The organism is Kribbella sp. NPDC004875 (assembly GCF_042873375.1).
Taxonomy (GTDB): Bacteria; Actinomycetota; Actinomycetes; order Propionibacteriales; family Kribbellaceae; genus Kribbella.
In genome coordinates this window covers 367,567-424,002 of sequence record NZ_JBIALI010000003.1, presented here as the reverse complement: position 1 = coordinate 424,002, position 56,436 = coordinate 367,567, and the positions used below count along the sequence as shown (strand labels likewise).

General features: G+C 68.6%; 50 protein-coding genes (1 of these 50 only partly in view). 31 read left to right on the top strand and 19 right to left on the bottom strand.

Features of this window, described 5'->3' with window-relative positions; all coding sequences use genetic code 11:
* A protein-coding gene (locus tag ACFYRH_RS19200; RefSeq protein ID WP_387776463.1) for an aldo/keto reductase crosses the window boundary here: on the bottom strand, positions 1–633 show its 5' portion. Its footprint begins 345 nt before the window's first position; only the first 633 of its 978 coding nucleotides appear in the window; it begins with the start codon at positions 631–633; its stop codon lies off the left edge, out of view.
* A gap of 236 nt (positions 634–869) precedes the next feature.
* On the opposite strand from ACFYRH_RS19200, the gene ACFYRH_RS19195 reads away from it, so the two are divergent.
* On the top strand, positions 870–2,252 hold the full coding sequence (locus tag ACFYRH_RS19195; RefSeq protein WP_387776460.1) for a DNA cytosine methyltransferase: 1,383 nt from the start codon (positions 870–872) through the stop codon (positions 2,250–2,252).
* Here ACFYRH_RS19195 and ACFYRH_RS19190 read toward each other — a convergent pair.
* Together ACFYRH_RS19190 and ACFYRH_RS19185 are read right to left on the bottom strand one after the other, a co-directional pair.
* Complete coding sequence (locus ACFYRH_RS19190) at positions 2,238–2,738, bottom strand: very short patch repair endonuclease (protein WP_387776457.1); 501 nt, start codon at positions 2,736–2,738, stop codon at positions 2,238–2,240. The genes ACFYRH_RS19195 and ACFYRH_RS19190 overlap by 15 nt on opposite strands.
* A gap of 151 nt (positions 2,739–2,889) precedes the next feature.
* A complete protein-coding gene (locus ACFYRH_RS19185) occupies positions 2,890–3,834 on the bottom strand; it encodes a NaeI family type II restriction endonuclease (protein ID WP_387776454.1) in 945 nt (314 codons plus the stop codon).
* 164 nt (positions 3,835–3,998) lie between these two features.
* On the opposite strand from ACFYRH_RS19185, the gene ACFYRH_RS19180 reads away from it, so the two are divergent.
* A complete protein-coding gene (locus tag ACFYRH_RS19180; protein ID WP_387776451.1) occupies positions 3,999–5,195 on the top strand; it encodes a restriction endonuclease in 1,197 nt (398 codons plus the stop codon).
* Positions 5,196–5,254: 59 nt separating this feature from the next.
* Here the strand turns inward: ACFYRH_RS19180 and ACFYRH_RS19175 are convergent, their stop codons facing one another.
* The 3 genes from ACFYRH_RS19175 to ACFYRH_RS19165 form a co-directional block, all read right to left on the bottom strand.
* Entirely contained in the window at positions 5,255–5,899 is a 645-nt protein-coding gene (locus ACFYRH_RS19175; RefSeq protein WP_387776448.1) for a hypothetical protein, read from the bottom strand.
* The gene (locus tag ACFYRH_RS19170) at positions 5,896–6,246 is read right to left on the bottom strand and encodes a hypothetical protein (RefSeq protein ID WP_387776445.1); all 351 of its coding nucleotides are present in this window, start codon (positions 6,244–6,246) and stop codon (positions 5,896–5,898) included. Before ACFYRH_RS19170 ends, ACFYRH_RS19175 begins: the two co-directional genes overlap by 4 nt.
* 238 nt (positions 6,247–6,484) lie before the next feature.
* Complete coding sequence (locus ACFYRH_RS19165) at positions 6,485–7,615, bottom strand: epoxide hydrolase family protein (RefSeq protein WP_387776442.1); 1,131 nt, start codon at positions 7,613–7,615, stop codon at positions 6,485–6,487.
* Between the two features lie 55 nt (positions 7,616–7,670).
* Here ACFYRH_RS19165 and ACFYRH_RS19160 point away from each other — a divergent pair, with 55 nt between their 5' ends.
* Positions 7,671–8,666 carry a helix-turn-helix transcriptional regulator gene (locus ACFYRH_RS19160; RefSeq protein WP_387776439.1) on the top strand — a complete coding sequence of 332 codons (996 nt, stop codon included), beginning with the start codon at positions 7,671–7,673 and terminating at the stop codon, positions 8,664–8,666.
* Here ACFYRH_RS19160 and ACFYRH_RS19155 read toward each other — a convergent pair.
* Positions 8,650–9,300, bottom strand: coding sequence for a response regulator (locus ACFYRH_RS19155; RefSeq protein ID WP_387776436.1), 651 nt, complete (start codon positions 9,298–9,300; stop codon positions 8,650–8,652). The two genes, ACFYRH_RS19160 and ACFYRH_RS19155, sit on opposite strands and share 17 nt — an antisense overlap.
* A complete protein-coding gene (locus ACFYRH_RS19150) occupies positions 9,297–11,264 on the bottom strand; it encodes a histidine kinase (RefSeq protein ID WP_387776433.1) in 1,968 nt (655 codons plus the stop codon). Before ACFYRH_RS19150 ends, ACFYRH_RS19155 begins: the two co-directional genes overlap by 4 nt.
* A 154-nt stretch (positions 11,265–11,418) precedes the next feature.
* Here ACFYRH_RS19150 and ACFYRH_RS19145 point away from each other — a divergent pair, with 154 nt between their 5' ends.
* Genes ACFYRH_RS19145 through ACFYRH_RS19135 form a run of 3 tightly spaced genes read left to right on the top strand, consistent with a single transcriptional unit; the run spans position 11,419 to position 13,306 of the window.
* On the top strand, positions 11,419–11,772 hold the full coding sequence (locus tag ACFYRH_RS19145) for a hypothetical protein (protein WP_387776430.1): 354 nt from the start codon (positions 11,419–11,421) through the stop codon (positions 11,770–11,772).
* Positions 11,769–12,458, top strand: a complete 690-nt coding sequence (locus tag ACFYRH_RS19140) for a hypothetical protein (protein WP_387776427.1) — start codon at positions 11,769–11,771, stop codon at positions 12,456–12,458. The genes ACFYRH_RS19145 and ACFYRH_RS19140 overlap by 4 nt, the downstream gene beginning before the upstream one ends.
* Positions 12,459–12,514: 56 nt before the next feature.
* Positions 12,515–13,306 (top strand): methyltransferase domain-containing protein, encoded by a 792-nt coding sequence (locus ACFYRH_RS19135; protein WP_387776424.1) that lies wholly within the window; start codon positions 12,515–12,517, stop codon positions 13,304–13,306.
* Here the strand turns inward: ACFYRH_RS19135 and ACFYRH_RS19130 are convergent.
* On the bottom strand, positions 13,232–14,173 hold the full coding sequence (locus ACFYRH_RS19130) for a DMT family transporter (protein ID WP_387776421.1): 942 nt from the start codon (positions 14,171–14,173) through the stop codon (positions 13,232–13,234). The two genes, ACFYRH_RS19135 and ACFYRH_RS19130, sit on opposite strands and share 75 nt — an antisense overlap.
* 78 nt (positions 14,174–14,251) lie before the next feature.
* Between ACFYRH_RS19130 and ACFYRH_RS19125 the strand changes: the two genes are divergently transcribed.
* On the top strand, positions 14,252–15,166 hold the full coding sequence (locus ACFYRH_RS19125) for a LysR family transcriptional regulator (RefSeq protein ID WP_387776418.1): 915 nt from the start codon (positions 14,252–14,254) through the stop codon (positions 15,164–15,166).
* On the opposite strand, the gene ACFYRH_RS19120 is transcribed toward ACFYRH_RS19125, so the two are convergent.
* Complete coding sequence (locus ACFYRH_RS19120; RefSeq protein WP_387776415.1) at positions 15,141–15,938, bottom strand: hydroxypyruvate isomerase family protein; 798 nt, start codon at positions 15,936–15,938, stop codon at positions 15,141–15,143. The genes ACFYRH_RS19125 and ACFYRH_RS19120 overlap by 26 nt on opposite strands.
* A gap of 81 nt (positions 15,939–16,019) precedes the next feature.
* Between ACFYRH_RS19120 and ACFYRH_RS19115 the strand changes: the two genes are divergently transcribed.
* The 9 genes from ACFYRH_RS19115 to ACFYRH_RS19075 all read left to right on the top strand — a co-directional run bounded on the left by ACFYRH_RS19115 (position 16,020) and on the right by ACFYRH_RS19075 (position 26,941).
* Positions 16,020–18,062: an alpha-amylase family protein gene (locus ACFYRH_RS19115; protein WP_387776412.1), complete on the top strand. Its 2,043-nt coding sequence runs from the start codon at positions 16,020–16,022 to the stop codon at positions 18,060–18,062.
* The gene (locus ACFYRH_RS19110; protein ID WP_387776409.1) at positions 18,059–18,907 is read left to right on the top strand and encodes a 2-hydroxy-3-oxopropionate reductase; all 849 of its coding nucleotides are present in this window, start codon (positions 18,059–18,061) and stop codon (positions 18,905–18,907) included. The genes ACFYRH_RS19115 and ACFYRH_RS19110 overlap by 4 nt, the downstream gene beginning before the upstream one ends.
* Positions 18,904–20,733 carry an alpha-amylase family protein gene (locus ACFYRH_RS19105; protein ID WP_387776406.1) on the top strand — a complete coding sequence of 610 codons (1,830 nt, stop codon included), beginning with the start codon at positions 18,904–18,906 and terminating at the stop codon, positions 20,731–20,733. The genes ACFYRH_RS19110 and ACFYRH_RS19105 overlap by 4 nt, the downstream gene beginning before the upstream one ends.
* A 10-nt stretch (positions 20,734–20,743) precedes the next feature.
* Positions 20,744–22,039, top strand: coding sequence for an ABC transporter substrate-binding protein (locus ACFYRH_RS19100; RefSeq protein WP_387776403.1), 1,296 nt, complete (start codon positions 20,744–20,746; stop codon positions 22,037–22,039).
* Entirely contained in the window at positions 22,036–22,932 is an 897-nt protein-coding gene (locus ACFYRH_RS19095; protein ID WP_387776400.1) for a carbohydrate ABC transporter permease, read from the top strand. Before ACFYRH_RS19100 ends, ACFYRH_RS19095 begins: the two co-directional genes overlap by 4 nt.
* On the top strand, positions 22,932–23,753 hold the full coding sequence (locus ACFYRH_RS19090) for a carbohydrate ABC transporter permease (protein ID WP_387776397.1): 822 nt from the start codon (positions 22,932–22,934) through the stop codon (positions 23,751–23,753). The genes ACFYRH_RS19095 and ACFYRH_RS19090 overlap by 1 nt, the downstream gene beginning before the upstream one ends.
* Positions 23,750–24,658 (top strand): D-2-hydroxyacid dehydrogenase, encoded by a 909-nt coding sequence (locus ACFYRH_RS19085; RefSeq protein ID WP_387776394.1) that lies wholly within the window; start codon positions 23,750–23,752, stop codon positions 24,656–24,658. The genes ACFYRH_RS19090 and ACFYRH_RS19085 overlap by 4 nt, the downstream gene beginning before the upstream one ends.
* Before the next feature lie 45 nt (positions 24,659–24,703).
* Positions 24,704–25,363 (top strand): GntR family transcriptional regulator, encoded by a 660-nt coding sequence (locus ACFYRH_RS19080; RefSeq protein ID WP_387776391.1) that lies wholly within the window; start codon positions 24,704–24,706, stop codon positions 25,361–25,363.
* Positions 25,364–25,474: 111 nt separating this feature from the next.
* Positions 25,475–26,941, top strand: a complete 1,467-nt coding sequence (locus ACFYRH_RS19075) for an FAD-binding oxidoreductase (RefSeq protein WP_387776388.1) — start codon at positions 25,475–25,477, stop codon at positions 26,939–26,941.
* A gap of 75 nt (positions 26,942–27,016) precedes the next feature.
* Here the strand turns inward: ACFYRH_RS19075 and ACFYRH_RS19070 are convergent, their stop codons facing one another.
* Together ACFYRH_RS19070 and ACFYRH_RS19065 are read right to left on the bottom strand one after the other, a co-directional pair.
* Positions 27,017–27,556 (bottom strand): dihydrofolate reductase family protein, encoded by a 540-nt coding sequence (locus tag ACFYRH_RS19070; protein WP_387776385.1) that lies wholly within the window; start codon positions 27,554–27,556, stop codon positions 27,017–27,019.
* Positions 27,557–27,568: 12 nt separating this feature from the next.
* On the bottom strand, positions 27,569–28,132 hold the full coding sequence (locus ACFYRH_RS19065; protein ID WP_387776382.1) for an NADPH-dependent FMN reductase: 564 nt from the start codon (positions 28,130–28,132) through the stop codon (positions 27,569–27,571).
* Between the two features lie 94 nt (positions 28,133–28,226).
* Here ACFYRH_RS19065 and ACFYRH_RS19060 point away from each other — a divergent pair, with 94 nt between their 5' ends.
* Together ACFYRH_RS19060 and ACFYRH_RS19055 are read left to right on the top strand one after the other, a co-directional pair.
* A complete protein-coding gene (locus ACFYRH_RS19060) occupies positions 28,227–31,256 on the top strand; it encodes a BTAD domain-containing putative transcriptional regulator (protein WP_387776379.1) in 3,030 nt (1,009 codons plus the stop codon).
* Between the two features lie 74 nt (positions 31,257–31,330).
* Positions 31,331–32,842 carry an LLM class flavin-dependent oxidoreductase gene (locus ACFYRH_RS19055; RefSeq protein ID WP_387776376.1) on the top strand — a complete coding sequence of 504 codons (1,512 nt, stop codon included), beginning with the start codon at positions 31,331–31,333 and terminating at the stop codon, positions 32,840–32,842.
* 5 nt (positions 32,843–32,847) lie between these two features.
* Here the strand turns inward: ACFYRH_RS19055 and ACFYRH_RS19050 are convergent, their stop codons facing one another.
* Complete coding sequence (locus tag ACFYRH_RS19050; protein ID WP_387776373.1) at positions 32,848–33,474, bottom strand: DUF6308 family protein; 627 nt, start codon at positions 33,472–33,474, stop codon at positions 32,848–32,850.
* A gap of 303 nt (positions 33,475–33,777) precedes the next feature.
* Complete coding sequence (locus ACFYRH_RS19045) at positions 33,778–34,644, bottom strand: phosphotransferase enzyme family protein (RefSeq protein WP_387776370.1); 867 nt, start codon at positions 34,642–34,644, stop codon at positions 33,778–33,780.
* Between the two features lie 299 nt (positions 34,645–34,943).
* Between ACFYRH_RS19045 and ACFYRH_RS19040 the strand changes: the two genes are divergently transcribed.
* Positions 34,944–35,513: a LysE family transporter gene (locus ACFYRH_RS19040; protein WP_387776367.1), complete on the top strand. Its 570-nt coding sequence runs from the start codon at positions 34,944–34,946 to the stop codon at positions 35,511–35,513.
* Here the strand turns inward: ACFYRH_RS19040 and ACFYRH_RS19035 are convergent.
* A complete protein-coding gene (locus tag ACFYRH_RS19035) occupies positions 35,510–39,247 on the bottom strand; it encodes a UvrD-helicase domain-containing protein (RefSeq protein ID WP_387776364.1) in 3,738 nt (1,245 codons plus the stop codon). The two genes, ACFYRH_RS19040 and ACFYRH_RS19035, sit on opposite strands and share 4 nt — an antisense overlap.
* The gene (locus ACFYRH_RS19030) at positions 39,240–42,311 is read right to left on the bottom strand and encodes a PD-(D/E)XK nuclease family protein (protein WP_387776361.1); all 3,072 of its coding nucleotides are present in this window, start codon (positions 42,309–42,311) and stop codon (positions 39,240–39,242) included. The genes ACFYRH_RS19035 and ACFYRH_RS19030 overlap by 8 nt, the downstream gene beginning before the upstream one ends.
* 134 nt (positions 42,312–42,445) lie before the next feature.
* Here ACFYRH_RS19030 and ACFYRH_RS19025 point away from each other — a divergent pair, with 134 nt between their 5' ends.
* From ACFYRH_RS19025 to ACFYRH_RS18990, 8 genes are all read left to right on the top strand, one after another.
* A complete protein-coding gene (locus ACFYRH_RS19025; protein WP_387776358.1) occupies positions 42,446–42,643 on the top strand; it encodes a hypothetical protein in 198 nt (65 codons plus the stop codon).
* 7 nt (positions 42,644–42,650) lie between these two features.
* Positions 42,651–43,043 (top strand): VOC family protein, encoded by a 393-nt coding sequence (locus tag ACFYRH_RS19020; RefSeq protein ID WP_387776355.1) that lies wholly within the window; start codon positions 42,651–42,653, stop codon positions 43,041–43,043.
* Positions 43,044–43,176: 133 nt separating this feature from the next.
* Positions 43,177–45,900: an FtsK/SpoIIIE domain-containing protein gene (locus ACFYRH_RS19015; RefSeq protein ID WP_387776352.1), complete on the top strand. Its 2,724-nt coding sequence runs from the start codon at positions 43,177–43,179 to the stop codon at positions 45,898–45,900.
* Positions 45,897–46,574 carry a hypothetical protein gene (locus ACFYRH_RS19010; RefSeq protein ID WP_387776349.1) on the top strand — a complete coding sequence of 226 codons (678 nt, stop codon included), beginning with the start codon at positions 45,897–45,899 and terminating at the stop codon, positions 46,572–46,574. Before ACFYRH_RS19015 ends, ACFYRH_RS19010 begins: the two co-directional genes overlap by 4 nt.
* 16 nt (positions 46,575–46,590) lie before the next feature.
* A complete protein-coding gene (locus ACFYRH_RS19005; protein ID WP_387776346.1) occupies positions 46,591–46,851 on the top strand; it encodes a hypothetical protein in 261 nt (86 codons plus the stop codon).
* Between the two features lie 3 nt (positions 46,852–46,854).
* Positions 46,855–48,306 carry a hypothetical protein gene (locus ACFYRH_RS19000; RefSeq protein ID WP_387776343.1) on the top strand — a complete coding sequence of 484 codons (1,452 nt, stop codon included), beginning with the start codon at positions 46,855–46,857 and terminating at the stop codon, positions 48,304–48,306.
* On the top strand, positions 48,306–48,788 hold the full coding sequence (locus ACFYRH_RS18995; RefSeq protein WP_387776341.1) for a hypothetical protein: 483 nt from the start codon (positions 48,306–48,308) through the stop codon (positions 48,786–48,788). The genes ACFYRH_RS19000 and ACFYRH_RS18995 overlap by 1 nt, the downstream gene beginning before the upstream one ends.
* A gap of 429 nt (positions 48,789–49,217) precedes the next feature.
* The gene (locus tag ACFYRH_RS18990; RefSeq protein WP_387776338.1) at positions 49,218–49,613 is read left to right on the top strand and encodes a hypothetical protein; all 396 of its coding nucleotides are present in this window, start codon (positions 49,218–49,220) and stop codon (positions 49,611–49,613) included.
* 131 nt (positions 49,614–49,744) lie between these two features.
* Here ACFYRH_RS18990 and ACFYRH_RS18985 read toward each other — a convergent pair whose 3' ends face one another.
* Positions 49,745–50,056 (bottom strand): hypothetical protein, encoded by a 312-nt coding sequence (locus ACFYRH_RS18985; protein ID WP_387776335.1) that lies wholly within the window; start codon positions 50,054–50,056, stop codon positions 49,745–49,747.
* Between the two features lie 191 nt (positions 50,057–50,247).
* Here ACFYRH_RS18985 and ACFYRH_RS18980 point away from each other — a divergent pair, with 191 nt between their 5' ends.
* Entirely contained in the window at positions 50,248–51,243 is a 996-nt protein-coding gene (locus ACFYRH_RS18980) for an oxidoreductase (protein ID WP_387776332.1), read from the top strand.
* 43 nt (positions 51,244–51,286) lie between these two features.
* A complete protein-coding gene (locus tag ACFYRH_RS18975; protein WP_387776329.1) occupies positions 51,287–51,778 on the top strand; it encodes a metallophosphoesterase family protein in 492 nt (163 codons plus the stop codon).
* Positions 51,779–51,874: 96 nt separating this feature from the next.
* Here ACFYRH_RS18975 and ACFYRH_RS18970 read toward each other — a convergent pair whose 3' ends face one another.
* Entirely contained in the window at positions 51,875–52,030 is a 156-nt protein-coding gene (locus ACFYRH_RS18970; RefSeq protein ID WP_387776326.1) for a hypothetical protein, read from the bottom strand.
* A gap of 18 nt (positions 52,031–52,048) precedes the next feature.
* Here ACFYRH_RS18970 and ACFYRH_RS18965 point away from each other — a divergent pair, with 18 nt between their 5' ends.
* On the top strand, positions 52,049–52,681 hold the full coding sequence (locus ACFYRH_RS18965) for a hypothetical protein (protein ID WP_387776321.1): 633 nt from the start codon (positions 52,049–52,051) through the stop codon (positions 52,679–52,681).
* A gap of 95 nt (positions 52,682–52,776) precedes the next feature.
* Complete coding sequence (locus ACFYRH_RS18960; protein WP_387776318.1) at positions 52,777–54,006, top strand: exonuclease domain-containing protein; 1,230 nt, start codon at positions 52,777–52,779, stop codon at positions 54,004–54,006.
* Between the two features lie 1,262 nt (positions 54,007–55,268).
* Here the strand turns inward: ACFYRH_RS18960 and ACFYRH_RS18955 are convergent.
* Positions 55,269–55,793 (bottom strand): orotate phosphoribosyltransferase, encoded by a 525-nt coding sequence (locus tag ACFYRH_RS18955; RefSeq protein ID WP_387776315.1) that lies wholly within the window; start codon positions 55,791–55,793, stop codon positions 55,269–55,271.
* Positions 55,794–56,436: the final 643 nt, after the last annotated feature.

Below are 56,436 nucleotides of genomic sequence, written 5' to 3'. Positions count from 1 at the left end.
CGGGATCACACCCAGCCCGTACGCCTGCGCCGCCGGCAGCACCTCACGCTCGATGTCACGCTGCGCGAGGTTGTACAGCGACTGCTCACTCACCAGGCCCACGTAGTTCCGCCGCGCCGCCGCCTCCTGCGCCTGCGCGATGTGCCATCCCGCGAAGTTGCTCGACCCGGCGTACAACACCTTCCCCTGCTGTACGGCGACCTCCATCGCCTGCCAGATCTCGTCCCACGGCGTGAACCGGTCGATGTGGTGGAACTGGTACAGGTCCACGTAGTCGGTCTGCAGCCGCTTCAGCGACGCATCCAGCGCCTTACGAATGTTCAGCGCCGACAGCCGCCCGGTGTTCGGCCACGAGCCGTCGCCCATGTCGCCATACACCTTGGTCGCCAGCACCGTCTTCTCCCGGTTCTGACCATCCTTGGCGAACCACTCACCGATGATCTCCTCGGTCCGCCCCGGGTAGATCGCCCGCCCGTACCCGTTCGCGGTGTCGAAGAAGTTGATCCCCACCGCATGCGCCCGATCCATGATCGAGTGCGCATCCCCCACCTCGGTCAGAGGCCCAAAGTTCATGGTCCCCAAAACAATCCGACTAACCTTAAGTCCAGTCCGCCCAAGCTGAGTAAAGTCCATACCTCCCAACCTCTATCTGCTGCTGGGCAGATGTCCAACAGGAGGATCCGCACAGTCTGATCGGCCCAGCTTCTGAGCGGCTGGAATCCTTGGCGGAGTGACGACGTGTGGGCGTGTGCGCGCGTGTCCGGAAAGTAGTCGCAGCCAGCGTCGGCGGGCGTCCCACGATCGTCTCTCGGTGGAGGCTAAGCTCTGCCTGTTCGATCCTCTGAGAGAGCGGATGTTGCCGGCATGAGATGCGTCGAGTCGATGCGGTCCGAGACTCGATCTCTGAGATCTACCCGGCGGAGTACATTCCGCCAGCCAGCGGATTTGACCACGCTAAGTGTGCATCTCTACACTCGAACAAATGTTCGAACTACGGGGGAGGTCTCGTGAGTTCACTGCGAGTAGTAGAGATCTGTGCTGGTGCTGGTGGGCAGGCGCTGGGGCTAGAGCAAGCTGGGTTCGAACACGCGTTAGCAGTCGAGCTAGATCCGACGGCTGCGGACACCTTGAGGCTGAACCGCCCACAGTGGAAGGTCCGGACTGGTGATGTGGCCGATCCCGAGGTTTGGGATCCCGCCGAATTCCAGAATGTCGACCTGCTCGCTGGCGGCGTTCCGTGCCCGCCGTTCTCTATCGCTGGTAAGCAGCTCGGTGCGAACGACGAACGCGATCTCTTTGCCTGGGCTGTCGAGCTCTGCGGGATCATGCGGCCGCGCGCACTGATGCTCGAGAACGTTCGAGGCCTCTCGGCACCGCGGTTCTCGGCATACCGCCAGCATGTGCTCGACCGCCTCAGTGAGCTTGGGTACGTCGCGGATTGGCGGCTGCTGCAGGCGTCTGACTACGGAGTACCTCAACTGCGTCCGCGCTTCGTGCTCGTCGCTCTCCGCAAGGAGGATGCGCCGTACTTCACTTGGCCGGAAGCAACGCCAGTTCAGAGGACTGTCGGCGAAGAGCTGATGGATCTCATGGAAGCGAATGGCTGGAAGCACGCTAAGCACTGGGCCAGTCGCGCGAACAGGATCGCCCCTACGATCGTCGGGGGCTCGAAGAAGCACGGCGGCGCTGATCTTGGCCCGACCCGTGCGAAGGCCGCCTGGCGTGAGATGGGGGTTGATGGTCTGGGTGTCGCAGACGCAGCTCCCTCGGCCGACGTTGGCGAGGACCACGACCCCAAGCTAACGGTTGAGATGGTTGCGCGGCTGCAAGGCTGGGACGAGACCGAGTGGAAGTTCGCTGGCCGGAAAACGTCGAAGTACCGCCAGATCGGCAACGCCTTCCCTCCGCCTGTCGCGCGAGCGATCGGTCGCCAGATAGCCGCCGCTCTGCGGCACGAAGGCGAACCTCGCGTCCAGACTGAGGTCATCACTCACGACGAGGTGTACCGAGCCCTGCGAGCTGCCTCGGATCCGCTCACGGTCAACGAGATCCACCAGCGAATCAGCGGATCGCTCACGCACGAAGAGATCGAGATTCGCCTCAAGCACCTCACCCGCGACTTCAACATGAGCCGGATCGAGTCCGCGGCAGGCGAGCCTGCCTACAAACTAGGTGATTTCCGCGCCTTCATCGGCCAAGACGACCACATCCGCCACGAATACCTAGCCCAAATGCGCTCAAAGGTCAGCTAGCTGGAACCGTTCCAGCGCGCTGGCCACCTTGCCGACCGCATCTTCAATCTCTTCGTGCGCCCAAACTCGGACTACATGCCAGCCGTCCTGGTGCAATGCGGCGTCGGCTAACCTGTCGCGCTCGACGTTGCGCTGGAGCTTGGGCGACCAATATCCCGTGTTCACTGCCGGTTGACGCCCGTGTTGGGGACAGCAGTGCCAGAAACATCCATCGACAAAGACCGCGATCTTGCGTGCGGTGAAAACAATGTCGGGTCGGACCCGACGGGTAGTTGTGTGGACGTTGAGATCCTTGCGAAAGCGGTAGCCCCTCCGATGCAAGGCGGATCGCAGCTGAACCTCCGGCTTGGTGTCCGTTCGGCGGATGGCCTGCATGTTGCGCGAGCGCCCAGCCGTCGTTGGCGTATCTCCGTATGAAGAGGTTCGATTGGCTCCGCAATCGGGCGCCAATGCGCCCTCTCGTCGTCGACGACGTTCGGCGTTCATACGACCTCGCCTGGGTGGGTTAGCTCATCAACAAATTGGTACGCGGCACACGCCGATGCTCCGTCGGCGCTGCACAGCAGGTCATGCGGCAAGTCAGCGTTCACGGCATACGACGATAGACCTGATCGAGTCTCTGGGGTGGACGGGTCAGTCAGCGCGGCACGGATGGCGCGGGCACTACCGGGTCCTCTGCGGTCGCCTGGCGCCACCAGGAACCTTGAATCTCGGCGCCGACAGAGTTCTCGGATGGGACGACGCGGCAGACGACGAACTGGCCCTTTACCGGGATTGGAAGGCCGAGCGCGGCCGCGACCCGCGGATCGTTGTCTTGATGACCGAGTACAAGCAGACCCTCTTGGCGAAGCTTGTCGCGCGCACCGCCGTTCGACCTCATCCGCTTCATGGGGTCATCAAGCCCCCACCCGACAGTCTCGATTGTTGTTCTTCGCAGGATTACGCCAGGAAGCTCCCGGCAAAGCTGCAGCAGCCTCGCCTGCCCGTGCCGGTTGCCCGACCGTGCGCGGGCAGCAAATATCCTGCTGCGCTGCGCATCCGGCATCTGCAGTAACTGGTTTGGGGCCAGGCCAGGGTGGTCTGCCCACAGCCATCGGATCCGCCCGACACCTTCGCGGGTCAGCTTCCGCTTGGCGTCCCTGTTCTTCGACTCCCGGAGCACATCTGCGGTCGCACGTACAATCCCGGCGCGCCAGGCACTGTTCTGATCGCTCGCCCACACCACCAGACCCAGGTGGCCGACCATCTCTGGACCGAATTCCCAACCGCCAATGACCTGCGAAAACTTGCAGTCGACTTCGACGCCCGCGATCCGGTAGTCGGTGACGGTGCCGTCCTCGAACTCGAACTCGCGATGGAGATTGATCTCGACCAGCGTGCCCATGTAGGTCTTCTCGGTCTTGTGTAGGTCGGCGTAATTCCAGCGGCCCCGGCGCCGGCCGTCGAGAAGTTGATCAAGCGTGTCCCGTAGGACGCTCGCGACTTGATCGCCAGTCGGATCGACGCGGAGCAGTTCCGTGATGACGGTATCGATTTCTTCGATTCCTGACGGCGGCGGCCATCCCGGCAGCAGGTCCGGCATCTGCTTCGCACACTCCTTCGATCTGTTGGGCGTGGTTAGCTTAGTCTGCGGGAACCCGGGTTGGCCGGGATTGGAGATCTGCCTCGAGTCAATCTGACAGATCAGGCGCTGAACAAGGCGTACCTCGGCGCTATCAAGGCCCAATACGGGGATAGCCTGCGGTGATGAGTGGTGCGCCTGTTTTTGCGTTTGGTGGTTTGGGGACTGCGGATCTGATTGTCGATGCTGCCTACGCTGGTGGTCGAGCTGGGTCGGCTGCTGATGATGCGCTGGCGCGGCTGCTGCCGGTTGGGAACCAAGGTGGTTTCAGGCCGAAGGGCTCTCCGCGAAGAGGTGACGTCCGGCTCGTCGCGCTGTACACGTCGGGTACCGAGGCAGACTGGCCCGATGTGCTCGACACGCGGACCGGGATCTTCACATACTTCGGAGACAACCGGCAGCCAGGGCGCGAGCTTCACCAGACACAGCGCGGTGGAAACCTACTGCTGCGGGACGCTTTCGCGCTCGGTCACGGAACGGCGGAGGATCGCCGGAAGGTGCCGCCCTTCTTCCTTTTTCACAAGGCAGTACCGGGGCGCAGCGTGGCGTTCAATGGTCTGCTGGCGCCGGGCGCCGAGTCCCTGACGAGCGACGACGATCTCGTGGCGATCTGGCGCAGTACCGCCGGCCAACGATTCCAGAACTACCGTGCCGAATTCACGGTCTTGGACGTGGGTCACATCTCGCGGGCCTGGATCAACGACGTGCTTGACGGGAAGGCTTACGAGAGCGAGCATTGCCCGGCGGCGTGGAAGTCGTGGGTCGACGGTCGGGTCTACCTTCCGCTGGAGGCTCCCACCACGACGGTGGTGAGGGCGAAGGAAGCACAGTTGCCCAGTGATCCGGTTGGGCGCTCGATGCTCGCAGAGATTCGCGAGTACTTTCAGGGACGTGAGCACGACTTCGAGCCGATTGCCGTCGAGCTGTGGCGCCTGCTCGCGCCTGCAACGGGGCGTTGCGATGTCACACGCCCGAGCCGCGATGGCGGGCGGGATGCGGTGGGCGAGTACACGCTCGGCCCACGGTCCGATCCGATTACTATCGATTTTGCCCTGGAGGCGAAGTGCTATGGCCCCGGAACGCAGGTCGGAGTTCGGGATGTCGCCCGCCTGATCTCGCGGATTCGGCATCGGGAGTTCGGTGTCTTCGTGACCACGTCGTTCTTCGGGCCGCAGGCGTACTCAGAGGTACGCGCCGACGGTCATCCGATCGCGCTGATCTGTGGTCAGGACATCGTCGATGTTCTGAAGGCCCACGGGTACGCCGACGCACGGAGCGTGCGTGCGTGGCTCGACAAGCAAGCGGTGAGCGCTCAGCCGTAACGGCGGCATTAAAGATAGTCAGCTTTGCGGGAGGCCAAAGCGGCCGGGTGAAGACGGTCCTACCTGTCTCGGGAGGTGCCGCGGTTGGGTTTGTTGCGTTGCGCTGCTGGTTCGTGGTTCGTGGTCGTCGGTGGGCTGCTGGTGGGTGGAGGGAGGCCTTCCAGCGCCTTGAACGCTTGGGCCAGCTCGGGCGTCAGGGGCATGCGCGGCGGTGCCACGGGACGGCCGGCCTCTTTGCCAGGGCCTACGGCGGGCCGGACCGTCGGGAGGTGGTCGAGTTCTTCGAGTCCGACGCCTTTGGACCGGCCGAGGCGGTTGGCGGTCACGTCGAAGATCTCGCCATCCTTGCGGGGCGCGAAGGCAATGACCTGCCGGACCGGTAGCGACGATTCGCTCGAGCCCTCGAACTCTCGATAGGTGACGCGGTGTGAAGGGCCCATCGGCCGCCCGCGCCGGTTGAACTCCTCGACGACCGGCACCTTGATCTCGGCGCAGTCGCGAAGGTCGGGATGATTGTCCGAGCGGCCGAGACGCTCGCCGTCGAACTCCGCCTCGCGGCCCTCGCGCAGCGCGCTCAGTGCGACGCGCACTGCTTCGAACTGTTTGGCTGCGGCACCATTGGGGTCTGCTTGCGCACGAGCCTGGAGCGCCCGGAGCTCATCTCTCAGTTCCGGATCGAGGATCAGATGGTACTTGGCCGTCATCGGGGTGTGGGTGGCTCGTTGTCGCTGTCGAGGTTCCACCCGAACTCAGCCGCGAGGTCATCGGCCGAGACGTAATCTTCGACGCGATTGTTCGCTAGGCGGCGCCGGGTGACCTCGCGGATCTCCGCGGCCTGCTCGGCATCGGCGGCGAGCTCCTCGAGCTGCTCCCACCGCTCGAAGGGAACGACCACACCCTCCGGTTGACCTTCGTCGCCGAAGATCAGCGGCTCACCTTGACCAGAGCGGAACCGTTGCAGCATCCGAGGGAGGTTGTATGACGCGGTTGCTGTATCGATCACGTTGACCCGGTCGCCGTTCGGACGGTCCTGCGGTGTCTCCGTCGACATCTGCACTCCTTCGCTGACTGTCGTTCCAGACTAGACGAGTCTCGGGCGTGCACGTCATATCTATCCACAGGCCGACGGAGTCCATGGCTGACGAGATCTGTTCCGACCGTGACGTAGCGGCGGACCGGCGTGGACGGCGGTTGTGGGTCATCTGCGTTTGCGGATGGCTCGCCGACGGCCGTCGTACGGCAGGCGTGCGCGGCCCGGCTCTTGTGAGGGAGCCGGGCCGGAGGGGTGGTTAGAGGTTGTGGAAGAAGGTTCGGAGGTCGGTGGTTACGTCGGTGGGGCGTTCTAGGGAGGCGAAGTGGCCGCCTTCTTTGAAGGTTGACCAGTGGACGATTTGGGTGTTGTCCCGGTCGGCCAGGGGGCGGATGGTTTTGAAGTCGTCGGCGAAGACGGCTACGCCGGTTCGGGCGTGGTTCACCGCGGGTTCGGCGCCGGCGTTGGCTTCCTCGTAGTGGTATCGGCCGGCGGCGGCTGAGGTGTTGGTGAACCAGTAGAGGGAGACCTCGGTGAGGATCTGGTCGGGGGTGACCAGGCTGGTGCCGTTGCCGAAGTTGTTGAAGAGTTCGTTCCAGGCGAGTTGGCCGACGGGGGAGTCGGAGATGCCGACGGCAACGGTCTGGGGGCGGGTGGAGTTGATCGCGTTGTAGCCGCCGACCGACTGGAACCACTTCAGGTGCTCGAGCGCCGCGTAGTCGTCAGGCGTGAACTTCTCGAACTCGGACGGGTCGCCCGACGGGAACGAGAAGAGCTGCAGGACGTGCAGACCGAGGAAGCCGGGAGGGTTCAGTACGCCGAGCTCTCGCGCGACCATCGCGCCGGCGTCAGACCCGTGGGCGCCGTACGAGTCGTAGCCGAGGCGGCGCATCAGCGTGTCGAAGGTGCGGGCGACGCGGGCCATCGTCCAGCCGCGGTCGACGAGCGGCGTGCTGAAGCCGAAGCCCGGGATCGACGGTACGACGACCGAGAAGGCCTCGGACGCGGAGCCGCCGTGCGCGACCGGGTCGGTGAGCGGGCCGATCATGTCGAGGAAGTCGACGAACGAACCAGGGTACGTGTGGGTCAGCAGCAGCGGAGTCGCGCCCTCGACGGCCGACGGGACGTGGATGAAGTGCACGGTCTGCCCGTCGATCTCGGTGAGGTAGTGCGGGAACTCGTTCATCCGCGCCTCCTGGACCCGCCAGTCGAACCCGTTCTGCCAGTGGTCGACCATCTCGCGCAGGTAGTGGTTCGGCGTACCGAGGTCCCAGGTGTCGCCGGGGGCCGGTTCCGGGAGCCGCGTACGGGCGAGGCGGGTGTTCAGGTCGTCCAGGTCGGCCTGGTCGATCGTGACGGTGAAGGGCCGGATGCTCTCGTTCGTGTTCATGGCTTCAGCGTAGGATCCATATAGGAACATTAGATTCCTAATCAAAGGACTGATCGTGCTCGAGACTTCGCAGCGTCTGCTGGCCCTGCTCGCGCTGCTCCAGACCCGTCCGGCGTGGACGGGTGCCGAGCTGGCCGGGCGGCTCGAGGTGACCACGCGGACGATCCGCAACGACATCGATCGGCTGCGTGAACTCGGGTACCCGGTCGACGCCACCCGCGGCGCGGCCGGGCACTATCAGCTCGGCGTCGGTGCGAAGCTACCCCCGCTGCTGCTCGACGACGAGGAGGCGGTCGCCGTCGCGATCGGTCTGCGGGCCGGCGTCGGTGTCGCCGGTATGGCGGAGAGCAGCGCGCGTGCGTTGACGAAGCTCGAGCAGGTGCTCCCGCACCGGCTCCAGCGGCAGGTCAACGCGATCAACAAGGCGATGGAGAAGGGGCCCGAGAACACGGGCTCGAATGTCGAGGCCCCCGAGATCCCGTCCGGCGTCCTCGCGACGATCGCGGCGTGTATTCGCGACGAGCATTTCCTGCGGTTCGAGTACGTCGTACCGGACGGCGTCTCGCTGCGAAGCGCAGGGTCGGGGGTCGCGAGCGAACTGCCGATCCTCGTCGAGCCGTACCGGTTGGTGAGCTGGCACGGGTACTGGCACCTGGTGGCGCGCGACGAGGAGTCGGTCTGGCGGACGTACCGCGTCGACTGGATGTCGTTGCGGATGGCAACAGGTCGCCGGTACCAGCCGCGCCCGATGACGGACCTCAACTACACCGACTTCGTACTGCGGGACGTCGCCACGACCGGGTGGAAGGTCCACGCCCGCATCACCGTGTACGCCCCCGCGCGCGAGGTGCTGTCCCGGATCCACGCCGCCGTCGGAATCGTCGAATCGGTCGACGAGAACACCTGCATCCTCGTCACCGGCGCCGACTCGCTGGAGATCATCGCCGTCTACATCGGCATGCTCGGCCTCGACTTCCGCGTCGACGGCCCGCCCGAGCTCATCACCCACCTGGAGACGGTCGGGAACCGCTACCTCAAGGCGATTCGGTAGTTCCGAGCCCGGCGTTGCGGGCCTGGATGATGGCGGTGGCGCGGTCGGCGGTGCCGAGTTTGGTGAAGATGGCGGAGACGTTGTTGGCGACGGTCTTCGGTGCGAGTTCGAGACGGGTGGCGATCGCGGTGTTGGACAGGCCGGCGGCGATCAGGTCGAGGATCTGCCGTTCCCGGGCGCTGAGCTGGGGGAACGGCTCGGCGGTGGGTGGTGGGGCGGCGAAGAACGTGAGGACGCGGCGGGCGACGCCGGGGCCGAAGATCGCCTCGCCGGCGGCGACGGCCTGGATCGCGCGGGCGATTTCCTCCTGCTCCGCACCTTTGACCAGGTAGCCGCGCGCGCCGGCCCGCATGGCCGCGAAGACCGAGTCGTCGTCCTCGAACATGGTCAGGACGAGTACGGCGACCTCGGGGACAGTGCGTGTCAGCTCGCGGGTGGCGGCGAATCCGTCGAGGTCCGGCATCTGGAGGTCGAGGACGGCGACGTCCGGCCGGGTGGTGACGACCTCGCGGACCGCTTCGCGACCGTTGGAGGCGACGCCGACCACCTCGATGCCGGACAGCGAGGTGAGCAACGCCTCCAGCCCGGCCCGGACGACGGGATGGTCGTCGGCAAGTACGACACGAATGGTCATCGGGATTCCCCGGCCGGTTCGGGATGAGCGATCGGGAAGCGGGCGTGCACACGGCCGCCGGACGGCGTCGGCCCGGCGTCCAGGTGGCCACCGAGTTCCGCGGCACGTTCCCGCATCGCGTGCAGCCCGACCCCCGGTCGCCACGCGCCGTTGGGTGGGCCGTCGTCGGTGACCTCGATCTCCAGCGCGCCGTCACAGCGCAATGCGAGTACGGCGGACGTCGCGCGCGAGTGCCGCACAACATTCGTCAGCGCCTCGGTCGCGATCCGGTACGCCGCCACCTCCAGCGCGGCGGGCAACGGCTGCAGTGTGTTGGCGGAGACCGACACACGAAGACCGGCACCGTCCGCACGGAACGACAGTTGGTCCGCCCGCTGCTGTAGCGCCCCGACCAACCCGAGCTCGTCCAGTGCGGGCGGTCGCAGATCATCCACCAGCCGACGTACGTCGGTGATCGCCGCTCGGGTGTCCGCCCGCAGCCGCGCGAGCAACTCGACGGCTCGCGGCGCGTCGGCGCTGACCAGATTCGCCGCCGCATCCGCTGTGAAGGCCACGCCCGTCAGCGTCGGCCCGAGCCCGTCGTGCAGGTCCCGGCGCAGCCGTCGCCGCTCCTCCTCGCGCGCCGAGACCAGCTGCTCGCGTGAAGTCTGCAGCTCCGCGGACAGCCGCGTCGCATGCACCGCCACCGCGAGCGGTACGGCGACCAGCGCCAGCACACTGCGATCCGCCGCCGACAACTCCTTCTCGCCGGACCGCACTCCGACCTCGAGCGCTCCGACCACCGCACCGCCGTACTCCAGATCCAGCGGTACGACGATCTGCCCCGCCTGACCGTCCGTCGCGACGACCCGGCCGTCCACCGTCAGCGCGGCGTAGGGCAGGCGCAACCCGGACCGTACCGCGGCGACGACGCCCGGAAGCCCCGCCGACAACTGCTCACCGACCCGCGAGGCCACTCGGGCCGGATCGTTCCGATCGCCGTACAACGCCCGATCGACGAGCAGCTGCAGTCGGGGGAGCACCGGCGCGATGATCAGCGCGACGGCCACTGTCACCACCGCGGATCGGCCGACCTGCGACGCGATCAGGGATCCGAGCAGCGCTGCCAGTGCCGCGTAGATGCCGATGGCAACCAGTGAGAGCAGCGTCCAGGTCAGAGCGCGGGACACCACCAGCCGGATGTCGAGCAGTTGATAACGGACGATGGCGACAGCGACCGAGATCGGGATCAGCGGAATCGCCAGCAGGACGAGGATCGGCGTGCCGGCCACGAAGGCCCAGGGGGTGACGAACAGGATCGCGATGACGGAGGCCAGCAGCAACCACAGTAGTTGCCGGCGGCCCATCTCGTCGGCGCGCCGGTATCTGATCGCCAGGCAGACCACGGCGAGCAGGATGGCCGCCAGGTTGCGCACCTCGGTGGCGGTCCACAGCGGCTGCAGGGAATCGTAGGACGCGATGCTCAGGTAACCGCGGGGAAGATCGGGCGACACGGTGTCGCCGCTGCCGACCATCTCCAGCACGAACAGCGGCGCGGTCACGACGATGCCGAGCGCCGCCCACCGCCAGCGCGGGGACAGCAGCCGTCCGGTGGGGAAGAGCAGTAGCGCCAGCGGCAGGAACAGGGCGATCGACCATGGCCAGGTCGCCAGCGAGATGGTGACGAACCATCGTTGAGCGACCGCACCGTGGGCGAGTGCGTCGGCGAACGGGGTGGTGGCGTGGCCGATCCCGTCGGCGAGGAAGAGCCAGCCGATCGGGTTGGCCGGCCGGTGCCAGGCGATCACCGCTCCGCAGAGGCCGAACGTGAGGCCCATCAATCCGTTGGTGAGCAGGAACGAATCCACCATCTGGTGCCAGCTCGCATCGGTTGTGATGGCGTGGACGACCGCGATCGCGAGTTCGGCGATCACCAGTCCGGCGAGCAGCACGACGAGAACGCGCCGGTTCGCTGAGGTCGTCATAGCCGCAGTGTGCGCCCGAAAGGTTCCCGGTGTCTCGGGATCGGGTTCCCGGGCCGGCCGGGGAACCGCCCGGGCCGGTGGGATCGCAGGCTCAGGCGAGCACCGCGATCGGCGCGTGACGGTGGTGGCACAACCGCAACGAGGGGGTAGACAGATGTCTGGAAGGAATCGGTTCGGCCTGGTGCTGCTCGGGCTGCTCGCGCTCGCCGATCTGGCCGCGCCGCTGCTGACGGACGGCGATCATCCGCCGATGAGTGTCGCGATCGGGACCGCGGTCGTCGGGCTGATCAGCCTGGTGCTGGTCGCGTTCGCATGGCGTGGAAGGCGTTGGGCGCTGGCGCCGTTGATCACGCTGCGGCTCGCCTCGGCACTGCTCGCCGTACCGGCGTTCTTCGTGTCCGACGTGCCGACAGGGGCGATCGCCGCCGCTGGGGTCGGCGTCGCCGCGACGGTGGTCGGCGTGATCGCCGTACTGCTGCCGACTCGGGAACCGGTAGGTGCGCGATGACGCAGACGATCACCCGGAACACGCCGCGTACCGACATTCGGCCCGCGTGGCGGTGGACGGCGGCGTTGATCCTGCCGATCGGGCCGGCGGCGGTCGCGCTGCTGCGGTTCCTGCTGCCGTACGACACGGTGGACGACGTACCGACGATCACGCAGAAGATCGTCGGCAACCTGGACAGGAGCTCGCTGGTCATCTGGCTCGCGTACGTCGGGTTCCTGACGCTCGTACCGGCGGTGTACTTCGTCGCTCGCCTGACGCGCCGCCGGGTGCCTTGGCTGACCGCGGTGGCGATGCTGCTCCTCGTACCCGGGTACCTGTCGTTGCCGTGGACGGCGTCGAGCGATCTGTTCACGTGGTCGGCGGGGACGGCCGGCCTGGATCCGGCGACGATCACGCGCGCGGCCGATGTCACGCACGGCTCGATGAACCTGGCCGGGGTCGTGTTCGTGGTCGGTCACGTGCTCGGCACGATCCTGCTGGGGATCGCGATGTGGCGTTCCCGGGTCGGCGGGCGCTGGGCCGCCCTGGCGGTCGCCGTCTCGCAGCCGATCCATTTCGTCGCAGCGATCGTGGTCAGCAGTCACACGCTGGACCTGATCGGCTGGGGGCTGCAGGCCGTCGGGTTCGCCGCGGTGGGGTGGGCGATCCTGCGGATGTCGAACGACGAATGGCAGCCGTTGCCGTAAGGGTTAGGCTCGGCGTACGGGAGGGGGCGATCAGAGTGACCGAAGGGTCCGGGTTCGTGACCGAGCGCGGGAGCTTCCGTGCCGCGCGGGTGGCCGAGCAGAACGTCGAGCGGCAGGCGTTCGTGCTGGACCAGATGGCGGGGCGGCCGGCGGTTCGTACGCTGAAGGCTTGGGCGCTCGAGCAGTTGGCGCCGACCGCGGGGGAGACGGCGGTCGACGTCGGCTCGGGCACCGGTGCGGACGTGGTCGCGCTCGCCGAGCTGGGCGCCCGGGCGATCGGCGTAGAGCCCAGCCCCGGCCTCCGAGCCGAGGCGGTACGACGAGCCGCGGGTGCTGACGTCGAGTACGTCGACGGGCGGGCCGAGGCGCTGCCTTTCGCGGATGAGTCGGTCGACGTACTGCGCTCCGAGCGCGTGCTGCAGCACGTGGACGACCCCGCGGCGGTGGTGGAGGAGATGACCCGGGTACTGCGTCCCGGTGGCCGGATCGTCTTGATCGACACCGACTGGGGCACGGCGATCATCCACCCGGCGGACCCCGACGTACTGCAGAGGATGATCGCCTACTTCCACGACGAGAACGCCAACCCGTACTCGGGCCGTCAGCTTCGCGGCCTGCTCGCGGACGCCGGTCTCGAGATCACCGGCGAGACCGCGGCAACGTGGATAGAACCGCAGGACGGCGCTCGGAAGGGCTTCGTCGGCATGATGCACCTGACCGCGCTGAAGGCCGGCGTCATCACCCAGGCCGAAGCCGACACCTTCGCCCGAACCCTAGGCGAGGCTGCGGACCGGGGTGCTTTCCACATGTCCCTGACCATGTACGCCGTCAGTGCTCAGAAGCCCTGAAGCAGGCGCCGGCCGGCGGGCAGGCCACTGAACAATCAGTACGGCCGACAGCACGAGCGCCGCGCCGAGCCATTGCAAGGCGCTCAGATGCTCGCGGAAGACCACCGCCGCCGCGCCGACCGTCACCACCGGCTCGAAGATCGAGAGGATCGACGCCACCGACGGACCCACCCGCGCCATCCCGGCGAAGAAGAACACGATGGCCGCGACCGTACTCACCACTGCGACCAACGCCAGCCACAACCACCCGACAGCCGCGAAGTGGAAGTCAGCACCGCCACGCGCGAACCCGAGCACGACGTACGTCCCGAACGCGCCCGTGCACACCAGCGCGGTCAGCGCCAGCGGCGGCACCTCGCCCCCGAGCGAGTCGCCGACCAGGATGTAGCAGGTGTAGACGATTGGTGCGCCCAACGCCAGGAGGATGCCGGTCCAACTGAAGTGCGCACTCATCGCCCCGCTGAGTACCAGACCGATCCCTGCGAGAGCGATCGCCAGCGCACCCACCCGGCGCGGCGACGCAGGTTCCCGGCGCAGCGCGATCGCTCCGGCCATCACGAGGACCGGATACAGGTACAGGATCAACGCGACCAGTGAGGCGTCGATGCAGGCCAGTGCGGAGAAGTACAGCCCGGACTGGGCGGCGTACCCGAACACGCCCATGCCGAGGCCGGTCAGGACCGCTCGGCGGGGCAGGGTTCGGAAGGCGCCGCGAGCCAGCGCGATGACGAGCATGAGTGCGCCGGCGAGGCCGAAACGGACCAGGAGCAAGGCGTCCACAGACACACCCGCGTCGTACGCGAGCTTGCCGAACACGGCCATGACACCGAACGCGGTGGCGGAAAAAAGGCAGAAGAGGCGTCCCACGGCATCGATGGTCAGGGCCGGAGACCGTTCACGTCCATCGCGGCTTCACGCACAGCATCGTGAAGCTAAGCTGAACGAATGATGGATCTGCACCGGCTCCGGCTGCTGCGTGAGGTGCATGGCCGCGGAACCGTGCACGGCGCCGCCCGAGCCCTCGGGTATTCGCCGAGCGCCATCTCCCAGCAACTGGCAGTCCTGGAGCGTGAGGCGGGTACGCCGCTGCTCGAGCGGGTCGGCCGCAACGTCCGGTTGACCCCGGCCGGGGAGGTCCTGGTCCGGCATGCCACGGGGCTGCTGGAAGGTCTCGAGGCGGCCGAGGCCGAGGTGGCCGCGGTCGCCGCGGGCCGGGTCGCGGGCGTGATCCGGATCGCGTCGTTCCAGTCGGCGTTCCTCCGCGTCGTCGCGCCGGCGATCCGCAGCCTCGCGGCGGCGTACCCCGAGATCCGGGTCGAGGCGTCGGAGCTCGAGGTCGAGCAGGCCGCGCCGGCGCTGCGGTTGCAGCAGCTCGACGTGATGGTCGGCGACGAGTACGACGGTCAACCGCGAGCCGTTCATGCCGACCTGCTCCGCGAGCACGTGCTCCGCGAAGACATCCGCGTCGTACTCCCCGAGGACCACCCCCAGGCGGCGGCCGAACGGGTCCCGATCGCGAACCTCGCCGACCTGGCGTGGGCCGCCTGTCAGCCGGGCACCGGGCATCGCGAGATGCACGTCCGCGTCTGCCGTGAGCTCGGCGGCTTCGAGCCCGATGTCCGCTACAGCTCCGACGACTTCCTGATCCTGCTCGAGCTCGTCCGTACGACGGGCGCCGGCGCACTGCTGCCGGACCTGGTCCTCGCCCACGGTGCGCCAGGCGTCGCCGTACGACGTCCCGCCGAAGGCAGTGTGGGACGGGAGGTCTTCCTGCTCACCCGCCGGGCCAGAACCCCTGCTGTAGAAGCGGTTGCGAACGCGTTGCGCGATGCCGCTAGCCGAGCCAAGCCAGGCTCGTGAGGGTGTCCGTCGTCGGCTTGTACTCGCACGCGGCGACGCCTTGGTAGCCCGCGGCCTTGAGGGCGTCGAGGGTCGCGTCGATCGGGAGCGCACCGGATCCCGGTTCGCCGCGGCCCGGGCTGTCGGCGAGTTGGACATGCGCGACCGGAACCGAAGCCGCGGTGGCGAGCAGATCCACACCGTTGCTGCCGAGATGGAAGGTGTCGAACAGCAGCGAGAGGTTCCCGACGTCGTGCAGCGGGCCGTTGAGCAACCGCAGTACGTCGTCCGCGGTGAGCAGCGGATAGCGGCCGTTCAAGCCCTCCGTGAGCGGCTCGATCAGCACCGTGCCGTCGATCGCCGCCACAGCTGACGCGGCCTCGCGAATCGCGATCACGGCGGTCTTCGCCTGCTCCTCCGGTGACCAGCGGTCGTCGAGTTGGCCGTACAGCAGGTTGAACAGCCGGCATCCGGTCTGCTCGGCGATCGTGACGATCGCGCGGGTGTTCGCGGTGAGCTGGTCCTGCCGATCGGGGTGCGAGGCGATTCCCCGCTCGCCGCCGGGGATGTCGCCGCCGTAGAAGTTCAGCGCTCCAAGCGACACTCCGGCCGCGGAAACGGTCCGGACGAACGCCTCGATCTCAGCCGGCGACGGGTCGGGGACGGCGAACGGCCACCACGACTCCACCACCCGGAACCCGGCCTGCGCCGCCGCGGCGAACCGCTGCGGGTAGGGCAGTTCGGTGAAGAGCATCGACACGTTCGCACTCAGCTCGTGGCCGCGGTACTCCATGCAAGAAGACTAACATCAGCTCTTGCCAGTCGTGCAATCTTGTCTAACAATCTTCGGCATACCGACGACTCCGGAGGCGCAATGCAGAACTGGCCGTTGGCGGCGACCCGGTGGGCCCAGATCACCCTGGCCGAGGACGATCCCGAGCATTTCGACGCGGACTTCTGGCTCCGGCTGATGCGCGACAGCAAGTCGAACGCGACCTGCATCAGCGCCGGCGGGTACGTCGCCTACTACCCGACCCAGCTCGAGTACCACTACCGCAGCAAGTACCTCAACGGCACCGACCCGTTCGGCACCCTCGTGGACGGCGCCCGCAAACTCGGCATGAGCGTGATGGCCCGCGTCGATCCGCACGCGATCCACGCCGACGCCGCCGCGGCACACCCCGAGTGGCTGGCCCGGGACAAGGACGGCAACCCGATCGAGCACTGGGCCTATCCCGGCATCTGGCTGACCTGCGCGTTCACGCCGTACCACGGGGAGTTCATCACCGAGGTGATCCGCGAGATCGTCCGCGAGTACGACGTGGACGCGGTCTTCGCGAACCGGTGGGAGGGGTACTACGGGATCTCGTACAGCGAGGCGGCGCGGAAGTCGTTCCGGGACGAGACGGGTCTGGAGCTGCCGCTCGAGGAGCACGGGGACGGGTGGCCGGAGTACGTCGCGTGGCGGCGCAGGCGGCTCGGTGAGCTGGTCGCGATCTGGGACCAGGCGGTGCGGGACCTGCGGCCCGATGCGCGGTTCATCCCGAACATGGGCGCGCTCGCCGCGCGCGACCTCGCCCGGGACCTGGCCGAGCCGGTCGCACCGCTGTTCATCATCGACAAGCAGGGTCGGCACGGGCTCGAGGTGCCGTGGGCCGCCGGGCGGAACGGGAAGCGCAACCGCGCCGTGTTCCCGGACAAGCCGGTGCGGCTGATCACCTCGGTCGGGCCGGAACACAAATACCGCTGGAAGGACTCGGTCGCCCCGGGCGAGGAGACGAAGACCTGGATCGTCGACGGGTTCGCGCACGGTGCGTTGCCCTGGTTCACCAAGTTCAACGCGAGTGTCCCGGACGAGCGGTGGGTGCAGCCGGTCGTCGACGCGTTCAACCTGCACGCGACGGTCGAGCCGGTGCTCAAGGACCTACGGATCAGCGCGGACGTCGCACTGCTCGACCCGACGCGGACCGGCCAGCTACGGGCCGGGGACAACGATCACGAGGACGGCTTCTACCACGCACTCGTCGAGGCCCGCGTCCCGTTCGAGTTCGTCTCCGACCAGATGATGTCGCTGGAGCGGTTGCGCGAGTTCAAGGTGATCGTGCTGGCGAACGCGGAGCAGCTGAGCGACGCGCAGTGCACCGTGCTGACCGAGTACGTCGAGAGCGGCGGGTCGCTGGTGGCGGCGTACCAGACCTCGTTGTACGACGAGAACGGTGCGGCGCGTGCGGACTTCGGGCTCGGTGCCGTTCTCAACGTCCATCTGACCGAGCCGAGCCGGCCGGTGCAGAACAACTACATCGCACTGACCGGCGCGCATCCGTTGAACGCCGGGTTCGCCGGTACGACGCGTATCATTGGTGGCACCCACATCATTGGTGTGGAGTCGGACGCGGTGGCACCGTTCCGGTTCATCCCGGACTTCCCCGACCTGCCGATGGAGGAGGTCTACCAGCGGGAGGCGCCGGACAAGCCGGCGGTCGTCTGCACCGAGAACGCGCAGGGCGGCCGGACGGTGTACTTCCCGTTCAACGTCGGCGCGATCTTCTGGGAGGCGCTGCAGTCCGACCATGGCCGGTTGATCGCGAACGCGGTCGGTTGGGCCCTCGGAACAACGCCTGAGGTGACCGTCGAAGGCGCCGGCCTGGTGGACGTCGCCGTCCATCGGGGCGACCAGGAGCTGGCCGTTGCCCTGGTCAACCTCACGAACCCGATGACGATGCGCGGGCCGATCCGGGAGACCCTGCCGCTTCCGCCACAGACGGTCTCGGTTGCGGTGCCGGTGGATCGGGCGCGGGTCCGGTTGCTGGTGGCCGGGGTTGAGGTCGAGACGGCTGTCGTGGGTGGGCGGGCCGAGGTCGTGGTTCCGGCCGCGGGCCTGCTCGAGGTCGTGCACGTGGATTGGAGCCAGGCATGAGGATCGGGTTCATCGGCCTCGGTGTGATGGGCCGTCCGATGGCCGGCAACCTGCTGGCGGCCGGTCATGAGCTGTCGGTGTACCGCGGCCGCACCGACCTCGACGCCCACGTGTGTGGTTCGGGCAAGGAGGTCGCCGAGCGGTCCGATGTCGTGATCCTGATGGTGCCCGACACGCCGGACGTCGAGTCGGCACTGTTCGCGCCGGGCGGCGTCGCGGAGGGACTGCGGGCGGGCTCGCTGGTGATCGACATGAGCTCGATCTCGCCGACCGCGACCATCGGGTTCGCGCAGCTGATCGAGAAACTGGGCTGCGAGTACCTCGACGCGCCCGTGTCCGGCGGTGAGATCGGTGCCCGGGACGGGACGCTGACGATCATGGCGGGCGGCCGGCCGGAGGTGTTCGAGCGGGCCCGGCCGATCCTCGACGTGCTCGGGAAGAACGTCACGCTGATCGGCGGCGCGGGAGCCGGTCAGACGGCGAAGGTGGCGAACCAGATCATCGTTGGCCTGACCATCGAAGCGGTCGCCGAAGGGCTGCTGTTCGCCGAGCGGGCGGGCGCGGACCCGGCCGTCGTGCGGCAGGCGTTGATGGGTGGGTTCGCGAGCTCGCGGATCCTCGAGGTGCATGGCGAGCGGATGGTGCAGGAGGCGTTCGCGCCCGGGTTCCGGCTGCGGCTGCACCGCAAGGATCTCGGGCTGGCCGTGCAGGCCGCGGCCGAGCTGGATCTGGCGTTGCCGAACACGGCCGCGACGCAGCAGCTGATGAACGCCGCGATCGCGGACGGCGACGGGGAACTGGACCACTCCGCGCTGTACCGGACCCTGCGGCGGGAGCATCGATGAAGCTCTGGTGGCAGGAACCGTTCCGGATGTTCCAGACCAACCTCCGCGAGATCGACGCCGGGCTGGATGTGGAGGCCGTGCTGGATTATCTGGAGGAGTTCGGCGCCGACACCTGGCTGCTGAGCGTCGGCGGGATCCTGTCCAACTATCCGACGGACCTGGAGTTCCAGACCCGCAATCCGTACCTCTCGGAGCGGCCGTCCGGTGACCTGGTCGGCGACGCGGTTCAGGCGGCGGCGCAGCGGGGGATCAGGGTGATGGGCCGGATGGACTTCTCCAAGATCGACCAGCGGCGGGCCGAGGCGCACCCGGAGTGGTGCTTCGTCGGGCCCGGCGGCGAGCGGCAGGTCTACAACGGGCTGACGAGTGTCTGCCCGAGCGGCGACTACTACCAGGCTCGCCTGTTCGACGTTCTCGACGAGGTGCTCGACCGCTATCCGCTGGACGGCTTCTTCTGCAACTGGATGTCGTTCAACGAGGTCGACTACAGCCGCGTCTACCACGGCGTCTGCCACTGCGTCGCCTGCCGGCAGCGGTACGGCGGTGTGCTGCCGACCGACCGTGACTCGCCGGGATACGCCGACTGGCAGGTGTTCGCGCAGGGTGTACTGGCCGATCTGACCGGCCGGATCCGGGACCACCTGGCCAGCCGCCGGCCGGAAGCCCCTCTGGTGCTGGGAGACCGGGCGGACATCGTCTTCCACGAGGCGAACAACGCGGTCGGGCGCCGGCTGTGGCATCACCGGACCAGCGAGAGCGTGAGCGCGGCCAAGACGTATCGCCCGTCGGTCCCGGTGCTGACGAACTCGGTCGGCTTCGTGGACATGCCGTACCGGCTGGCCGGCGAGGACCCGCAGCACTTCGCCCAGTACCTCCTGCAAGCCATCGCCCGCGGTGCCAATCCGTCGACGTACATCATGGGCACTCCGTCGACCACGCCCTACGCCTGCCTGGACGTCGCGGCCGAACTCACCCGATTCCACCGCGATCATGCGGAGGTCTATCGGGACCTGGTGCCGGCCGCGGAGACGCTACTGGTCAGACCAGGGCACTCGCGCGCTGAGTTCGAAGGTCTGTATCTCGCACTTCTGCAGCGGCACGTGCCGTTCGACGTGCTGCCGGTGGAACGGCTTGGCGAGGTCGACCTCAGCCGCTATCGAGTGGTCGTGCTGCCTGACCTCGGGCCGGTCGAGCTCGGGGAGTACGACGGCCGGATCGTTGCCACGGGCACCACCGAGGTGGCGCGAGTGGCGGTACGGCGACTGGCGTCGTACGCGACCGAAAGCACCACGCGGGGACTGCATCTCGAGGGTGGGGTCCCGGTGGTGGGGTCCTTTCAGGTGGTGGCGCCCGACGTGGCCGACGAGGTCGGGCTGTTCGCGTACTCGCGGGCGCCGTACGGGCCGCCGGAGAAGTGTCACGGGCATCAAGTGTTGCCGCATCCGGGGATGGTGCGGCGGGGGACCGCGGTCCTGTTCCCGTGGACGATCGGGCAGGCGTACCGCGAGGTCGGGCTGACCGTGCACCGGGATCTGTTCGTGGACCAGGTGGCCCAGTTGGACAGTGCGATCGAGACGGACCTGCCCGAACAGGTCGAGGTCGTCGTCGGGCGGTCGGCGGCGGGGTACGTCGTCCATCTGCTGAACCGGTCCGGGGACATGGACCAGCGGTTCGCGCCGCCGGTGCCGATCGGGCCGGGGCGGCTGCGGGTGCCGGACGGCGTACGGGGAGTCGAAGCACTCAGCGCGGGGGAGCGCCTGCCCGTCGAGGACGGGTGGGTGCAGGTACCGGAACTCGGGTTGTTCGAAGTACTCGTCTGTGCGTGAGGAGAGCGGGATGGATCGACGAGGGTTTCTCAAGGCCGCGCTGGTGGCCGGCGCCGCGACCGGGCTGGCAGGGTGCGGCGGGAGCGGTGGTGGACCGTCCGGCGGCGGCGGGAACGTCACCTTGCGGTATGCCTGGTGGGGCAACAGCATCCGCCAGCAGAACTACACCAAGGCACTGAAGCAGTTCAGCGCGGCGAACCCGTCGATCACGATCGAGCCGGAGTTCGCCGACTACACGGCCTTCCAGGAACGGATGACGACACAGATCGCCGCCCGCGACGTACCGGACATCTTCTGGATCGCGTCGCCGCAGGTGATGACGTACCACAAGAGCAAGCTGTACCGGAAGCTGGACGACATCCCGACGCTGAAGTGGGACGACTACAGCAAGGACGAGCTGGAGACGTTCAAGCTCGGCGGCCAGCTGAACACGCTGCCGTTCGCGATCACCACGCCGGTGGTCCGGTACAACGAGACCGTCGCGAAGGCGGACGGCGTGACGATCCCGGAGCCCGGACCGGGCTGGAGCTGGGACAGCCTGTCCGAGCTGTTGATTGCCTACAGCAAGAACAACCCCGGGAAGCGCAAGGGCGTCCCGTACGTACCCGATCACGACCTGACCTTCGAGGCGTGGTTGCGGCAGCGGGGTGAGCAGTTGTGGACCGAGGACGGGCAGATCGGATTCACCGTGGACGGATTGGGCAGCTGGCTCGACTGGTGGGAGAAGCTGCGCAAGGCCGGCGGTGCGCTGTCGCTCAGCGAGCAGGAGGGGATGGGCCCGGACTGGGCGCAGGTGGGGAAGAAGACGCTGGTGATGTTCGGCAACTCCAATCACATCATCGACGACGCGAAGATGTTCCCGAAGGAGAAGTTCCGGCTGCGCCCGGCGCCGGTCGCCGCGGGCGCGCCGGCCGGCCACAAGTACCTGTACTTCCCGCGGATGGCGATCTACCAGCGGATCGATGACGGCAACCTCGAGGCGGCCGGCAAGGTGCTCGACTACAACGTGAACAGCGCCGACATGCTGAAGACCGTCCGGCTGACGATGGGCGCCCCGATCAACCCGAAGGTTGCCGAGCAGTCCGCCGCGTTCGCGAGCCCGGACGAGAAGGAGATGCTCGCGGTGGTCGCCAAGGAGCGGGCCGCCGAGCGCAAACCGCGGTACGAGGCGCCACCCGGGTCGAGCACCTGGCGGACCACGATGGCCCGGATCTGCGAGGAGATCGCGCTCGGGAAGACCGCCGTACCGGACGGTGCGAAGAAGCTCGTCGACGAGATCGGCGCCGGGATCAAGCGGGCCGCATGACCAGGACGCGGTTCCACCTCAACCGCCAGGGGCGGGCGGCGCACGTCTTCCTGATCCCCTGGCAGTTGGGGTTCCTGCTGATCACCGCCGTACCCCTGCTGGCCTCGCTGTACCTGGCGTTCACGAACTACGACATCCTCAACCCGCCGGAGTGGACCGGGCTGGAGAACTTCCAGCGGATGGTCCACGACGACCAGTTCTGGGCGTCGGTGAAGGTCACGCTGATCTACGTCCTGGTCTCGGTACCGCTGCAGCTCGCGTTCGCGCTGCTGCTCGCGCTGATCCTGGACCGCGGCCTGAGCGGGCTGGCGTTCTACCGCAGCGCGTTCTACCTGCCGTCGCTGCTGGGCTCGAGCGTGGCGATCGCGATCCTGTGGCGGGAGATCTTCGGCGACGACGGCCTGGTCAACAAGGGGCTGGCGCTGATCGGGATCCACGGCGAGAGCTGGCTGCAGAACCCGCGGACGGCGCTGGCGACGCTGATCGTCCTGAACGTGTGGACGTTCGGTTCGCCGATGGTGATCTTCCTGGCCGGGCTGCGGCAGATCCCCGACGAGCTGTACGAGGCCGCGCGCGTCGACGGCGCCGGGGTCTGGCGGCAGTTCACCAACGTGACGATCCCGCTGCTCACCCCGATCATCTTCTTCAACCTGATCCTGCAGACGATCGGCGCTTTCCAGACCTTCACCCAGGCCCACATCGTCAGTGGCGGCACCGGCGGTCCGGCGAACTCGACGCTGTTCTACACGCTGTACGTGTACCAGCAGGGTTTCGTCGCGTTCGACATGGGCTACGCGTCCGCGCTGGCCTGGGTGCTGATGGTCGCGATCGCCGTCGTCACCGCGCTGCACTTCCTCGTCTCGAAGTACTGGGTCTTCTACGGAGACAGCTGATGAAGAGTTCTGTGCTCAAACACGCCGGTCTCCTGGTGTTCGTCCTGTTCATGATCTATCCGCTCGTCTGGATGGTGGTGAGCGCGTTCAAACCACCCGAGCAGATCCTCACCGAGCCGGGCCTGATCCCGCACGACATGACGTTCCAGAACTTCAAGGACGGCTGGCACGCGCTGAACCGGCCGTTCTCCGCGTTCTTCGTGAACTCGCTCGTCGTCACGCTCGCGTCGATCGCCGGCAACCTGTTCTCGTGCTCGCTGACGGCGTACGCGCTGGCCCGGCTGCAGTTCCGGATGCGGACGGTGTACTTCGCGATCACGCTCGCCTCGGTGATGCTGCCGTTCCACGTGCTGGTCATCCCGCAGTACATCTTCTTCTCGCAGCTGGGGCTGGTGAACACCTACTGGCCGCTGCTGATCCCGAAGTTCCTGGCCACCGACGCGTTCTTCGTGTTCCTGATGGTGCAGTTCATCCGGACGCTGCCCCGCGAGCTCGACCGGGCCGCCTGGATCGACGGCGCCGGCCCGTTCCTGACCTTCTGGTACGTCGTCCTGCCGCTGATGCGGCCCGCGCTGGTGACGACCACGATCTTCACCTTCATCTGGACCTGGAACGATTTCTTCGTACCGTTGATCTACCTGACCAGGACGCAGGTGTTCACCGTGCCGGTGGCGCTGAACTCCATGGTCGACTCCGAGACCCAGAGTGGAGTGGGAATGCTGTTCGCGATGTCGCTGCTGTCCCTGATCCCGATCCTGATCTTCTTCGCCGTGGCCCAGAAATACCTGATCCGCGGCATCGCCACCACGGGGCTGAAATGATCGTTGTCGTAGGCAAAGAGAACCCGGCGTACGTCGAGGCCGCGGGCGCCGTACCGGTCCGGTTCGTCGAGTCGCTGGAACACGAGACGTTCGACGGCGTGCAGGCGGTGATCGGGCACCTGCCGGCCGACGTACTGGACAAGGCGCGGGAGCTGCGGTGGGTGCACAGCCCGTCGGCCGGCGTCGACTCCGACCTGACGCCGGAGATGATCGCCTCGCCGGTCGTCCTCACCTCGAGCGCGGGCAACGGCGGGATCTCGCTCGCCGAGCACTCGATCCTGTTGATGATGATGCTGAACCGCGACGTACCGCGGTGGATGCGCGCGCAGGCCGAGCACCGCTGGGACCACTACCGGCACGGCGAGCTGGCCGGTCGGACCGTGGGCATCTACGGTCTCGGCAACTCCGGCCTCGACCTGGCGCTCAAGGCGAAGGCGTTCCACATGCGCGTGCTCGGCGTACGGCGGCGTCCGGAGCAACCGTCGCCGAATGTCGACGAGTTGTGTGACTTCGGCACGTTGCTGTCCGAGTCCGACTTCGTCGTCGTGACGACACCGCGGACGCCTGCCACTACGGGCGTCTTCGATCGCGCCGCGTTCGCCCGGATGAAGCCGACGGCGTACTTCGTGAACATTTCCCGCGGCGGGATCGCGGACGACGACGCGTTGCTGGAGGCGTTGACGTCGGGGCAGATCGCGGGTGCCGGGCTGGATGCGCACGGCGTGGAACCGTTGCCGCCGGACAGCCCGTTCTGGTCGCTGCCGAACGTCGTCGTGACACCACACAACGGCGCCACCAGCGACGGCACGCTGCGGCGTTCGCAGGAGATCGTCGCGGACAACATCCGCCGTTTCGTCACCGGCGAACCGCTGCACAACGTGGTTGACAAGGCCGCGGGTTATTAGGCACGTACACTTGCCAGACCAGTTTCGTCTTCTTGGAGGGGTACCGTGCCGACCGAAGCGCGCCTGGAGCTCGAGCCGTCGTCGCTGACCGACGCGCTCTACGCGTCGGTCCGCAAGCGGATCGTGAACGGCGAGATCCCGCAGGGGGAGAAGCTCACCGAGGTCCGGCTCGCGACCGAGTACAACGTGGCCCGGCCGACCGCGAAGGCCGCCCTGGAGCGGCTCACCGCGCTCGGCCTGCTGCGGCGGACGGCGCACAAGACCGCGGTGGTCCCGGTGCTCGACTCCGACGAGATCCGGGACCTGTTCTTCAGCCGGATGACGATCGAGAAGGCGGCCGTGTCGGCGCTGGCCGCGACCGGCGCGGTGCCCGCCGACGCGGCCCGGGCGCAGGTGGCGATCGAGTACGCGGCCCGCGACCACGTGTTCGAGAACCAGGTCGAGGCCGATATCGCCTTCCACACCGCGCTGGTGGCCGCGGTCGGCAGCCGGCGGCTGACCCGGATGCACGAGCTGATCATCGGCGAGGTGCACCTGACGATGGGGCAGTACCAGGCGCACCGGAAGGCCGCGCCGTCGACCGTCGCCGAGGAGCACGCGGCGATCCTGAAGGCGATCGAGGACGGCGACCCGGCGAGTGCGGCGGACCACCTCGCGTATCACCTCGAGCAGGCGCAGGGCCGGCTGCTCAGCACCTTGCGGTGACCGGGTCCGAGAGGGATTGACGAATCTGCCCCGGGTTGGGAAGGTCGGGGGTGAACGGGCGGGTCTGGGGGAGGATCGCGTCGCCCGTCGGGGGTCCAGCTGCTCTCTGGGGTGGAAGCAATCGCGCTGCGCTCGTCGGCGACGACCGGTCTGCGCGGTGTGCGCTGCGCGTACGCCGCTGTGCGACAGGCGACACGTTTCGGAGAGCACAACATGGGCGCGATCGAGGACTTCAGGGAACGCACGCGCGGACAGGTCATCACCGTAGGCGATGAGGAGTACGACGCGGCGCGCCGGGTCAACAACTGGATGCACGACAAGCGGCCGCAGGTGATCGTCCGCTGCGAGAACGCCGGCGACGTGATGGCGTCGATCGAGTACGCGCGGACGAACGACCTGGAGCTCGCGGTCCGCGGTGGTGGGCACAGCGTGCCCGGGTTCGGCACGGTCGACGACGGTCTGGTCATCGACCTGCACGCGCTGCGCAACGTCCGGGTCGATCCGCTGAACCGGACGGCGCGGGCCGGTGGCGGCGCGACCTGGGGCGACTTCAACGCGGCGACGCACGCGTTCGGGCTGGCCACGACCGGCGGGATCATCTCGACCACCGGCGTCGGCGGTCTGACGCTCGGCGGCGGCATCGGGTACCTCGCGCGCGGCCTCGGGCTGTCCTGCGACAACCTGGTCTCGGCGGACGTGGTGACTGCGGACGGGCGGTTCCTGGTCGCCAGCGAGAAGGAGAACGAGGACCTGTTCTGGGCCCTGCGTGGCGGTGGTGGCAACTTCGGTGTGGTGACCGCGCTCGAGTTCGGGCTGGCACCGGTCTCGACGGTCTACGCCGGCGCGATGTTCTTCGAGCTGTCCGACGCGACCGCCGTACTCACCGGATTCCGGGAGCTGATCAAGGACGCGCCGGAGCAGCTCGGCGGGTTCCCGGCCTTCCAGATCGCGCCGCCGCTGCCGTTCATCCCGGAGGACCGGCACGGTGAGCCGTTCGCTGCGGTGGTCGGCTGCTGGGCCGGCGACCTGGACCAGGGCGAGGCGCAGATCTCGAAGTTCCGTGAGTTCGCGCCGGTCGTCGCGGAGATGGTGGGCCCGATGCCGTACCCGGTGCTGAACTCGCTGTTCGACGACCTGGTGCCACCGGGGCTCCAGCACTACTGGAAGGCGAACTTCGTCACCGAGCTGACCGACGAGGCGATCCAGGCGCACCTGCGGCACGCGCCCGGCCTGCCGGCGGTGAATTCGACCGTGCACATCTACCCGATCAACGGTGCCGTGCACCGGGTCACGCCGGACGCGACCGCGTTCGCCTACCGGGACGCGAACTTCGCGACCGTGATCGCCGGCATGTGGCCGGACCCGGCGCAGAACGAGGCCGGTATCGAGTGGGTGCGCTCGTACTACGACGACATCGCGCCGCACTCCGAGGCCGGCGGCTACATCAACTTCATGGCCGGTGACGACCAGGGCCGGATCCGCGAGAACTACCGGCAGAACTACGACCGGCTCGCCGACGTCAAGCGCGAGTACGACCCGGACAACCTGTTCCACCTCAACCAGAACATCATGCCCTAGGCAACGAAACCTGCGGGCGGGTACGTCGTCGTACCGGCCCGCAGGTCTCTGTTCCAGTCTGTTCCGGTGCTGTGCTCAGGCCTTGGGGGCGAGCTTGTGGACGACGATGCCGGACTTGAAGGTCGTCGTACCGAGCAGTTGCAGGTGGGTCAGGTCGATCCCGTCGCCCTGGAACATGTTCGCGCCGTCGGCCACCACCGGGAAGATCCAGAAGTGGTACTCGTCGACGAGCTTGTTCTCGAGCAGGGTCTTGGAGAACGACCCGGTGCCGTACTTGATCAGGTCCCCGCCGTCGGTCGCCTTGAGCTTGCGGACGGCGTCGGCCGCGTCGCCCTCGAGCGGCTGCGCGTTCCACTTCCACTCGGTGACGGTGCGCGAGGCGACGTACTTCGGCATGGCGTTGAAGTGGTCGGTGAACGGGTCACCGCTGCGCTGCGACCAGGCGTCCGCGAACCCTTCGTAGGTGACGCGGCCGAGCACCTGCGCGTCGACGCCCTCCATCAGGCCTTGCGAGTACGCCGCGTGCTCGTCGTCCCAGTACGGCGGGCTCCAGCGCTGCGGCTCCTCGATGACGCCGTTCAGGGTGACGAAGGTGGATTCGATCAGCTTCCTCATGGGTCTGTCCTTTCAGGGTTGGTAGGGACGCTGCGTGCGAGCGTTCCGGAGTGCTTCGGCCCACCAGACGAGCTGGTCGAGCATGAGCTTGGCGTCTGCCTCGTAGCCGGCGGCAGGCCTCGGCCAGCCGCCGTCGGTCGTGAACTGCTCCCAGTAGCGAGGCAGTGCGACGGTGTTGCGAATGGTGACGGCCTGGAGCTCGGCGAACACCTGCCGGAGCTGTGCGACGGCGTAGCAGCCACCGGACTCCCGGCCGTAGCTGACGATCGCGACCGGCTTGGCGTGCCACTCCTCGTAGTACCAGTCCAGTGCGGTCTTCAGTGAAGCCGGAAAGCTGCAGTTGATCTCCGGCGTGACCACGGCGAAGGCATCCGCTCCGGCCAGCCGCGGTGCGAGTACGGCGACTTCCGCGGGCGTCTCGTCGTCGGTGTCAGCCAGCGTGACCGGCAGGTTCGCCGTGGCCAGATCGACCAGGTCGACGTCGAACTGCTTGCCGGCCTGCGCTGCCAGCCAGTGCGCGACAACCGGCCCGAACCGCCCACGCCGTGTGCTGCCGATGATCACTGCCAGTCGCATTGTCCGTCCTCCTTCCGTCTGAGTCAGACTCTGCCGCAAGCGGTTTACGGTTTCTTTCCGGTCGACGGGCCGCCGGGCGGAATAGGGTGCGGACATGCGTTTCGGGGTGCTGGGACCGGTGACGGCCTGGACGGACGCGGGGACACCTGTGGTCATTCAGGGGCTGAAAGTGCGGGCGCTGCTCGCTGACCTGCTGGTGCACGAGGGGCGGCCGGTGCCCGCGGACCGGCTCATCGACGACCTGTGGGGTTCGGAGCTGCCCGGCAACCCGTCCGGGACGCTCTCCGCGAAGGTGTCCCAGCTGCGCCGAGCTTTCGAGGACGCCGAGTCCGGCAGCCGTTCGCTGGTGCGGTCCGGCCCGGCCGGCTACTCGATCGCGGTCGAGAGCTCCAGCCACGACGCGCTCCGGTTCCGGGAGCTGCTCGCCGCCGGCGCGGTCGACGAGGCGCTGACGCTGTGGCGGGGCCCGGCGTACGCCGACTTCGCGGACGAAGCGTTTGTGGAGGCAGCTGTTGCCCGGCTGACGGACGAGCGGCTCAGCGCGTGCGAGCGGGCTGACCTGTCGGTGAGCGACCTGTCTGAGCTCGTGCGCGACCATCCGTTGCGTGAGGGGCTCCGGGCCGCTCACATGAAGGCGCTCTACCGGACTGGCCGGCAGAGCGAGGCTCTGGAGAGTTTCGACCAGCTGCGGCAACTGTTGCTCGACGAACTCGGTCTGGATCCCGGTCCGGAGCTGGTGGCCCTGCAGCAGTCGATTCTTACGCAGGAGCTGCCGCACGCTCGCAGCAACCTCCCTGCGCAGCTGACTGACCTGATCGGGCGGTCCGAGGCGCTGACCGAGATTGACTCGTGCCTGGCGTCTTCGCGGCTGGTCACGCTGACTGGACCCGGCGGTGTCGGCAAGACGCGTCTGGCGCTCGCTGCGGGAGCTAGATCGTCGGACCGGTTTGCTGACGGCGTTGTGCTGGTCGAGCTTGCCGCAGTCACGCCTGACGCGCTGTCGGTCAGCAACTCGCTGACTGATGCGGTGCAGGCTGCATTGGATCTCCGCGACGCCGGCGACTCCGGTGCGGTCGTGGACCGGCTCGCCGCGGTGATGGGCTCGCGGTTGCTCGTGCTGGACAACTGCGAGCAGGTGGTTGAGGACGTCGCGCTGCTGACGGACCGATTGCTGGCTGCGGCTCCCCGTCTGCGCGTGCTGGCGACGAGTCGCGAGCCGCTGGGCCTGGCTGGTGAGGTCGTGTGGAGTGTCCCGCCGCTGGAAGTGCCAGCGGCGTCTTCAGGGCTCGATGCGGTCGGCGAGTGCAGTGCGGTCCAGTTGTTCGTTGCCAGGGCCGCTGCGGCGTCGCGGGGCTTCGGACTGACCGACGAGACGGTGGCCGATGTGTCGGTGCTCTGCCGGCGCCTGGATGGCATCCCACTGGCCTTGGAGCTTGCGGCAACGCGAGTGCGCGCGCTCGGCGTACACGGGCTCGTTGCGCGGCTGGACGATCGCTTCCGGTTGCTGGCGACCGGTCATCGCGGTGCTGCGCCGCGACAGCAGACTCTGCACGCGATGATCGACTGGAGCTGGGAGCTGCTCGACGCCGAGGAGCAGTCCGTTCTGCGGCGCCTCGCCGTACATGCGGATGGCTGTACGGCGGAGGCTGCGGCGACTGTCTGTGGTGAGGACGACGTACTCGATGTCCTGGTGCGGCTGGTCGACCGGTCGCTCGTCGTACCTGTCGATGGGACTCGCTTTCGGTTGCTGGAGTCGGTGGCGGCGTACTGCGTCGAGAAACTGCGGTCCGCCGGTGAGCTCGAGTCCGTTCGTCAGCAGCACCTGGCGTACTACGTGTCGCTGGCTGAGGCGGCTCGGCCTGGTCTGTTCGGTGGTGAGCAGGGGCGGTGGCTGCAGTTGCTGGACGAGGACTCTGCGAACTTCCGGACCGCACTGGATCGAGCGGTGGCCACGGGGCAGTCGGAACTCGCAGAGCGGCTTGTCGATGCGCTGGCGTGGTACTGGTTCCTGCGTGGGCGTCACGTCGAGGCGCTACGGTCGCTGGAGGCTGTGCCGGGATCTGCTCGGGCTGGGGCGTGGCGGGTCGGGTTCAGGTACCTGCTCGGGCACCAGGATGCTGCCGGCGAGCGGGATCGCTGGGTCGACGCAGCGGACGCGATGGGACTGTGGTGGATCGGCTTCGCCGCCACCGATGCGGGAGACCTCGCGGCCTGCCATTCGCTGCTCGATCGGGCACTGAAGCGGTTCGAGGCCGACGGCAACCAGTGGGGCACAGCGGCCGTGCTGGCGGCCCGGGCCAAGCACGCGCACGTGCGTGGGGACCTGCCGGCGCTGTACGACGACGCGTGCCAGAGCATCGGGATCTTCCGGGCGCTGGGGGACCGGTGGGGCGTACTGCAGGCGACGGGCTGGTTCGGTGCGCACGCCGAACTCGTCGGTGACTTCGACGAGGCCGAGCGGCTGCACCTCGAAGGCGTGCAGGCGGCGGAGGAGATCGGGTTGTGGCCCGAGGTCGCGAGCGCGCTGGGCATGCTCGGCTGGACCTCGATCCGGCAGGGCCGCTTCGACTCGGCCCGGACGTACGGCGAGCGCGCGCTGCGATACGCCACCGAACAAGGGCAGCGCTCGACGCAGGCACTCGCGGAACTCGTGCTCGGGTTCGCGGCCCGCCGTACCGGTGCGTTGGAGGAGGCATCGGAGCGGTTGGAGGGGCTGATCGCCGCGGCCGGGCGGCAGAAGGAAGCCGTCCTCTACCTGTCGATCGTGCTGGAGGAGCTCGGGTTCGTGCGGGAGCTCCAGGGTCGCTTGGACGAGGCGTTGGCGCTGCATGTCGAGGCGTTCAGGGTTTCGGAGGACTTCGACTCGCTGCGTGGCATGTGCTGGTCGCTGGAGGGGATCGCCGGCTGCCACCCGGACAAGACGCTCGCTGCGACGCTCCTCGGCAGCGCGGCCGCCACTCGCGCCACCAAGAGCTATCTGATGGCCGCGACCGAGTCCGGGGATCTCGACCGGGCGGTGGCCGCCGTGGAGTCCGCGCTGGGCGCGACGGCGTACCAGGAGGCGTACTCGCGGGGCTCCGCGCTCGCGCCGGCCGAGGCCTTCGCGTTGCTCGTCCGCGAGTAGATGTTCTGTAGTTGAGATTATTCGACTAGCGAAGTAGTTTGGCTCGAGCGAACTTCTACAGGTGAAGGTGAAGCATGGACTACGGCCACGAGTTGGTCTTCGGTACGTTCCTGACCCCCGCGGTCGACAACCCGGACCGCGTGATCGCGCTGGCGCAACTGACCGAGCAGGTCGGTCTCGACCTGGTCAGCTTCCAGGACCACCCGTACCAGCCGCGGCTGATGGACGCCTGGACGCTGCTCTCCGTCGTCGCCGCCCAGACCCAGCGGATCAAGGTGACCACGAACGTCGCCAATCTGCCGCTCCGGCAGCCGGTCGTGCTCGCGCGCAGCGTCGCGACCCTCGACCTGATCACCGGCGGACGGGTCGAACTCGGGCTCGGTGCCGGCGGGTTCCTGGACGCGGTCGCGGCGAACGGCGGCCCGCGGCTGACGGCCGGCCAGAGCATCACGGCGCTCGAGGAGGCCATCGCGATCATGCGCGAGGTCTGGACGCCGACGTGCGGCGGCATCCGGCTGGACGGGAAGCACTACACCGTCGCCGGTGCGAAGCGCGGTCCGGCGCCTGCGCACGACGTGTCGATCTGGCTGGGTGCGTACAAGCCGCGGATGCTCGCGCTGACCGGGCGGCTCGCCGACGGCTGGCTGCCGAGCAGCGGGTACGCCGGTCCGGATCAGCTGGCCGCGATGAACAAGATCATCGACGAGGCGGCGGTGGAGGCTGGACGTGATCCGGCGGCGATCCGGCGGCTGTACAACGTGGGTGGGCAGTTCAGTGGCGGTGGCGGGTTCCTGCAGGGGCCCGAGGAGCTGTGGATCGACCAGCTGACCGAGCTGACGCTGGGGGAAGGCATCAGCACGTACATCCTTGCCTCCGACAACCCTGACGACATCAGGCGATTCGCTGAGGTTGCAGCGGGGGTCCGTGAGGCGGTTGAGGCGGCTCGGTCAGGCGCTGCGGTGGTTCAGGCCGCTCCGGTGCCCGCGGGTGGGTTCAGCGTCGTACCGACACCGCCTCCGGCTGTACGGCGGAGCGCCGTAGAGGTGCTGGATGAGTCGGAGCGGCCTACTGGTCCGGCAGTCGACCCGTCGCGGACGTATACGCCGTACCAGCTGCAGTCGGGGCAGCATCTGATCGACGTACACGACCATCTGCGCGCTGAGCTCGAGCAGGTGCGGGATCTGGTGGAGCAGGTCGCGGCGGGGACGCTGGGGGTGGGGGCGGCACGGTCGCACATCAACACGATGACCATGCGGCAGAACAACTGGACGCTGGGGACGTACTGCGAGTCGTACTGCCGGCTGGTGACTACGCATCACTCGCTCGAGGACGCTTCGATGTTCCCGCATCTGCGGCGGGCGGATCCGGCGCTGGTGCCGGTGGTGGACCGGTTGCAGGAGGAGCACAAGGTGATTCACGACGTGCTGGAAGGGGTCGACAAGGCGCTCGTCGCGTTGGTTGACGGGTCAGGCTCGATCGACGGGCTGCGCTCAGCGGTCGACCTCTTGGACGACACGCTCCTGTCACACCTGTCCTACGAGGAACGCGAACTCGTCGAACCCCTGGCCCGACTCGGCGTGCTGTAGGGCGACTACTTCGCCTCGCCGAGGAGGGAGGCGAGGATGTCGAGCAGGCGGAGCGTCGGCACCTCGCCGAGCAGCCGGGCCGCGCTGGTGGCCGGCTCACCGATCAGGCGGACCTGCAGCGTCTTGAAGTCGCGGACGTTCGCCGGGTTCACCAGGTCGTCGCGGACCGCCGACAGGAACGCGGCGCCGGCCGACGCCGTCCCATACGTCATCCGGATGAAGCTGTCGGTCACCGGGAACAGGTACGGGCGCTTGAGGTGCAGGAGCTTCGACTTCTTCGCGTGCCCGAACCCGCGGTGGCCGGTGAACTTGTCGTCCAGCGCCATCGCCGCGTCGAACAGTTCACTCCCCGGCGCGGCGTCCTCGAGCCGCGCGTCCACGGGGATCGCGGCGAGCTCCTTCTCCGCCTCGACCTCGAGCAGCCACGGAATGTCCATCGCCCGCAGGTCGGCGCCGACCACCATCAGCCGGCCGAGGTCCTCGAGCGTCACCTGGTTCGGGTCGGAGCCACCGACGGTGGTCATCCCCGGCAACCCGTCGTAGTACTGCAGCACGGCGCCGTTCGTCTCGGCGTACAGCCGCAGCTGCGCGATCGCCTCGTCGACGACGATCTTCCGGGTACCGATGTTCATGAGCCACACCCTCACACTCTTGGTGGCAAACCCGCCAGCGGGCGGACCATCATTCGAACGTTCCTCACACTGTTTCCGCAGATGGTAGCGACTCCGCAGCCACCCGCACGCCAGGGTCACTTCCCGTTATCGACAACCTGTAACCATCCGCACCCCAAACCCACCCACCTTCGAAACTCTCAGTGACAACTCCACAACTGAGAGGAGGCGCCGGTGCAGCACTCACCTCCGGCACGACGGAGGCGAGTCGCGGTGGTTCACGCCGATTCGCGATTGGCTACTGGGCGCGGTTTCGGGGGGTGGTTATTGGTTGGGGAGGGGTGCGGGGATGGCGTCCAGGGTTGGCCAGGGTGGGCCTTGGCGGAGGAGGTGGAGGAAGGTTTGCCGGAAGTGGGTGCGGCCGGGGAACTGGTCGGCGGCGTCCCAGCGCCAGGCTGCGAGCAGTGCCAGGACCAGTTGGCGGCAGTCGTCCAGCAGGGGCTGGTCGACGTTGGGGTAGTGGTCGGCGACTGCGGTGGAGACGTGGGCGAGGTCGAACTCGATCGGGCCTCGGCAGCAGGTCTCGAAGTCGATGAAGAGTGGACCGTTCTTGGTGCTGAGGAGATTGCCTGGGTGCGGTTCGCCGTGGAGCAGCTGCTCAGGGGCGTCGCGGACGGCGATCGCTTGGCTCACGCTGTCCAGCCGGCCGGCGAGGAGCGCGCGGTCTGCGTCGGCGAGCTCCGGTGAGAGAGCCGGGCTGGCAACGATCTTCTGTGCCTCGCTGATTCGATCGGTGAACCGCGGGCTCGGAGCGTCGACCTTGCGCATGCCGGCGTGGAGCTGTTCCAGAGCCTTGGCGTACTCGGCCGGCGAGACCTCAGGTGTCGCGGGCTCGTAGTAGGTCCACAGCGTGACCGCGAAGCCGTCGCGCTGGTACACGCGCGGTTCGGCGCGCGGCTCCAAGGCGGCCACCGGGCATCCGAGCTCCGCGAGCCGTTGAGCGAGCTCGATCTCGAACTGGGCGACCTCCTGCCCGACAGGCGCGACGCGGGCGAAGCCGTCGTACGGCGTCAGTCGGAGCGCGAGCTTGTTCGAGTTGTGGAGGACGATCGCGTCGTCGGCCGGCAGGTCGAGTGACGCGGCGATCGACGTCGCAGCCGCGATCGCGCGTTTGATCTCGGGCATCTCCATGACCGGTCACGCTACCTTCGTGATCCTGCCCTGTCCTTCGCATTAGCTCCAGCACAGCAGCTCCGGTCCGGCAGCTCCAGCGCAGCTCCGGTCCGGCCCGCGAGGAGTAATTGGGTTGAGGGGGACTGGGGGAGTGCTGATCATGTCGGTATGACTACGACGATTCGACTGATGCTGATGGGACCTGCGGCCGTTGGGGCCCGGGGCCAGCAGCAGGTGCGGCGTCGGTGGGAGTCGATACTCGGTCAGTTGTGATCGGGGTCGCGGTCGCGGGGCTCTTGGCCGGGTTTGGAGTTGCCATGCCGGTCGGGCCCGTCGGGACCTATCTGGTGGCGTTGACTGCGCGGAGTTCGTTGCGGATCGGGGTGTTCGCGGCGCTCGGCGTGGCTTCGGCTGACGGGCTGTACGCGGCGGTGGCGGCGATCGCCGGTACAGCGCTGGCGCCGTTGCTGGCGCCGATCGTGGCGCCCCTGCGATGGGTGTCCGTCGTGGTGCTGATCGGACTCGCGGTGCTCGGTGCGGCCAAAGCCGTACGGCGGTATCGCGCGCAGCGGCTCGTCGCGTTGCAGCACGAGACACCGGTCGGCGCGTGGACGGCGTACCTCGGGATGTTGGGGATGACCATGCTCAACCCATGGACGGTGATCTACTTCGCGGCGCTGGTCGTCGGTGGATCGAGTGTCACCGGTGCCGGTGAGCGCATCGTCTTCGTGGTCGCCGCGTTCGCGGCATCGGCCGGGTGGCAACTGTTGCTGGCCGGCGGTGGCGCGTTGCTCGGGCGGCTGCTGACCGGGCACGTCGGCCGGTTGGTGACGGCACTCGCGTCGACCGTGGTGATCGTCGTGCTGGCGATCCGTCTCGTTGCCTAAGGCACCTGTCGTTCGACCGCTCCGCTCGGGTTCAGGAACAGCAGGATCGGCGGAGCGGTGTTCGGCAGGATCGCGGCGTACGCCTGGAGTTGAGGCGTGTAGTAGGCGACCCGGCTGTCGAGGGCTGCGGCGGGGATGACGTCGGTCTTGTAGTCGACGATGGTGAGGCGGCCGTCGTCCTCCCGGTAGATGAGGTCGACGAAGCCTTCGAGGACGGTGCCGTCGGCTTGGACCGTACCGACGTACGACTCGCGCCAGTGGTCGCGGGTGGCGGCGCGCTGCACGACGTCCGAGGCGAGTGCGGAGCGGGCGAGCGCGGCGACCACGTCGGCGTACTCGAGGACACCTTCGGCCAGGCACTGCGTGGCGACGGCGGCTTCGAGGCCGGCGCCGGTGGAGAGGTCGACGACCTGCAGTACGGCATGGACGGCGCGGCCGATCGCGGTGCCGTAGCGGCCCTTCGACCACGGGGGCAGCTCGAGGTCACGGGCGGCCTTCGCGGTGCCCGGGTCGATCTCGGCGAGGGCGACGTCAGGCCCGGTGCCTTCGAGGCCGGAGGCGCTCTGGGCCGAACGGGCCCGGCTCGCGGCCTGCGCGGCGGCCGCTCGGGACTCCCACTCGGTGCGGGAGATCGGCGGGGTGACGTCGGGGCTGCCGGATGGTTCGCGGTCGGGGACCGGTGGGCTCGTGAAGAGGGTGGTGTGGGGTGCTTCGACGCCACCGGCTGTCGCGAGGAGCTCGGCGTTGCTGGAGTGCCGGCGATTGCCGGAGCGGTGCAGCGAGACGACCAAGTGGTCGCGGGCGCGGGTCGCGGCGACGTACAGCAGGCGGCGACGCTCGTAGTCGTCCATCTGCTCGTCAACGGGTTGGACGAGGTCGAAGTCCTCGGTCTGGACGGACGACTTGAGCTTCACCGCGTACCCGCCGTCCGGTGGCCAGAGGACCTGGACGCCGCGCTGGCGGTTCGGGGAGGCGGTCATGCCGGAGAGGATGACGATCGGGAACTCGAGGCCCTTCGCGGCGTGGATCGTCATCACGCGGACCGCGTCGGCATCGGTCTCGGGGAGCACCGCTTCGGCGACGCGGGAGGTCTCCTCGCCTTGGTGGGCCGCCCAGGCGAGGTACGAGCGGAGGCCACCGTGCTCGACCTCAGACCAGGCGCGAGCCTGGTCGACGACGAACCGGACCCGGCGCCAGGCGTCGCGGGCGCGGGGACCGATCGCGGCCACCTCGAGCATGCGGCGGTCGGCGACGATCTTCGCGAGCACCTCGCTCGGGGTCAGCCAGCGCGCTGCGTAGTAGGTGCGGCGGAGCCACTCCATCGCCTCGCCGACCGGGTGGGTGAGGAGTTGGTCGGGAACCGGAGCGGTCAGGGTGAACGAGCCGCCGTTGCGTTTCCAGGTGTACAGGTCGTCGTCGCCGCAGCCGAAGAGCGGGGAACGCAGGGTCGTGACGAGCGCGAGCTGATCGCTCGGGTCGCCGAGAGCGCGGGCGCAGGCGAGCAGGTCGCGGACCTCGGCGGTCTGGTAGACGAGTGAGCTGGCTTCCGCGCGGTACGGGATGTCGGCGCGGTCGAGGGCGTCCTCGAGGAACGGGAGCGACGTGCGGGCCGGGACGAGGACGGCGATGTCGCCGGCTTCCGCGGGGCGCCAGGTCTCGGCGCGGTCGTCGTACACGAGCCAGCCGTCGCGGAGAGCTTCCTCGATGACGGAGGCCACGTCGGTGGCTTCCCGTTCGCGGAGGACGGAGGCCTGCGCGCGGGGGAGGTCGTTGTGCGGCTCGGCGCCGAGGACGGTGACGGCTGGGCCGGCGGACGGGTCGGTGGGTTCGTCGTCGGGTGGCTCTTCGTCGAGCGGTACGTCGTCGAGCGGTACGTCGATGGTGTCGTCGCGGCGACGGAACGGGAGAACGGCCGCGAGATCCGAAACCGGGGCGTCGGACGAAGAGGAGGAGGCAGAGTCGGCGTCGGGGGAAGTGTCGGGTTCGTCGAACGCCGGCTCGTCGAAGATCGAGAGCTGGTCGCCCTGCACCGGAGCGGGCTCGAACCCCGGCGCACCGGGACGGGAGGACGCACCGGGGCGGGAGGACGCGCTGGGGCGGGAGGATGCGCCGGTTCCCGATGGAGCGTCTGGGCGGGAGGACGCGCCGAGACCTGACGGAGTGCCGGGGCCTGACGGAGCGCCGAGACCTGACGGAGCGCCGGGGCCTGACGGAGTGCCGGGGCCTGACGGAGCGCCGAGACCTGACGGAGCGCCGGAGCCTGACGGAGCGCCGGGGCGTCGCGCGGTACCGGACTGACGCGATGCGCGGCCGGAGCCTGACGCCCCCGCGATCGGGTTCGTGCGGTGGGGTGCGAGTGGCTGGTAAGCGGGTTGCGCCGAGTTGTGTGCCTGGATCAGTGTGTCGAAGACCGTGTTGATCCAGCGCAGGATCGGTGGCACCGTGCGGAAGTTGGTGGTCAGCGCGACGGTCTCGCCCAGCAGGTCCTGAGCGGTCAGGTACGTCGCGATGTTCGCCCGCCGGAAGCGGTAGATCGACTGCTTCGGATCGCCGACCACGAACAGATGCCCCTCAGGCACCTCGACATCGCGCCAGTCCTCCGCATCGGCCGCGGCCCCGCCCGCGATCCGGACCGCGAGCTCGATCTGGATCGGGTCCGTGTCCTGGAACTCGTCCAGCAGCAACCGCCCGAACCGCTCCTGCAGATCCGCCCGCACACCCGCGTCCCGACGGAGCAGGTCACGCGCCAGCACCAGCAGGTCGTGGAACTCCAGCCGCCCCTCGGCGCGCCGCAGCTCGGCCGATTCCAGCACCCGCTCCGCGATCCAATGCGAAAGATGCCGCAGGCAAGCATCGAGCAGCAGCTCGACCAGCGACCCCGCGACCTCGACCACCTCGGTGCAGTCACCGCGAACCTTGGCGATGTCCGGCCAGTTCTCCTTGCGACCGATCCTGCCCACCTTCAGCCCGCGGAACGTCTGCAGGATCGCCAGCTGACTCTCCTGATCGGAGGCGGCGTCCAGCATCAGGCCCAGCTCGCGGATCTGCGCGACCTTCGGCAGCAGCCGGTCCTCCGGATCCAGACAGCCCTCGGCCGCGGCGCCGATCTGCGCGGCGGCCGCGATCAGGCCGGACAGATCCGGCATCGCGACGAGTTCGGGCGGATCGACCAGTACGCGTTCGGCGATCAGGTCCCAGTCGTTGCCGAACAGCCGCGCGAGCGAGCGCAGGTGCTTGAGCTCGACCCCGACCGCCATCGCGAGCAGCAGTGGTTCGGCGATCGCGTCGTCGTCGAGCAACTGCTGCTGCAGCTCGGCCCAGCGCTCCTCGAACGCGACCGACGACCCGACCTCGTCGAGTACGTCGATGAGCGGCGGCAGCCCAGCCTCGATCGGATGCGCGAGCAGGATCTGCTGGGCGAACGCGTGCAACGTGCCGATCGACGCGGAGTCGAGATCGTCCAGCGCCGCGTCGGCGAGCTGCCGGTCGTCGCCCTTGCGCGCTCGCTCGAACTCGACCCGCAGCCGATCGCGCAACTCCGCGCCGGCCTTCTCCGTGAACGTGACCGCCGCGATCGTCCGCAGCGGTACGCCGTCCCGCAACACCAGCGTGGTGACGCGGTCGACCAGTGCATGCGTCTTCCCGGAGCCGGCGCCGGCCTCCACGAACAGCGTGGTGTCGGTGTCCGACCGGATTCGATCCCTGGCCGCTCCGTCGAGCAACTGCTCACTCATCGGCAGCCTCCAGCGCGGTGGGGTCGATCAGGCGGACCAGTCGCTCGAGAACCGGGTCGTGGCGTTTGCGGTCCCAGCGGGCTCGGACCTCGCTGTGACCGATGCCGTCGGGGTTGCAGTACGGGCACTGGACCCACAAGAAGTCCGGGACCTCGGGAGCCTTCGGCGGGAAGTACCCGGCCGCGATCGACGAGACGATCACGTCGAGCGTCTCGACGTACCGCGCCTCGACCTCGGGGGTCAGGGGGACCGGGATCCGTTTGCCGCCGCGACGGACGAACCAGTACGACGCCTCGACCGGCGTGGACGCCTCGCCCAGCCGGGCGCGCGCGGCGTACGCGTAGACCGGGAGCTGCAGCTTGGTCCCGCCCGCGACCGGATCCGACTCGATGCCTTCGTACCGCGAGAAGCCGCCGGTCTTCACGTCGGTGACGTAGATCGTGCCGTCCGCGCCGAGGTCGACCTTGTCCGCCGATCCACGCAGCAGCACCCGGCCCGACGGCACCGGGATCTCCACCGGGGGCTCACCGTCGAAGCCGAACCGCAACTCGCTGGCGACCACCGACGCGGACCGCTCCGCGCGCCAGCGATCGTCGTCGGTCAGCAGCACCATCAGGTCGCCGAGGATCCGCAACCGCTCCCGCTGCCACAACCGCGGATGCCCGGTCAGGCCCTCCGCCTCGAACTGATCCGCGAGATCCGCACCGATCGCCAGCAGCAGCGAGCGCTGCTCATCCGTCCACGGCTCGCCGTACCCCGGCAGCGAGCCGGCCAGCCGGGACACGAACGCGTCGAGGCTGTTGTGGATCAGGTTCCCGATCTGGACCGGCGAGATCACCAGTAGATCCTCCGGCGCCTCGAGCGGCTCCACCTGAAGCAACCGTTCGACGAAGTACGCGTGCGGGCAGGTCGCATACGACTCCAGCGACGTCGGCGACGCGATCCGTTCCTCTACCGCGAAGTCGGGCAGCCCCGACACCCCCGACAGATCCCCGTCGAAGCGGGTGAACGCGTTCGATCCCCGCCCGCGCAGTAGCTCCCGGGCCCGCACCAGTACGCCGTCGTTGACCCACAACCGTGCCGCGGCGGCCCGGGTCTGCCACTCCTGCTCGGTTGCCGGCATCGTTGCCGTCGTCAACGAACCGGCGTACGACGCCGACGTCTGCAGCACCCCGTCGTACCGGTCCCACTGGGTCGCCGGCAGGGCGTGGTCGCCGGTCAGGTCGCGCAGCGATCCGAGCAACCATCGCGTCGGCAACCGTCGTGACGACCGCCGCAGGTCGCCGCGCGGGAACGACGCCACCACCCGCGCGCCGGCCGAGAACGCGACCAGCAGGTGCCGCTGCTTCTCGTCGAGCCGATCCCGGAACGACGCCAACTCTGGCGCGGCCGCCTCGCGCACCCGATGCGGAAGCAACGCATCCTCGTGCACCCGACCGGGATACAGATCCTCCGACAGACCGACGACGTACACGATGTCCGCCGAAAGACCGACGCTCGCCGACATCGGCGCCACCAGGACACCTGTCCCGAACGTGCCGACCCGCGGCAGCGACTGCTGAAGCTCCAGATCGAGAACGTCGCGCAGCACCGCGAGACTCGCCGGAGTGCCGAGCTCGTCGAGTGTCGACAAGCCCGTCAGCGACGACTCGACCGCCGCCGCGGCGTACTGCTCCTCGATCGGCAGCGACGAATAGTCGCCCAGCAGATCGTGGAAAAGCTGCAGCACCTCGGCCGACAACTCGGACCAGCTCTCCAGCACCGCCAGCGCACCCAACCGACGCCGCAGCGTGGAGGCAAACGCATGCAACCGCTCGGCCGTGGTCGCGTTGTACTGCGCGCGTCGCACCGCCGCCGGACGCGGATCCTCCGCCGCTTCTTCCTGATCAGCGGTCCGGCGCTCGGACTGCGCGTACCGCGCCAGCCGCGTGTCCCAGTCGTCGCCACGCACGACCCCGGCCGCGCGGGACATCCGCTCCCACTGCGGAACCGGGATCCGCTCACCGGTGAAGTCCCGAGTCGGCGCGTTCGCCAAAGCCCGGAACACGTCCGCGCGTGGCAGATCCTGGTCGACGAGCCCCAGTACTTCGAGAAGCGTCCGCGCGATCGCCCGCTCGTGCACCGGCCGAGTGCCCGGCCCGTTGACCTCGATCTTGGCCGCGCCGAGGTGCTCGTGCAGCAGTCGTGCGTACGGCGAGGCGGCCGAGTACAGCACCGCGATCCGGTGCGCCGGCGTGTGCTCCAGCGCCGAGACGACGTCGCGGACCACGCATCGCACCTCGTCGTCGGCGTCCGATGCGTTCAGGATCTCGGTCGCGACCGGGTAGTTCTTCGAGATCGACGGTGGCAGGTCGATCCCGATCCGCTCTAGCGATCGGCGCACCGCCCGGTCCGCACGCCGGACGTCGGTCAGTCCGACGATCACCGTCAGATCCGCCGCGGCATCGCCGAGCGCCGCCACGAAGGCAGCCTCGGACTGGGTGAGCTCCTGCGGGAGATAGAGGACCAGCGCGCCCAGTTCCCCGACGATCGCAGGGGATGCCGTGATGCGGGACGCCGCGGTGCGCAGGAGGTCGGTCTCGTCGTACCAGTCCGAGGCGAGCTCGGTGGTCACGTGACGATGCAGACGGACCAGATCGGGCCCGAGCGCGGACGCGTGCGCGACGTTGTCGAGCGCGGGATCGGTGAGGTCGCGGAGCTCGCGGTGAGCAGAGGCCAGCGCTTGGATGGTCGACGGATGCTCGGCGACCTCCTGGAACATGCCGGGGGCCTTCGCCAGCGCCGTCCGCCAGGTGGCTGCCACGATCGGCCGGGTGGCCGGGCGGCGCGGTGACAGCAGACCGGCGGCGACCTGCTCGGCGAGGCGCTCGAGGGTCGCCAGATACAGACCTGCGACACCGCGCACGGCGAGATGCCGACGCGCGATCACGCCGGCCAGGTTGTTCGGCAGCAACAGGGTCACCGGGGTCATCGGATCGTCGGCCTTGAGCCGCGCGACGACGTCCTGCAGGCGCTCCAGCGCCGCGGCGCCGTACGCCGTGCTCTCGATCCGCGTGGTCCCCACCACGAACCCCCGATCTGCCGCCCGATCCGTCGACTGTCACCGGAGACGGTAAACCCTGCCACGGACAGAAAGGTGACGGGGCGCGAAACGCCAAGGTTTCTGCGGCGCCGGGCGCGGCCTCGGACAATGAAGAAATGACCAGGGAGCCGAGGTTCGCGCGGGTGCTGCTCGTGCTGGTCCTCGCGCCGGCCGGCGGGTTGTTCGGCAAGGCGGTGGCCGAGGCGGCGCAGGCGCGCCCGTGGTGGCCGTGGCTGGTCGCGGCACTCGTCTGGCTGCTGGTTTCGGGCGGGATCTCGATGGCCGTGTCGAACCGTGTCACCGAGCACAGATAATGCTCCGATGGTCGCCGCTGTGCATCACGTCGAGATCTGGGTCCCGGACCTGTCCCGGGCCGTAGCGAGCTGGGGCTGGGTCCTCAACCGGTTGGGCTGGAAGGACGGTGACGGCTGGCCCGGCGGGATGACCTGGGCCGCGGCCGACGGATGTTACGTCGTGGTCGAGCAGAGCCCCGCGATGTCGGCCACCGAGCACGACCGGATGCGCCCCGGGATGAACCACCTGGCGCTCAACGCGGCGAGCCGCGCGGAGGTGGACGCGATCGTCGCGGAGGCCACCGAGCACGGCTGGACGCTGATGTTCGCGGACCGCCACCCGTACGCCGGCGGCCCGCAGCATTACGCCGCCTTCCTCCACAACACCGACGGCTACGAACTGGAGATCGTGGCGCCCTAGCAGGTGAGACTACGGATGCCTGGAGTGACGAATGGGACTCCAGATGTGACATGGTTACTCCAGGCAATCACAGCGGTCGCGGGGTAAGTGTGAAAGGGCGGTGCTCGTGACGGAGAAGCCTGACGGGGGAACTATGCCCGGACCGGCCTCACCGGAGCTCCTGGAAGCGCGGATCCGCGGTCTGCAGTACGCGCTGGGGCAACTGCTGGACAACGCGCGGAGGCTGACGTACGGCGAGCATCAGCGGGCCGTGCGACTGCATCGTCAACTGCAGGAGCAGACCGCGACGGCACGGCGCGAGTCCCGGTCGCTGGTCGACGCGAACACCGCGGCGGCGCTGGCCGAGGCCGAGCCGAAGGCGCGCCTGCTCGCCGACCGCCTCGCGCCCGGTCTGGGATCGATTCCGCCGAACGACGCCAGATGGCGTTCGCGTCAACTCGTCGGCGCCGGAGTCCCGCCGTACGTCCGGGTCGGTGAGCTCGAGGCCGGTACGCCGGTGGTCGCGCCGCTGCTGCGGACCAACGGCTGGAAGGTCACCGCGGACCGCAACGAGGCGGCGCGGCGGCTGCTGCAGAGTGTCGCGCTGCGCCTGGTCGCCGCCGCGGAACCGTTCCGGCTGCGCATCGACGCGTTCGATCCGAAGCTGACCGGGATGATGGGGCTGCTCGGTCACCTGACCACGAAGTACCCGCAATTGGTGCCCAGGGCAACGCATACCGCGGAGCAGTTGCACACGGTGCTGTCCGGGCTCGTCGACGTGTCCTCGCTGCGCGCGAGCCGGCAGGCGCAACTCGGTCACGAACGGTTCGAGGACCTGCTCAAGGAGACGGGTCAGGTCACCGATCCGTACCGGCTCGTCATCCTGTTCGACTACCCGTTCGGGATCGACACGCTCGCCCAGCGCGACCTGCTCCGGCTGGCCGCGACGGCGGGCAAACGGGGCATCTGCTTCCTGGTGCACTACGACCAGTCCACCGCCGCCGAGCTCGACGTCGACTCGAAGCAGCTGCTCGATCTGCTCGATCCCGTCGTGATCACCGGCGACAAGGTGGAGGTCGCGCGGCTCACCGGCGTACCGGCGAGACTCGATCCGCCGTTCGACGCGACCATTGCCGCGGGCATCTGTGACGTGATCGCCGAACAGGCCGACATCGCGGTCCTCCCGACCATCGACTTCGAGCGCACGCTGCCGGACCGTTCGACCTGGTGGCAGCCGGTCAAGGACGAGATCGGCACAGTGATCGGGTACGACGACCGCACGCCGGCGCTGATCCGGCTGCGCAGCGGCAACCCGGCCCTCCCGCACGTGCTCGTCGGTGGCGCGGTCGGTCAGGGCAAGTCGAACCTGCTGCTCGTGCTGATCCACGGTCTCGCCGCGCGGTACTCCCCGGCGGACCTGGAGATGTACCTGCTCGACTTCAAGCACGGCGTCGAGTTCTCGGCGCTCGGTCCCGGCCCGGATCGGCCGCACTGGCTGCCGCAGATCCGCGTTCTCGGCGTGCACAGCGATCGTGCGTTCGGTCTCGCCGTACTGCGGTACCTGTCCGACGAGCTCGCGCGGCGCAGCGAGATCTTCAAGTCGCACGGGAACGTCGCCGACATCGCGGAGCTCGCCCCTGGTCCGGAGCGGCCGCCGCGGATTCTCGTCGTACTGGACGAGTTCCAGGTGCTGCTCGAGGACGACGACGAGTTGGCGGACGAGGCGGCGAAGCTGCTGGAGCGACTCGTCCGGCTCGGTCGCGCGTACGGCGTGCACGTGGTGCTCGCGACGCAGACGATCGAAGGTGTGAAGCGGCTGTCGACGCGGCGGGACTCGATCTTCGGCCAGGTGCCGTACCGGATCGCGCTGAAGACCACGCCGGCCGACTCGCAGGCGATTCTGCGCAGCGGGAACACGGCCGCCGCCGAGCTGCAGTTCCGCGGTGAGGCGGTGCTGAACGCGAACTTCGGATCGCCTGACGACAACCAGCACGTGCTGGTGAGCTTCGCGGACAAGGTCGTGCTGGACTCGCTGCGAGGCGATCTGTGGGCCCGTGCGGGGGAGGACGTTCATCCGCCGCGGGTCTTCCATCTGGCTGAGCCCGCGCGCCTGACGGAGACCGCCGCCGCGGTCAAGCCCGAGGTGGGGCGGCCGTGGACCGGCTTGCCGATCGCGGTGACCGAGGAGCCGGTGCAGGTCGAGGTCCGGCCCGAGCCCGGAGCCGGCGTACTCGTGCTCGGGGACGGTCCGGTGGACGCGCTCGGCATACTGACCGGGCTGGCCGTGTCGATCGCTGCGTCAGCGGTCGAGCCACCGCGGTTCGTCTTCGTCGACGGCACCAACTCCGCGCCGGCTGTTGCTGAGGGCAAGGATGCGCTGGTTCAGGTACTGCGCCGGCTCGGATGCGAGGTCGAGACGGTCGACAAGCACGACGAGATCGCCCCGCGGTTGTTCGCGCTGCGGGACGCGATGCGGGACGGGCAGACCGGGAATACCTACCTGCTCGGGTTCGGGTTCCATGGCGTGCCGCGGATGCAGTTGCACGCGGAGGGGCTCTTCGAGAGTCCGGCGAACGTGCTGCAGGACATCGTGCGCGACGGGCCGGCGCAGGGGCTGATCACGTTCGGGTGGTGGAACCGGCTGCACGTGTGTACGGAGCAGCTCGGGTACGGGCGTGCGAACGTCGCGACGCATCTGTTCCTGCGGCACCCACAGGACGGCGTACGCGCGGTGGCCGGGCCGTTGATGCGCTGGGCCTCCGAGCCGCATCGGGCGTTGCTGTGGGACGGGCTGCATCCCGAGGCGCAGGTCGTCGTACCGTTCGCCGCGTTGCGGGCGGACGAGGTGGATCGCGCGGTGGAGTTGATGCGGCGATGAAGACCGAAGAGCAGGAGTGGTCCGAGTACGTGCGCGCCGTCCGGACGGTCGCGATGGCTCGCGCGGACGCGCAGCAGGCGCAGGACCGGTTGACGGCGAACAAGTCGAAGGCCGAGGCGACCGCGGCGGCCGAGGCCGACGCGATGGCCGAACGCGGACGGAAACTGCAGACGCGGCTGAACACGCTCGCCGAGAAGGCGGCCGCCAGCCTGGAGCGGGCCGGGCTGCCGGCCGAAGGGACGCGGGCGAACCACACGCTGCCCGAGATCCGCGCGATCAACGACATCGAGACCGTCGCCGCCCGGATCACCAAGCAGCTCGCGGAGTCGGTCGACCAGTTGGAGGAGCTCCGCGCGACGGCCCGGGCGCTCCAGGAGCAGCGCAGACGGCGTACCATCAGCGCGGTCCTGGCACTGGTCGGGTTCGTCCTGGTGTGGGTGCTGACCGGGTCGTTCCTGGCCGGGGTCGAGGCCGCGGCGATCGCCGCTGTCACGATGCTCGCCGCATCACGGCTGCTCGGGCTGCCGCGGCTGCCCGGGGCGCGCTGGTGGGGCTGGGGTGGTGCGGTGCTGGTGTTCGTGCTGATGGCGGCCGGACTGCCGTGGTGGCTCGGGATCCTGGTGCCGGTCGTGGTGGCGGGTACGGCGATCGCGCTGCCGAAGAAGCGCAACTAGTTGGGAGTGGGTTGAGGTGTCCGACGTACTGCGGCTCAAGGAACAACTGCACCAGGTCTCGATGGAGGCCAAGCAGGCGGCCGGCGGGCTGGCCGGGTTCAAGCTCCGGTTCACCCAGCACAGTCAGCTCGTGGAGAGCCTGATCGCGGGCACCGCGACCGGGATCGACCGGGACATCACCGAGATCCTGGAAGCCGCCGGCAAGGCGGTCGAACAGGCCGCCGAGGCGCTCGAGATCGCCTCGGCCGGCTGCAAGAGCTACGCCGACCAGATCTGACCCTTGCCATCCGAGCTGCAGCGGGTCGCGCGCGGCCTGGTCGACTGCTTCGACGAGATCCCACGGGTCGTCGAGCAGCTCCAGCGTACGGCCGCCCGCTGCCGGGAGAACGCGCAGGTCGCGCTGATCGCGTCCCGCGGACAGGCGACGGTCGCGGCGCAGCAGTTGGACGCGGCGGCGCGCGCGTGTGAGGCGGCCGCGCATTTCTTGTCGATGACGCCGCCGAAGGCGCGTGGCTGGGCCGAGGGCCTCGTCGGTACGGCGGGACCGTCGACCAACCGTCCGTCGTCGGACTCGGCGAAACGCAACAAGGCGACAGGTGGATCCGTCGACATCGACCACAAGGGCCGCACCAAGCGCCTGAGCTTCGACTACGACGACGTAGAAGTTGCCGAGGACAACGAGCCGCCCGTCGTCACGGTCGCCCGCAAGGCCTTCGAAAAGTTCCGCAAGGACCACGAGCAGGACGCCGGCCGCGACGATGACGAGCTCCTGGAGTTCGAGATCACCGTCGCGAAAACCGGCGAACTCGAGTTCGAGGAACGCGACGAGAAGGAAGAGCAGCAGCGTAACGAACGCCTGTCCCGCGAGTTCGAACTCGAGGTGGACCGCAAGCAGTCCGAAGAGTTCGAACTCGAAGAGCGCGACGAGAAGGAAGAGGAGAAGCGCGCGGAGCGCCTGACCCGCGACTTCGGGTTCGGTCCTGAGCGTGAGGAGCCGGAGCCGGTCGAGCCCGAGGAGCGCGACGAGAAAGAGGAGGAGAAGCGCGCGGAGCGCCTGACCCGCGACTTCGAGATCGGGGTGGATCTGACCGAGGCGGTCAAGGCGCTGCGCGAGTCCATGGCCGGCTCCGAGGACCAACAGTGGGACCACGCGACCTTCACCATCACCCCCGACCACATCGAAGCCACGTTCGACTATCCGGAGAATCCGCCGCCGGCGCCGATCGTCGTCGACATCGGGGTTCCCGGCGTACCCGATCCGGACGATGGCCACTTCGATCCCGCCTTCGACCCGCGTTCGTTGGACGTGGATTTCGCGCCCGGCGTCTTCGACCCGGACGATGTGTTCCAGCCGAAGGAACGGGCGATCGCCGACCGGCTCGCGGAAGAGGGGTGGCGCGTCGACGCGCGGCCAGCGGATCACACCCGGGACCAGGTTCCGAATCCCGACAGCATGGTTCGCAAGAGCAAGGAAGCGGATGGGATCGTGATCGAGTTCAAGACGCCGATCAGCGGGACGTCCAACGCGATCAAACGGAGCATCCACGACGCGAGCCGGCAAGCTGGTGAGCGGAACGAGGTACTGATCGACGGCAGGGCGGTCGGACTGTCGGAAGACACCGCGTTGAGAGCGTTCCGGCGGGCGTGTGGCCAGCCAGGCGGACGAGTTGCCGACGCTGTTCATGTCATTCTCGGTGACCGGCGCCTCATCACGTACACGAAGGAGAAATGATGTCCAACAGCGACACCATCTTCCTGGCTACCGACGCGTCTCTCGACGCCATTGCCGGCTGGCTTGTCGACACCCTGCGGTTGGAGCGCCTCGACGACCCGTCCCTGCCCGAGAACGCGCACTTCTTGCGTGGACGCGCTCGAACTGTTGATGGTCGAGTTCTGCTCCTGGTCGAGCCGAACATCTACGGCGAGACCGATCCCGACCCCGACGATGTCTCGGCCATCGACCACTACACCGCGGCCGTCGACGTACGCATCGCCGGTTCCCGGGAAGAGCTCGCACAGGCGAAGGAGGCGCGGGCAGTCTTCGACGAGCTGGCCGCCGGGCAACCACCGGTCGCCCTCGTGCTCGCCACCGCGATGTCATGGATCGTGGCCGCCTACCTCCCGGGGGCAGGCGTGCATACGTTTCCGCCGGAGACCTCCCTCGACTCCGACGCCATCGAGGTCTGGCGTGAATGGGTCGTCGCGCGCACCTGACCGGACAGTTGGGTGCCGTCCTCACGGGCTGTGAGAAAAAACTTGGGAAGTCGCGTCATGAACCGCTGAGGTGTTCGTCACTACCTGTGAACCCATCCCCACAGGGAAGTGGAAGTGATTGACGTGAAGGGTTGTCTTGCGAGGTCGCTGATGGGAACCGGCTCGACTCGGTGCCGGGTGTTGTGAGATGACCGACGGTGGTGATCCTCACCCGGCCGCGGGTCGGGTGGAGCGTCGTCGGGTGCGGGTCTGGTTCGGGGACCACGTGGTCGCCGACTACCGGGCAGAGGCGGAGTTGGCCGAACGGTACGCCGAGGCCATGTCGCGCAGATTCGCCGGGTTGCGGGTCACGAGTGACCCGGTCCCGGACCACGATCCAGGACCACAGCGGAGGCTGCCGGGGGAGCGGCTCTGGGAGGTAGCCCCGAAATGAGCTCCCGACGCTTCCGGTTGATCCGTCATCAGGACGTCTCCGGTGTCAGCGGCACCGGACCCGTCGCCGAGGGAGTCCAGTTCACCGACGGGGCGGTCGCGCTCCGCTGGTACGGCGACTACCCGACCACGACCGTCTGGGACGGCATCGATTCCGTCGTCGCCATCCACGGTCATGGCGGGGCCACCGTGGTCGAGTGGCTGGATCCGGAAGCGGGTCCCGACCCCGACCTCAGGCTGCCGCCGCGCGAGACCCTTCCCGCCAGGCCCTGGCCGGATCTGCACTCCGCCCCCGAGCCGCAGGACCCCGACCCACTGCACTCCGAGCGCGACCTCGGCCCGCACGGCGCGGCACCGCCGTCGACCTGGTCGTCGTACCGCGTCTTCCGCTGAACCGCTGAACCGCTGAACCGCTGAACTGCTGAGAACCACCTGATCCGCCGGTGCAGTCACCCCTCCAAGCACCGGCACACCTCGGTACGGCGTACGCCCGGGCGAGCCGGTGTACGCCGTACCGGGGACCCTCAGCGGTACTCCATCACCGCCAGTTGATCGAGGTTGTAGAACGTGCCGGGCCCGTCGCACAGCTCCATCATCTTGGCCGAGAACTCGGTCGTGTCGGTGCGCTGTGAGTTCGCCATCGCCTCTTCGTAGGAGTCGAACTCGATGATCGCGAAGTAGCGTCCCGGCTCGTCCCGGTCGGCGCAGGTGATGCCGCGCGCCGGCGAGGGCCCGTCGGCGTCCGCCTCGCGCTTGGCGCGGAACTCTTCCATCAGTGCCGCGATCTCGTCCGGTTTCGACGTCCGGTACTCGATGATCTGAACGAAACCAGCCATCACTTCCCCCTGTGGTCCACAGACACTCACCCCTGGGTGTCCTGCTGGTTCGACAGTGCTCCCGGATCGCCTGGCTGGCAAGGGCCGGACGGTTACGGTGACCTGACGCGGGCGACGGATCACGGGCCGTCGATTCTGCCCTCGGCAGAGGTGCCTGGGTTTTGTCGGTCGGGCCTGATTGGCTTGCCCGCATGGAGATTCTGATTCTCGGTGGGACGGCGTGGCTGGGTCGTGAGATCGCGACGCAGGCGATCGCGCGCGGTCATTCGGTGACGTGTGTGGCCCGCGGCGAGAGCGGCGGGATCGCGGACGGCGCGACGCTGGTCGCGACCGATCGCAGCCGCCCGGATGCGTACGACGCGGTCCCGGATCGGGACTGGGACGCGGTGTTCGAGGTTTCGTGGCAGCCGGGATTCGTGAAGGGTGCGCTCGCAACGTTCGGCGCCCGCGCCAAGCACTGGACGTACGTCTCGTCCTGCAACGCGTACGCGAAGTACGACACGCCCGGCGCCGACGAGTCCGCGGAGCTGCGCGAGCCGACCGAGCTCGATGTCGTCGAGCAGGAGTTGTACGGCGAGGCGAAGGTGGCCTGCGAGCTCGCCTCGCAAGCGGTGGTGGGGGATCGCCTGGTGATCGCCCGGGCCGGCCTGATCGGTGGGCCGGGGGACCGCAGCGACCGCGCGGGTGCCTGGGTCGCGCGGGCGGCGCGCGCTCCCGAGGAGCCGATGCTGGTGCCCGACACGCCCGAGTTGGCGACCGCCGTCATCGACGTGCGGGATCTCGCGAGCTGGCTGTTGGACAACGCGACGGAGGGCCGGACGGGCACGTTCGACACGTTCGGTCCGGTGGTGCCGTTCGGGGAGTGGATCGAGCTGGTGCGCGAGGTCGGCGGTCACACCGGGCCGGTGGTGCTCGCGCCGCAGGAGTGGTTGGAGGAACGCAAGGTCGAGCAGTACATGGGGCCCGAGTCGCTGGCGATGTGGATCACCGAGCCTGGGTACGAGGGCTGGTCTTCGCGCAGTGGCGCGGCGGCGGCCGCGGCCGGCTTGAAGCAGCGGTCCAGGCGTGAGTTCGTGGTGGACACGCTGGCCTGGGAGCGCGAGCTCGGGCTGGAGCGGGAACGCCGCGCGGGGTTGAGCGCGGCGAAGGAGAAGGAGCTGATCGACGCGCTGCAGACTTCCGGCTGAGGAACGCCCAGGGTGGCGCGGCCGATGGGCCTAGGGTGGGTGCATGCGGCTGGTGCTGATCTCCGACACTCATCTGCCGGTGCGGGCCAAGAGGCTGCCCGAGCCGGTCTGGGAGGCGGTCGAGCGTGCCGATGTGGTCATCCATGCGGGCGATTGGGTGAGCATCGGATTGCTGGACGAGCTCGAGAGCCGCGCGACGCGACTGATCGGGTGCTGGGGCAACAATGACGGCCCCGAGTTGCGAGCGCGGTTGCCCGAGGTCGCTCGGGTGACGCTGGACGGGTTGTCGATCGCCGTGGTCCACGAGACCGGGTCGGCGAAGGGACGTGAACTGCGGTGCGAGGCGGCGTACCCGGGGGTGGATCTGCTCGTGTTCGGGCACAGTCACATCCCGTGGGACACCACGAGTCCGGGTGGATTGCGGCTGCTGAACCCGGGATCGCCGACGGATCGTCGACGGCAGCCGTACTGCACCTACCAGACCGCCACGATCACCGCGGGCCGTCTCGAAGACGTTGCCCTGCACAACCTTTAGAAAGTTCGTGACGTAACGAGTCGGTCCGGGCGGGCGGAATCACCGCCGTACCACCGAGTTACGGCGTACCCCGCCGCCCGGCCGACCGTCGCCCGGTCAGGCGTTCGCTGCTTCCTTGACCCGGGTCTTGAGGCGATCACGGACCTTTTCCGGCGTGTACGCACGGCGCTTCCGCTCTCCGCGCGCGACCACGACACCCGTCGCGGCAACGCCGACGAGACCCGCAAGCCCTACCACCTTCCATACCTTCATGCGGTCTAACCTAGCGATGTGACCAGCCGGATTTCACTGGATGACGCTACGGAACTGACACGAACAGGTGACATTTGGCTGTTTCGCGGTGCGAGTGCGGCGGATCGCGCGATCCAGCTGACCACGAACAGCCCGATCAACCACGTCGGTATGGCGGTCGTCATCGAGGACCTTCCGCCACTGATGTGGCACGCGGAACTCGGACGTTCGCTGCCCGACGCCTGGACCGGGAAGCACCATCGCGGCGTACAGCTGCACGACCTGCGCGACGCCGTCATGGTGTGGGGCCGCAAGTACGGGCAGCAGGCGTGGTTGCGCCAGCTCGACCACCCGGTTACGCGGGACATGGAGGACGCGGTACTGCGGACCGTGGCGCGACTGGACGGTACGCCGTTCCCGTCGACGGCTCGACTCGCGTCGCGATGGGTGCGTGGCCGGGTACCTGCGTTCCGGAAGGGTTCTCGCGAGCTCGAACTCGAGTCGGCGTACTGCGCGGAAGTGGTGGCGGTGACGTACGAAGCGATGGGGTTGCTGCACGGACGTCGGCCGAACTGGTACGACCCGGGACGGTTCTGGAGCGGCGACGAACTGCAGCTCGCGCACGGCGCGAAACTCGGTGCCGAGATCGCTGTGGAGCTGCCGGATTCCTGACGGGTTCGTTGCCGCGTTCTGTTGACGCTACGAAAACTGTCGGCGGCATGTGATTGGGTTGTTCCAGTCGGTCATCGAGCCGGAGGAGGCCCGTGATGTATGCGGTCATCGACACCGAGACGACCGGCCTGTTGCCGAGCCATCGGCATCGGGTCATCGAGATCGCGGTGGTGCTGCTGGACGCGCGCGGGCAGGTCGAGCGCGAGTGGGTGACGTTGCTGAATCCGCAGCGCGACCTCGGGCCGCAACACATTCACGGGATCCTCACCGCTGACGTGCTGGCGGCGCCGGAGTTCGGTGACATCGCGAAGCAGCTGGGGGAGTTGCTGGCCGGGCGGATGGTTGTCGGGCACAACGTCGAGTTCGATCTCGGGTTCCTGCGGGCGGAGTTCGCGCGGCTCGGCGTCACGGTCCCGCTGATCACCGAGCGGTCGATGTGCACGATGGCGCTGGCCGGTTACCTGTTCCCGGGCGCGAAGCGAACGCTGGGCGCGTGTTGCGCGGCCGCGGGGATCTCGATCGACGGCTGGCACTCGGCGCTGGCCGACACGCGCGCGACCGCCGAGCTGTTTTCCCTGTATTTAGGCGCTTTCGCAGCACCTCCACCGTGGCAGTGGGCGTACGAAGAGATCCGGCGGATGCCGTGGCCCGACCTGCCGGGGACGGATGTCGCGCCGACCGTGCGACCGGTGCACGCCGGCGGGCGCCATGGCTGGATGAGCCGGCTCGTCGACCAGTTGCCGCGCGTCCCTGAGCCGCCGCAAGCCGACTCGTACCTCGTGCTGCTCGACACGATCCTCGCCAACCGCGAGATCACCGCCGCCGACGCCGACCAACTGGTGCAGGTGGCGACCGGCCTCGGCCTGACCCGGCCCCAGGTCGACCACCTTCATCGGTACTACGTCTCCGCGCTGGCCACCGCGTCGTGGAGCGACGGCGCGATCACGCCGGACCAGCGCAGCGATCTCGACCGCGTCGCAGTCATGCTCGGCCACCGCGCCGCGTACGTCGACGACGCACTGACCCGCGCGAGCGGCGGGCGGTACGTCATACCCGATCGTCCTGGTGCGCGGGGGTTTCCGCCGGGGAGCACGCTGGTCTTCACCGGCGACATGGTCGAGCCGCGTGAGGTTTGGTGGGACCGGGCAGTCGCGGCCGGGTTCGTGCCGCAGGAGGCGGTCCGCCCGGACACGACGTTCGTGGTGGCCGCCGACGTCGACAGCCTCTCGGTCAAGGCCCGCACGGCCCGCGAGTTCAGCGTCCCGATCATCTCGGCCGAAGACTTCCGCCGCCTCCTCCCCACCCCACAACGCAAAGCCGGCTGACCCCAAGCCCATCCCCAGCCGACTCGGCAGGGGATCGGCGAGCCCCTACCGATGGCAGCACTCGGGCCAGGAGACGAGGCAAGGCTGCCGGTCTGGACGCTCGGGTCAGGAGACGAGGCGAGGCTGCCGGTCTGGACGCTCGGGTCAGGAGACGAGGCGAGGCTGCCGGTCTGGACGCTCGGGTCAGGAGACGAGGCGAGGCTGCCGCTCTGGACGCTCGAGTCAGGAGACGAGGCGAGGCTGCCGCTCTGGACGCTCGGGTCAGGCGGCGGGACGTGCCGTCGGAGGCTTGGGCCAGGGCGTGCCCGTGGAAAGGCCCGGCGCAGGCGGGCCGGGCGCGCTGGTTGGAGCCGCCCGGGCTGGCGGGAGGGGGTGCGCTGGTTGGAGCCGCCGGGGCCGGGCGCGGCTGTGCGCTGGGCGGAGCGCTCGGCCCAGGGGCCCGGTTGGTCCGCGGCCGGGTGATGTCACTGAAGAAGCGCGAGTGCCTGGCAGGGGCTGGGCGCTTCGGGCCGGCGGTGGAGACCAGGCGTACCGTCGGAGGCCTTGGGCCAGGGCGTGCCCGTGGGATGGCCCGGGCCCGGCGGGCCGGGCGCGCTGGTTGGAGCAGCCGGGGCCGGGCGCGGCTGTGCGCTGGGCGGAGCGCTCGGCCCATGGTTCCGGTTGGTCCGCGGCCGGGTTATGACACTGAAGGAGCGCGCGTGCCTGGCAGGGGGCTGCCGGTCTGGGCGCTCGGGTCAGGCGGCGGAGGCAGGGCGTGCGGTTGGAGGCTTAGGCGAGGGCGTGCCCGTGGGATGGCCCGGGGCAGGCGGGCCGGGCGCGCTGGTTGGAGCCGCCGAGGCTGGCGGGAGGGGTGCGCTGGTTGGAGCCGCCGCGGCCGGGCGCGGCTGTGCGCTGGGCGGAGCGCTCGGGTCAGGGGGCGAGGTAGGGCCTGCTGATCTGGGCGCTGCGGTCAGGCGGTGGTGGCTGGGCGTGCTGTTGGAGGGCTTGGGTCGGGTGTGCCCGTGGGAAGGTTCGGGGAAGGCGGCCGGGCGCCCTGGGCGGTGCGCTCGGGCCGGGGGCGAGGCGGGGCTGCTGGTGTGGCGCTCGGGGCAGGCGGTGGTGGCTGGGCGTGCTGTTGGAGGGCTTGGGTCGGGGTGTGCTCGTGGGAAGGCCTGGGCTGGCGGGCCGGGCGGGCTGCCTGGAGCCCGCGGGGCCGCGTGCGGGCTGGATGGAGCGCTTGGGGCAGCGGGGCCGGTGAGGGCGTGCTGGGTGGGGAGGTTGGGTCAGGGGGTGGGGACCAGGTCGGTGGGGGTGAGGAGGGCGTGGAGGGTTAGGCCGGCGTTGGTCAGGGGAGTGGGGGTTTCGGGGTTGCGGTTGATGACGCAGAGGGCGTCGGTGATGGTGGCGCCGAGGGTGCGGAGTTCGTTGGTGGAGAGGACGATCTGGCCGCCGGTGGTGACTACGTCCTCGACGATCGTGACGCGACGGCCGGCGGTGTCGGCGCCCTCGGCGAGGCGGCGGGTGCCGTAGGTCTTCGCCTCTTTGCGGACGAACGCGCACGGGAGTCCGGTGTGGCGGCCGAGTGCGGTCACGACGGGGATGCCGCCCATCTCCAGGCCAGCCAGGACCTCTGTGCCCGCGGGGATGAGCGGGACCATCGCCGCGGTCAGTTCATCGAGGAGCACCGGGTCGGCCTCGAAGCGATATTTATCAAAGTACTCCGTCGTCGTCTGGCCAGACCGCAGTACGAACTCACCGGTCAGATGCGCAGTCGCGTACACGCGCCGCCCCAAGTCTGCAAAATCCACGCCCGGAACCCTATCTCCCCACCCACTCCCGCCTCCCCGAACGCATACCCCTCGAGCCAGAGGGTTGCCCCCTCAAAGTCTCGGGGGGCAACCCTCCAAATCCGTGGGCAACCCTCCAACTGTGGGGGTGCCCTTCAGCTGGGCGGTCGCTTACACACCAGTTGCGCGGTGGCGTGCACACGTCGCCCGGAGTCCGCGAGATCCATGCCGGACTCCTGTCTCTGCGTCCGCACCTTGCGTCGGCGGGTGCATGCCCCGTGAGTTGGAGGGTTGCCCCCTGAGAATCTGAGGGGGCAACCCTCCAGTTCGGAGGGCAACTCTCCAACCGCGGGGGTGCCCTCCAGTTGGGCGGTCGCTTACGCACCGGCTGCGTGGTGGCGTGCACACGCGGCCCGGAGTCTGGGAGGTCCACGCCGGAGCCTGCTCCCCGCCTCGGCGGGTGCATGCCCCGTGAGTTGGAGGGTTGCCCCCTGAGAATCTGAGGGGGCAACTCTCCGACTGCGGGGGTGCCCTCCAGTTGGGCGGTCGCTTACACACCGGCTGCGCGGTGGCGTGCACACGCGGCCCGGAGTCTGGGAGGTCCACGCCGGAGCCTGCTCCCCGCCTCGGCGGGTGCATGCCCCGTGAGTTGGAGGGTTGCCCC

Excerpts from the sequence above, each read along its gene's own strand:
- ACFYRH_RS19195 (WP_387776460.1), top strand. The coding sequence starts at position 870 with ATGCGTCGAGTCGATGCGGTCCGAGACTCGATCTCTGAGATCTACCCG.
- ACFYRH_RS19190 (WP_387776457.1), bottom strand. The coding sequence starts at position 2,738 with ATGAACGCCGAACGTCGTCGACGACGAGAGGGCGCATTGGCGCCCGAT.
- ACFYRH_RS19185 (WP_387776454.1), bottom strand. The coding sequence starts at position 3,834 with ATGCCGGACCTGCTGCCGGGATGGCCGCCGCCGTCAGGAATCGAAGAA.
- ACFYRH_RS19180 (WP_387776451.1), top strand. The coding sequence starts at position 3,999 with ATGAGTGGTGCGCCTGTTTTTGCGTTTGGTGGTTTGGGGACTGCGGAT.
- ACFYRH_RS19175 (WP_387776448.1), bottom strand. The coding sequence starts at position 5,899 with ATGACGGCCAAGTACCATCTGATCCTCGATCCGGAACTGAGAGATGAG.
- ACFYRH_RS19170 (WP_387776445.1), bottom strand. The coding sequence starts at position 6,246 with ATGTCGACGGAGACACCGCAGGACCGTCCGAACGGCGACCGGGTCAAC.
- ACFYRH_RS19165 (WP_387776442.1), bottom strand. The coding sequence starts at position 7,615 with ATGAACACGAACGAGAGCATCCGGCCCTTCACCGTCACGATCGACCAG.
- ACFYRH_RS19155 (WP_387776436.1), bottom strand. The coding sequence starts at position 9,300 with ATGACCATTCGTGTCGTACTTGCCGACGACCATCCCGTCGTCCGGGCC.
- ACFYRH_RS19150 (WP_387776433.1), bottom strand. The coding sequence starts at position 11,264 with ATGACGACCTCAGCGAACCGGCGCGTTCTCGTCGTGCTGCTCGCCGGA.
- ACFYRH_RS19145 (WP_387776430.1), top strand. The coding sequence starts at position 11,419 with ATGTCTGGAAGGAATCGGTTCGGCCTGGTGCTGCTCGGGCTGCTCGCG.
- ACFYRH_RS19140 (WP_387776427.1), top strand. The coding sequence starts at position 11,769 with ATGACGCAGACGATCACCCGGAACACGCCGCGTACCGACATTCGGCCC.
- ACFYRH_RS19125 (WP_387776418.1), top strand. The coding sequence starts at position 14,252 with ATGATGGATCTGCACCGGCTCCGGCTGCTGCGTGAGGTGCATGGCCGC.
- ACFYRH_RS19120 (WP_387776415.1), bottom strand. The coding sequence starts at position 15,938 with ATGGAGTACCGCGGCCACGAGCTGAGTGCGAACGTGTCGATGCTCTTC.
- ACFYRH_RS19115 (WP_387776412.1), top strand. The coding sequence starts at position 16,020 with ATGCAGAACTGGCCGTTGGCGGCGACCCGGTGGGCCCAGATCACCCTG.
- ACFYRH_RS19110 (WP_387776409.1), top strand. The coding sequence starts at position 18,059 with ATGAGGATCGGGTTCATCGGCCTCGGTGTGATGGGCCGTCCGATGGCC.
- ACFYRH_RS19105 (WP_387776406.1), top strand. The coding sequence starts at position 18,904 with ATGAAGCTCTGGTGGCAGGAACCGTTCCGGATGTTCCAGACCAACCTC.
- ACFYRH_RS19100 (WP_387776403.1), top strand. The coding sequence starts at position 20,744 with ATGGATCGACGAGGGTTTCTCAAGGCCGCGCTGGTGGCCGGCGCCGCG.
- ACFYRH_RS19095 (WP_387776400.1), top strand. The coding sequence starts at position 22,036 with ATGACCAGGACGCGGTTCCACCTCAACCGCCAGGGGCGGGCGGCGCAC.
- ACFYRH_RS19090 (WP_387776397.1), top strand. The coding sequence starts at position 22,932 with ATGAAGAGTTCTGTGCTCAAACACGCCGGTCTCCTGGTGTTCGTCCTG.
- ACFYRH_RS19085 (WP_387776394.1), top strand. The coding sequence starts at position 23,750 with ATGATCGTTGTCGTAGGCAAAGAGAACCCGGCGTACGTCGAGGCCGCG.
- ACFYRH_RS19070 (WP_387776385.1), bottom strand. The coding sequence starts at position 27,556 with ATGAGGAAGCTGATCGAATCCACCTTCGTCACCCTGAACGGCGTCATC.
- ACFYRH_RS19065 (WP_387776382.1), bottom strand. The coding sequence starts at position 28,132 with ATGCGACTGGCAGTGATCATCGGCAGCACACGGCGTGGGCGGTTCGGG.
- ACFYRH_RS19060 (WP_387776379.1), top strand. The coding sequence starts at position 28,227 with ATGCGTTTCGGGGTGCTGGGACCGGTGACGGCCTGGACGGACGCGGGG.
- ACFYRH_RS19055 (WP_387776376.1), top strand. The coding sequence starts at position 31,331 with ATGGACTACGGCCACGAGTTGGTCTTCGGTACGTTCCTGACCCCCGCG.
- ACFYRH_RS19050 (WP_387776373.1), bottom strand. The coding sequence starts at position 33,474 with ATGAACATCGGTACCCGGAAGATCGTCGTCGACGAGGCGATCGCGCAG.
- ACFYRH_RS19045 (WP_387776370.1), bottom strand. The coding sequence starts at position 34,644 with ATGGAGATGCCCGAGATCAAACGCGCGATCGCGGCTGCGACGTCGATC.
- ACFYRH_RS19040 (WP_387776367.1), top strand. The coding sequence starts at position 34,944 with ATGCCGGTCGGGCCCGTCGGGACCTATCTGGTGGCGTTGACTGCGCGG.
- ACFYRH_RS19035 (WP_387776364.1), bottom strand. The coding sequence starts at position 39,247 with ATGAGTGAGCAGTTGCTCGACGGAGCGGCCAGGGATCGAATCCGGTCG.
- ACFYRH_RS19025 (WP_387776358.1), top strand. The coding sequence starts at position 42,446 with ATGACCAGGGAGCCGAGGTTCGCGCGGGTGCTGCTCGTGCTGGTCCTC.
- ACFYRH_RS19020 (WP_387776355.1), top strand. The coding sequence starts at position 42,651 with ATGGTCGCCGCTGTGCATCACGTCGAGATCTGGGTCCCGGACCTGTCC.
- ACFYRH_RS19015 (WP_387776352.1), top strand. The coding sequence starts at position 43,177 with ATGCCCGGACCGGCCTCACCGGAGCTCCTGGAAGCGCGGATCCGCGGT.
- ACFYRH_RS19010 (WP_387776349.1), top strand. The coding sequence starts at position 45,897 with ATGAAGACCGAAGAGCAGGAGTGGTCCGAGTACGTGCGCGCCGTCCGG.
- ACFYRH_RS18995 (WP_387776341.1), top strand. The coding sequence starts at position 48,306 with ATGTCCAACAGCGACACCATCTTCCTGGCTACCGACGCGTCTCTCGAC.
- ACFYRH_RS18990 (WP_387776338.1), top strand. The coding sequence starts at position 49,218 with ATGAGCTCCCGACGCTTCCGGTTGATCCGTCATCAGGACGTCTCCGGT.
- ACFYRH_RS18985 (WP_387776335.1), bottom strand. The coding sequence starts at position 50,056 with ATGGCTGGTTTCGTTCAGATCATCGAGTACCGGACGTCGAAACCGGAC.
- ACFYRH_RS18980 (WP_387776332.1), top strand. The coding sequence starts at position 50,248 with ATGGAGATTCTGATTCTCGGTGGGACGGCGTGGCTGGGTCGTGAGATC.
- ACFYRH_RS18975 (WP_387776329.1), top strand. The coding sequence starts at position 51,287 with ATGCGGCTGGTGCTGATCTCCGACACTCATCTGCCGGTGCGGGCCAAG.
- ACFYRH_RS18970 (WP_387776326.1), bottom strand. The coding sequence starts at position 52,030 with ATGAAGGTATGGAAGGTGGTAGGGCTTGCGGGTCTCGTCGGCGTTGCC.
- ACFYRH_RS18960 (WP_387776318.1), top strand. The coding sequence starts at position 52,777 with ATGTATGCGGTCATCGACACCGAGACGACCGGCCTGTTGCCGAGCCAT.